Genomic DNA, 56454 nt, shown 5'->3' with positions numbered 1-56454 from the left:
AACCCGGTGCGGGCTCGGATCTGGCCGCCATCACCACCAGCGCCCAGCTCGACGGCGATGAATGGTCGATCAACGGCCAGAAGATCTGGACCTCGCTGGCACATGTGGCCGACTGGTGCTTCGTCGTCGCGCGCACCGAAAAGGGTTCGACCCGACACAAGGGCCTTTCCTACCTGCTGGTTCCGATGCATCAGCCGGGTATCGAGGTCCGCCCGATCATCCAGCTGACCGGCACCTCGGAATTCAACGAGGTCTTCTTCGACAATGCTCGCACCGCCGCGGACCTGGTCGTCGGCGAACCCGGTGACGGTTGGCGCATCGCCATGGGCACGCTCACCTTCGAGCGCGGCATTTCCACCCTCGGTCAGCAGATCCGCTTCGCCCGCGAACTAGCCGATATCGAGGCACTGGCCCGCCGTACCGGCGCGGCCGACGACCCATTGATCGCCGATCGCATCGATAAGGCATGGGTCGGCCTGCGCGTCCTGCGCGCCCACGCGCTGCGCACCATGCAGGACAGCACCGCCGACGACGGCGGTCAGGCCTCGGTCTCGAAGCTGCTGTGGGCCAATTGGCATCGCGGCCTCGGCGAATTGGCCATGGCCGTGCTCGGGCCCGCCGGACTGGTGGCCGACGAGGACGATCTCAACGAATGGCAGCGGCTGTATCTGTTCACCCGCGCCGACACGATCTACGGAGGTTCGAACGAAGTGCAGCGCAATATCATCTCCGAGCGCGTGCTCGGACTGCCGCGGGAGGCTCGCCCATGACAGGACCGCGTTCTAGTGCGCCGCAGCCCATTCCGGGGCACGGCCTGCTGACCGGACGCAATGCCGTGATCACCGCAGCGGCGGGCACCGGCATTGGCTCAGCCACCGCGCGCCGGCTGCTCGCCGAGGGTGCCGATGTCGTCGTATCCGACTGGCACGAGCGACGTCTCGCCGAAACCGAGGTCGAACTGAAGGCCGAATTCCCGGAGCGCCAGGTCGCCTCGATCGCGTGCGATGTGCAGAGCACCGAACAGGTCAACGAGCTGATCCGCGGTGCCGCAACGGCATTGGGTCGCATCGACATCATGGTCAACAATGCCGGACTCGGCGGTGAAACCCCCGTCGTCGATATGACCGACGAACAGTGGGACCGCGTCCTGGATATCACCCTCAACGGCACCTTCCGCTGCACGCGTGCCGCCCTCGGCTACTTCCGTGATGCGGGCCATGGCGGTGTGATCGTCAATAACGCCAGCGTGCTCGGCTGGCGCGCACAATACGGTCAGGCCCACTACGCCGCCGCCAAGGCCGGCGTCATGGCCCTGACCCGCTGCAGCGCCATCGAGGCCGCCGAACTCGGCGTCCGCATCAATGCCGTCGCCCCGAGCATCGCCAGACACGCCTTCCTGGATAAGGTCAGCTCGACCGAACTGCTCGACCGCCTCTCCGAACGCGAGGCTTTCGGCCGCGCCGCGGAACCCTGGGAAGTCGCCGCCACCATCGCCATGCTGGCCAGTGACTACACGACCTATCTCACCGGCGAGGTGGTGTCGATCAGCAGCCAGCGCGCTTGACCTACGCCAACCCAACTGAGCAAGCCTCATGAGCGAGGAGTTCGCAGCCCGTTTCGTGTCCGCGCGGTGGCGCGGCTATCGACTCAGCCGAGTCGTCGAAGCGCATGCGACGAAGTCGCGAGTCTCGACGGCGCCGCTAGCGACTGCTTGCAGGTCGCTCGAAAGGGTCAGTCGCGAGACAGCAGGGGGCCGCAACACGCCGCGCCGCAGGCGCGGCAAATCCAACACAGCCCACGAATCCGCCGCGCCCGCGCGGCCAAAAACACAGCCCGGGTGTGCCATGCTGGGAGTGGTCGAATCCCGCACTCCCCTAAGGGGCGATGGCTATGGGGCTGGATCGCCCACATGCCCGCGAACAACTGGAACTCGAATTGGTGCGCGAAGTCGTGCTGGCCAGGCGACGGATGGACAGCATGGTGCTCGCGGCGCTCACCCTCGGTGCCGAACTCATGGACCACACGTCCGAGCGCGTGACCGCGACGCGGGCCACGCAGATTCTCGAGCAATACGCGATCGATGAGACCGAGGTCGCCCGCGATCCGCGTGGTGCGTTGCGTGCCGATATGGCACGCGATCACGAACGCGCCTGCCGCATCGGGCTGGCGGCCGAATCGGGATCCGAACAGGAACGTCGACGGCGACAGCAGACGGCGGTGCTGTGTGAGGTGCGAGCGGATCTGCTCGACGTTATTCGCAAATGCCGCAAATTCCGCTTCGATCGCGTGACATTCGCCGACGAGATCGCCCAAGGCCTGTGCGCGGCTACCGACAAGCTCGTCGTCGGCGCGGATATGGATACCTATCGAGCCTGGCAGCGCGGCATGATCCTCAAACTCATCGAGGAGCCGGTCCCGTTCGGTCCGCCGCGCGTCATGGCCACCGTCGACGCGGGCCCGGATCGCGGCCCGCTGACCGTCGAATGGGACAGCTGTGAGCGCCGACTCGCGCTGGTGGCGCGGATGGCTCGCGCGGGTATTTCCCCGGTTGTCATCTGTGACCGACTGCTCGCGGACCTGTCGGTCTCCTCACCTCTGCGCTATTCCATGCGCTGAGACATCCCGATCGACTGATTTCGTGAGTACATGGGTAACTCGTCGGGGACGGGCTAACGGAACTCCATCAGTACCGGTGGTCGCCAACGCTGATCTCATGGCACCCGAGCCTGGCGCCTAAAGGCCCGGGGAGGCGGGGGAGCCTAGCCCAAGCAAATGCTTGGTTGTATTATGAGTCGCGTGACCGCACCAGACGCCTCGAAATCAGCACGGCGCAACGAATTGCTCGCACTGGCGGCCCAACTGTTCGCCGAGCGTGGACTGCGTGCGACGACCGTGCGGGATATCGCCGATGCGGCCGGGATTCTTTCGGGGAGCCTGTATCACCACTTCGATTCCAAGGAGTCGATGGTCGACGAGATTCTGCGTGGCTTCCTCGACGATCTGTTCGGGCGGTACCGGGAGATCGTGGCCGCCGGGATCAGTTCGCGAGATACCTTGGAGGCCTTGGTGATCGCGTCCTACGAATCCTTCGACCGCTCGCATGCCGCGGTGGCGATCTACCAGGCCGAGGCCAAGCGCCTGCGGGATTCGGAGCGGTTCACCTATATCGCGGACTACAACCGCGAATTCCGCGAGCTGTGGCACCGGGTGTTGATCAATGGCGTCGAGGACGGCAGCTTCCGGCCGGAGCTCGACGTCGAATTGGCCTACCGGTTCCTCAGGGACACGGTGTGGGTTGCCGTGCGGTGGTACGAGCCCGGCGGCGCGATCACCGTCGAGAACCTCGCCAAGCAGTACCTGACCATCGTGCTCGATGGACTCACCGTGCCATAGCCATATCGGCGGTCGCGGGCCCGGTGTGGCTACGCGAGCCGCCGCCTCCGGGCCTGGCGCGCCCGCCGGGTATCACCAAGTAGGAGTTCTCATGTCAGCACCATCCGCTCGCCGCCCCTACTCCCCGCTGCGGGATGCCTATGTGATCGACGCGGTGCGTACGCCGGTCGGCAAGCGCAATGGCGCGCTGGCTGCCGTGCATCCGGCCGATCTCGGCGCGGCGGCACTGCGTGGGCTGCTGGACCGCAACCCGATCGACCCGGCGATGGTCGATGACGTGATCGTCGGCTGCGTCGACAATGTCGGTCCGCAGGCCGGCAATGTCGGCCGCACCATGTGGCTGGCCGCCGGCTATCCGGAGGAAGTTCCCGGCGTCACTGTCGACCGGCAGTGCGGATCCTCCCAGCAGGCCATCAATTTCGGCGCACAGGCGATTATGAGCGGCACCGCCGAGGTGATCGTCGCGGGTGGTGTGCAGAACATGAGTGCCATCCCGATCTCGGCGGCCATGTTGGCGGGCAAGGAATATGGCTTCGACTCGCCGTTCGTCGGTGCGCAGGGCTGGGATCATCGCTATGGCACCGCCGAGGTTTCGCAGTTCAACGGTGCGCAGCTGATCGCCGATAAGTGGCAGATCAGCCGAGAAGAGATGGAGCGCTGGGCATTGCGCAGCCATGAGCGCGCCCGCGATGCCATCAAAAACGGCCGCTTCGACGGCGAAATCGTACCGGTCGGCGACTTCTGGATCGACCAGTGCCCGCGTGAGACCTCGCTCGAGAAGATGGCGTCGCTGCCGGTGCTCGCCGAGGGCGGCACACTGACCGCCGCGGTCGCCAGCCAGATCTCCGACGGCGCGAGCGCCACCCTGCTCGCCTCCGAATGGGCCGTCGAGGAATACGGATTGCGCCCGCGCGCTCGCATCCACCACGTCAGCGCCCGTGGCGCCGACCCGATCATGATGCTCACCGGCCCGATTCCGGTCACCAAGTGGGCGCTGGAGAAGACCGGTCTGACCATCGACGATATCGATGTCGTCGAGATCAACGAGGCCTTCGCCCCGGTTGTGCTCGCCTGGCTGCGGGAGATCGGCGCCGATCCGGAGAAGGTGAACGTCAATGGCGGCGCGATCGCCCTCGGTCACCCGCTCGGCGCCACCGGCGCAAAGCTTTTCGCCACCCTGCTCAATGAGCTGGAACGCCGCAACGGCCGCTATGGCCTGCTCACCATCTGCGAGGGCGGCGGCACGGCAAACGCGACGATCATCGAACGTCTCAGCTGAGCGCCGCGCACCACACTCGGTGGTTGTTGTCGGTGACTGTCGCTGTTCCGCTCGGCTGTCAGATGTGTTGCCGGGGAAGCATGTTCGACGTGCGGTATGGGCGAGCGCCGAAGAATCAAAGTTGTGAGCAATGACATCGACACCCTCGCCACCGCGCTCTACCTGAAAACCGATGGCGGCGGACACCGGCCCGGACACTGTGGTCGTTACCATCACCACGAATCCGGGTGAGATCAGCGGTCACCGTCTGACGACGACCCTGCTTGCGCTCACCGCCGCGATCTGGCACAACAATGTGCGATTCGGATCGACTCGCCTCATCCGAACTGACTCTTCGTAGGAGACAGCTATGCGTGCTATCTGGTTCCTGTCACTTGGTGCCGCCCTCGTGCTCGGCAGTATTGCGCCCAGTGCGACCGCCTCCGTGGAGCCCGCCGATCACTGTGGTGGTGCGACTTTCGCGCAGGACATGCTCGCGGCGCACAACAAGTTCCGAGCTGAGCACGGTTCGCCACCGCTCACGTTGGATCAGCGACTGAGCGGGGTTGCTCAGGATTATGCGAACAGCTTGGCCAGCTCGGGGACCTTCAAGCATTCCGGCGGCCCGTACGGCGAGAATCTGTACATGGCGGAGGGGATGGAGGTCACGGGCGCGACAACGGTCGAAGACTGGTACGCCGAGATCAAGGACTACAACTTCAGCAAACCCGGGTTCAGCGAGAAGACCGGACACTTCACACAGGTGGTGTGGAAAGGCAGCAAGCAACTCGGGGTCGGCGTTGCATGCAACGGTTCGAAGACCTATGTCGTGGCGAATTACGACCCGCCGGGCAACTATGAAGGCGAGTTTCCCCAGAACGTGCTTTCTGCACGCTGACAACGCTGATCAGTACCTTCACGAAATCTGCGCCAGTGCCCAGGTGGCAGACGACAAGAACACCAAAGGCCGCTCTCTGGAAGCGATTCCAGAGAGCGGCCTTTCGGGTTTGCTTCCGATCAGGACGCGTTGGGGGTTGCCGCGGTGAGCGCCGCGATCGTGTCGATCCGCGCGACGGCATCGGCGACGATGCGGTCGATGAGTTCCTTACAGGTGGGTAGGTCGTCGATGATGCCGGTCACCTGGCCCGCCGCGAGCACGCCCGCCTGGGTATTGCCCTCGACGAGTCCGGCGCGCAGCAGCATCGGGGTATTGGCGGCCATGATGACCTGAGACCAGCTGAGGTCCTTGGCCTTTCGCATGGCTAGACCGTCGCGGATCATGGTCGACCACTTCATCCCGGTCATACCCTTGAATTTCGCCGCATTCGAAGCGGCGGCGACCAGGCCCCGCCAGCGCCCCGAATGTTCCAGGCGATCGACGAGTTCGGTATTCAGCACCCGGTGCGGCATGCCGTCGACCTTGAGCGAGACCACGGTGTCCTGCAGCTGCCGCTTCAGGTACTCCTGCTTGACCGCGTCGGGCACGGTGCTCTCCTTGGTCAACAGGAAGCGCGTACCCATCGCGACACCCGCAGCGCCATAGGCCAATGCGGCCGCCAGACCACGTCCGTCGAAGAATCCGCCCGCCGCGACAACCGGGATATCGACCGCATCCAGCACCGACGGCAGCAGCAGTGTGGTCGCCACCGGACCGGTATGCCCACCGCCCTCGCCGCCCTGCACGATCACCGCATCGGCACCCCAGGATGCGACCTTCACCGCATGCTTGGCCGCGCCGATCGACGGAATCACCACCACACCGGCATCTTTCAGCTTGGCGATGAGTTCCCGTTTGGGTGCCAGCGCGAACGACGCGACGGCCACCTTTTCGCGGATCAGCAGATCGATCCGTTCGGGCGCATCCGAGGCATCCGCGCGGATATTCACCCCGAACGGCTTGTCGGTATGCGCCTTGGTCTTCGCGATCGCGGCTTCCAATTCGGCGAATGTCATGGTGGCCGAGGCCAGAATCCCGAGTCCGCCCGCCTCGGCGGTCGCCGACACCAGACTCGGCCCGGCCACCCAACCCATACCGGTCTGCACGATCGGATGTTCGATGCCGACCAGTTCGGTCAGCGGCGTCCGCAGCACGGTCATGATGGCACCTCCGATTCCCGAACCTTCTTGGGATCGAGCACATCCCGGATCAATCGCAGTTCTTCCGAGGTCGGCAGCCGGGTCTGGCCCGCCTCGGCCAGTTCGGCGATCTCGAACGAGGTGTTCTCGGCGACCTCGTCGGCGGTGACGCCGGGATGCAGACTGCGCGCCCGCATCGTGTGGTCGGGTCCCTCGAAATCGAAGACGCCCAGATTGGTGACCACCCGGTGCAGGTGATGGAACCGATACGCCGGATTGGCCGGATCGACCTTGTCATAGCCGACGCCGGAGACGATATCGACCTGCTCGACGAACACCCGGCGGGTATGCCGCGAAACCCAGTAGCTGGTCGGGTGATTGATGGTGTTGCCCGGCGCACCGCGCACACCGAACATCTGTCGGGTCGGCTGCTGCAACGCACCGAATGCCGACAGATTCTGATTGCCGAACCGATCGAGCTGATTGGCTCCCATCACCACGTGGCGGCGACCGGAGGCGACCACATCGAACACCTTCCGGAACGGAATCCACCCTTCGATCGGCGCCTTACCGCCAAATGGGGGAGTGTCGGCGAACAACAGCGCCTCGCCGTCGGAGAGCAGTAGATCCGGTTCGGTGGTCAACTTGGCCAGCCGCGCACCGATGATTGTCATCGGCGACATAGGCGAGGCCATGATTTCCCCGGCGCCGCTGAAGATCTCGGCGCAGGCCAGCGCGCAGATCTCGGCCCTGGTGACGGTTTCGGTCGAGGGCCCGCCCGCTGTCCGACCGCCACCCCCCACGGAATCGCTACGCGATGCTGTCATTTCTGCACCTCCTGTGCGAACTCGCGAACGGCGGCCTGATATTCGTCCTCGGAAACCGCCAAATACTTGTCGACGAACTGCCGCCAGGACTCCGGCGTCTTGGCCGACTCCACATAGTGCTTCTGGAACTTCTCGTCGCGGCCGTAGCTATCGGCGGCCAGGGTGAAGTGCGCGCCGCCGGGTGCCTCGACCACACCGTCGACCAGCATTCGGTTGAGCAATAGCGACTGCAGTGGAACGGCTTTCACCAGTTCCTCGGTCTCCACCACGCGCTCCACCGATACGTAGCGACGCTCGGCGGCCAGGCAGTACAGGTCGTCGAAGTACGGATCGACACCCGTGTACGCGGCATTGCCGTGTTTGTCGCCGATATTCACATGCACAAGCGCCGCATCGAGATTCAGTGCGGGCATCGCGATCAGCGTCTCGGTTCGTCCGTCGCGGTCCGGATACGGCGATGCGACGGTCTTCAGCTCACCGTCCCAGAAATTCACGACATCGGATCCGAGTCCAGCGCGGATCGGCAGGAACGGCAGACGCGCGGCCGCCGCCTCCAGTCCGCACTTCAGCATGCCCTCGTCCATCTCCCGCGCCACCAATGCGCCGGCGGTGCGCGCCTTGGCGAACCACGGATCGTAGAACGGTGGCGAATCCAGTGAGACGAAGCCGTAATACGCCTTGCGCACCTTGCCCGCCGAACACAGCAGACCGAGATCCGGTCCGCCGTAGCTGACCACGGTCAGATCGGTGATATCCGAACGCAGGATGGCCCGCACCAGTGCCATCGGCTTGCGCCGCGAGCCCCAGCCGCCGATGCCGATGGTCATCCCGCTCCGCAGTTCGCCGACGACCTCGTCGAGCGACATTCGCTTGTCCCGCATCAGTTTTCCTTGCTTTCTTCCTTGCGCGCGGCCAGATCGTCGTCGAACCGCGCGCGGATCTCATCCGCGACACCGGCCAGATTCAGTTCGAAGGTGAAGCCCTGTTCGTAGCGGTAACTGCGGTGCACGTCCTGCACATCGATGCCATTGAGCGCCCGCTTGGCCGCCCGGATCACCCGGCTGTCCTTGGCCGCGATGTTCTTGGCGACTTCCAGTGCGGCGGCGTCGAGTTCCGCACGCGGCACCACCTGGTACACCGAACCGAAGTGCTGCAACTGCTGTGCGGTGATAGTGCTCGCGGTATAGAACAGCGCGCGCATCAGATGCTGCGGCACCAGCCGGGACAGATGGGTGGCCGCACCGAGTGCACCGCGGTCTACCTCGGGAAGTCCGAAAGTCGCGTCATCCGAGGCGATTACGACATCGGCATTGCCGACCAGACCGATGCCGCCGCCGAGGCAGAAGCCCTGAACCGCCGCGATCACCGGAACCGGGCAGTCGTAGACGGCCGCGAAGGCCTCGAAGCAGCCGTGATTCGCGTCGATCAGCGCCTGATGACCCGGGGTGCGCTGCATCTGCTTGATGTCGACACCGGCATTGAAGCCGCGGTTCTCGGCGCGCAACACCACCACTTTGGTTTCCGGATCGCGCCCGGCCGCGCGGATCTCATCCGCGAGCGTGAACCAGCCGTCGGATGGTATGGCGTTGACCGGCGGGTAGTCGACCGTGACCACGGCGATGCCGGTTGATTCGGAGTGACGGTTGATCCCCATCGCATGTCCCATCGTGTGTGCCGAGGTGGTCGCTTACACCGCTGCGCTGATCGTTTCGAGCGACCCGCAAGCAGTCGCTATACATTGGCAAAGCAAGCAGTTGCTTGGTAGGTTAGCACGGTGGCACTCGAAATAGACCTCACCGGCAATGTCGTCCTGGTTACCGGCGGCGTGCGCGGAGTGGGTGCGGGCGTCAGCAGGGCTTTCCTGGCCGCGGGCGCGACCGTGGTGGCCTGCGCGCGACGCCCCGGTGACGAGCCGGTGCGGCACGCGGAACAGGCGATTGAATACCTGCCCTGCGATGTACGCGATGCCGACGCCGTGCAGGGGTTGGTCGACACGATCGTCGCGCGGCACGGCCGCCTCGATCACCTGATCAACAATGCCGGCGGTGCCCCGTTCGCCCTCGCCGCCGATGCCAGCAAGAATTTCCACAGCAAGATCGTCGAACTGAACCTGCTTGCGCCCCTGCTGGTCTCGCAGGCCGCCAATGCGGTGATGCAGCGGCAGCCGGGCGGCGGCTCCATTGTGATGGTGTCCAGCGTGAGCGGTCACCGACCGTCGCCGGGTACCGCGGCCTACGGCGCGGCCAAGGCGGGCGTCGATAGCCTGACCTCCTCGCTCGCTGTCGAATGGGCGCCGAAGGTTCGAGTGAATTCGCTGGTCGTGGGCCCGGTTGTCACCGAGCTGAGCGAACTACACTACGGCGACCAAGACGGTATCGACGCCGTCGGCGAGACCATCCCGCTCGGTCGGATGGCCCGCCCCGAGGACATCGGCCGCTGCGCCGCATTCCTGACCTCATCCCTGGCCGCCTATGTCAGCGGCGCGACGCTGCTGGTGCACGGCGGCGGTGAACGTCCGGCATTCCTGGCGGCGTCGAATGCCAACGGCCGCTAGCGACTGCTTGCAGGTCGCTCGAAACAACACTGCCGAGCAGGCCGCTCAGACCTGAACAACCGAACCGAGAACGAAGAGGACACAACAGGTTATGGACACCGAGCAGATCTGCGCGGGGCGCATTGTCATCGTCACCGGCGCCGGCCGCGGTATCGGCCGGGCGCACGCGCTCGCCTTCGCCGCCGCCGGAGCCCGCGTGGTCGTCAATGATCTCGGCTCCGCGCTGAACGGCGCGGCGACCAGCGAGACGCCCGCCGAGCAGGTCGTCGCCGAGATCAAGGCGCTCGGTGGCGAGGCCGTGGCCAACGGCGACGACATCGCGGACTGGGATGGCGCCCGCAATCTCATCCGCCAGGCCGTCGATACCTTCGGTCGCCTGGACGTGCTGGTCAACAATGCCGGTTTCGTGCGCGACCGGATGCTGGTGAACCTGGGTGAGGACGAGTGGGATGCGGTGATCCGGGTCCATCTCAAGGGTCATTTCGCGACCATGCGCCACGCGATCGAGTACTGGCGGGGCGAGTCCAAGGCGGGCCGCCCGGTCGATGCCCGCATCATCAATACGAGTTCCGGCGCGGGCCTGCAGGGCAGTGTCGGCCAGAGCAATTACGGTGCGGCAAAGGCGGGTATCGCGGGTTTGACCATCACCGCGGCTGCCGAATTCGCGCGCTACGGCGTCACAGTCAACGCCATCGCCCCCGCCGCCCGCACGCGCATGACCGAAACCGTCTTCGCCGAGACGATGACTGCCCCCGAGGATGGCTTCGACGCCATGGCGCCCGAGAATGTCTCGCCGATCGTCGTCTGGCTCGGTAGTCCGCAATCCGCGGCCGTCACCGGACGAATGTTCGAGGTCGAGGGTGGCAAGGTCGCACTGGCCGACGGCTGGCGCCACGGCACCGCCGTGGACCGCGGCGCCCGCTGGAATCCGGCCGAACTCGGCCCGGTGGTCGCCGATCTGATCGCCAAGTCCGTTGCGCCGGAAGCGGTGTACGGCGCCTGAGCGCCGAGAATAATCGCGGCTGTGCCGAGCGGCTGTTGTCAGGCCGCTCGGCGATGGATGCGCTGTATCTGCAATCCGGCGGCGGCGTCGAATTGGTTGCCGCGGGTCCGCCTCCGTCACTGGTGTCGGCGCGCGCCGACCGAGTCGCGCAGTGGGCGCGAAACCCATTGGGCGATGTAGTAGTCGACGCGCGGTGGATTGCTCCGCCCGAGGGCATTAGTCCCCGCGGTTGGGTCCATGCAATCGCGGGCGCCTACGAAGCAGATGCCGGAGCCGCGGTCCAGAATATCGAGTAACACCAAAAGCGATCGGTCCGCGGCATTCTGAAGGACTCGCTCTGGGTATTCAAAATGGTTGACATAGCATGGAATCCGGCATGGTCTATGGCATGCCGGATTCTATGTGTCTACTGACGTATCCGCACGACTGATTTCGTCACAACCCGGTGGCTGCAGCGCGCTTCTTTCGCAACCCTGCACTCGTCGCCAAGCCCACATTTTGGATGACGCCAGTGGTGACGAAGTCGATAAGCATCCACACCCATGACGCAGTACGGTGCGACCCTGAGGGTCGCACCGTACTGCGCTGTGGGAGAACCTATTCGGTACCGTCCGGAGGAATTTCGGGCAAACCCTCGCTTGCCCGCAACTTCTCCGCCATGGAGGTGAGGAGGTTCTGTGATTCTTCGGACAGGTCGAACGCCCTACTCGACAATCGTCGCAGCCCGTAGCCTTGCAGCTGGGACAGCAACTCCAGATCGTGATCGATCTTGGCAGCATAGATGTCGTTGAAGAAGTAGTCCGGTTTGACCTTGAAGAACTTGGCCAGTGCAGCCACCGTTTCGTCTGACGGGTTGGTCCGCTGTCCCGACCGCAACTGCGAGAGGTACGGTTTCGAGATCGGATGCCCGGAGGCTGTCAGCGCAGCCGCAACCTCCGCGTTGGTGTGCGGCTTGCGCCCCGGGGGATGCACGGTTTCGAACAGCTTGTTCAGCCGCGCCGCGAAATCAGCCATTGTGAGCCGCCCAATTCCCTTCGCTGTACTAACAGTCGTTATCTCGGATACGTATCATTGATATTAGCGGCTCAGTAACTGAAAACCTACGCCTGATTCGGGATTTCCTTGAAGCTTCTAGGTGCCGCTCCGGGGAAGGTGCTGCGATGGTGGCGTTTGCGGGTCACGCCAACGGCTCTTGAGAAAACGTGGTGTGAACCGGTTCTGGCCCGTCGCGAGGGTCTTCCCCGCCGAGTCTACGGTAGCGAAAAGGTAGCTGATCGGTCATGCGTGCGTCTGAGCTGGCCCTTGTGTGGCGTACGACACGTTTTCGGCTCATGGGCATGAACGTTCAACCTATGCGGGATTGGTTGAAACCACTACAACCTCTCGATGATGGTGCCTGTCGCCAATGCGCCACCTGCACACATGAGTACCATCGCGGTGCTGCCGCCGGAACGCTCGAGTTCGTGCAAAGCCGTTGTGATGAGCCGAGATCCGGTTGAGCCCACGGGATGTCCGAGGGCAATCGCACCACCGTTTACATTTACGCGATCCATGTCTGGTTTGTGTACAGAAGCCCATGAAAGTGCTACTGCCGCAAAGGCTTCATTGATCTCGAACAGGTCGATATCGCCGATATTCATTCCGGACCGTTCGAGCAGTCGGGTGCATGCCTGCACCGGACCGTCGAGATGGAACTCGGGCTCCGCGCCGACGAGTGCCTGGCTCACGATCCGGGCGCGAGGGCGCAACCCCGCTCGCTGTGCGGCCTTTTCGTCCATCAGCAATACGGCTGCCGCGCCATCGGAGATCTGCGATGAGGTCCCCGCGGTATGGATTCCGCCCTCCAGCACCGGCTTCAGCTTGGCCAGCCCCTCGGGCGTGGTGTCGCGCAGGCCCTGATCCCTTGTTACGTCCAACTTTTCGCCGGTGAGGTTGCCTTCCTTGTCGACGGCGGGCGCCGCCACGGTGAGCACCTCGCGGTCGAATCGTCCCTCGGCCCAAGCCTGGGCCGCCAACCGCTGCGAGCGGACGCCGAGTTCGTCGAGATCATCGCGAGTGAGGCCGCGCCGCTTGGCAATACGCTCGGCTGCCTCGAACTGATTCGGCAGATCGATATTCCAGGAAGCCGGGCGGCGCGGGCCTGCGTGCTCGCCGACATTGGCGCCCAAGGGAACTCGGCTCATTGCCTCCACGCCGCAGGCCATGCCGATATCGATGGCGCCGGTTGCGATCAGTCCGGCGATCAGATGGTTGGCCTGCTGCGCCGATCCGCACTGCGCGTCGATGGTCGTGGCGCCGACCTGCCACGGCAGCCCGGCGTGCAGCCAGGCGACGCGGGTCACGTTGTTGGACTGCTCGCCGGCCTGGGTGACGCAGCCGCCGATGACCTGCTCCACCGCTGTGGGATCCAGATGCGCCTTCTCGAGCAGTCCGCGCTGGGCGAGGCCGAGCAGTTCGGCGGCGTGCAGTCCGGCGAGCCAGCCGCCGCGCTTGCCGATGGGGGTGCGAGCGGCCTCGACGATGACGGGTGTGCCCATGTTCAACCTTTCCTCTGGGACAGAAAACTGAAACGTGTGTTCACGCATGTGTGGACAGAATCAGTCCAGTTCTTCCCTCATTATGCAGCCTATGCTTGAATGATTGTAGAACGTGTTTCAGTTTGTCGAAGGAGACATCTGGTGGTAGACCAGCGCAATGCCCGGCCGAACCTGCCGGATGGGTTCGATGTCACGGACCCGGACATTTATGCCGAGCGTGTTCCGGTCGAGGAGTACGCCGAACTGCGCCGTACCGCACCGATTTGGTGGAATCCACAGCCCGCCGAGGTCGGCGGCTTCCATGACGGCGGCTTCTGGGTGGTGAGCAAGCACGCCGACGTCAAGGAGGTTTCGCGGCGCAGCGATGTGTTCTCCACCTTCGAGAACACCGCGATCCCGCGCTTCAATGACGACATCACCCGCGAGCAGATCGAACTGCAGCGTTTCGTGCTGTTGAACATGGACGCACCCCAGCACACCAAACTGCGCAAGATCATCTCCCGCGGCTTCACCCCGCGCGTGATCAACGGTCTGCGTGCCGAACTCAAGGCCAGGGCCGAAACCATCGTGCAGGCGGCGGTGCAGAACGGCTCTGGCGACTTCGTCACTCAGGTGGCCTCCGAACTGCCGCTGCAGGCGATCGCCGAACTGATCGGCATTCCGCAGGAGGACCGCGGGAAGGTCTTCACCTGGTCCAACGATATGACCGGCTACGACGATCCGGAGAGCACGGCCGATCCGGTCGCCGCCTCCGCCGAGGTGCTCGGCTACGCCTATCAGATGGCCGCGGCGCGAAAGGAATGCCCGGCCGACGATATCGTGACCAAACTGATCGAGGCGGATGTCGACGGCGATGAGCTGACCCCGGAGGAGTTCGGCTTCTTCGTGATCATGCTGGCCGTCGCGGGCAATGAGACGACCCGCAATGCGATCACCCATGGCATGGCGGCCTTCCTGGAGCATCCGGACCAGTGGGAGCTGTTCAAGAACGAGCGTCCGGCCACCGCTGCCGACGAGATCATCCGCTGGGCCACCCCGGTCACCTCGTTCCAGCGGACCGCGCTGGAGGACACCGAACTCGGTGGCGTGCAGATCAAGAAGGGGCAGCGGGTGGTCATGCTGTACCGCTCGGCCAACTTCGACGAGGACGTCTTCGAGAACCCGGAGCGGTTCGACATCATGCGAAAGGACAACCAGCACTTGTCCTTCGGCGGTACCGGCGCACACTTCTGCATCGGCGCGAATCTGGCGCGGATGGAGGTCGATCTGATCTTCAACGCCATCGCCGACGCCATGCCCGATATCACCAAGCTCGGTGATCCCAAGCGGCTGCGTTCCGGCTGGCTCAACGGGGTCAAGGAATTCCAGGTCGACTACAAGACCTCGGGCTGCCCGGTCGCGCACTGAAATGCGGGGGTCCAGGCCTGGGTCGGCAGTCTGGGTCCCCCGGCTTCGGTGACGGACAAGGGCCCTCGTACCGGTGTGCCCGAAGCCGGTGCGAGGGCCCTTGTTGTGCTGCCCCCGGAGGGGAGGGGCAGCCGCTCAGATGCTCGGTTTCGCCGTCGCCATGGCGCGGTCGACCTCCCAAAAGGCCCGCAGCGCGGCGATTTTGCCCGATTCGTCGACCTTGTAGGTGAAGACGCCCTCGGCATCGATCTGGTGTCCGCCCATCTTGGTGCGGATCAGGCCGGTGAAGGCGATCTCGTTACCGCAGGCGAAGGAATCCTCGAACAGGAACTCGATCGAATCGGTCTTCGCGATCGCCATATCCCAAAAGGCCGCGATGGCCTCCCTACCGCGATGGCCCTTGCCCTCCGGATCGAAACCCGAAGGGCCGATGGGATCTTCGACAATGCCGTCCGTTGCGAACAGCTCGACCCAGGTCTGCTTGTCCTTGGCCCGCACCGCGGCCTGCGACGCGAGTCCGGCGGCTCGTGCTGGATGTTCGGAATTACTCATACGCGTGCCTTCGCGACGATGGGTTCCTCGATATTCTTCGCGGCATCGACGAAAATCCGCACTCCTCAGCGGTTTTCGCCAAATCCGGCAGCTGCTCGAGCGGACTCGGCGCGATGCCGATGGTGAACTTCAGCGGGGTCATCAGCTGGGCTTCTCCGAGCCGACCACCCACATCGAGAAGTATTGCGACCCACCGCCATACGCGTGCCCAAGCGCCTTCTTGGCGTTCGCGACCTGGTAGTCCCCGGCCCGGCCCATGACCTGTTTGGCGGCCTCGGCGAATCGGATGAGCCCGGAGGCGCCGATCGGATTCGAGGAGAGCACGCCACCGGACGGATTGACCGGCAGGGTGCCGCCGATCTCGGTCTCGCCCTTATCGGTGAGCTTCCAACCGTCACCCTGCGCGACGAAGCCCAGGTTCTCCAGCCACATCGGCTCGAACCAGGAGAACGGCACGTAGATCTCGGCGACGTCGATCTCGTTGAGCGGGTCGGTGATTCCGGCGGCCTGCCACAGCGCGGCCGCGGCATCCTGTCCGGCCTGCGGATTGACCTGATCGCGTCCGGCGAAGGTGGTCGGTTCGGTGCGCATGGCGGTGCCGTGCACCCACGCGACCTTCTTACCGGTGGCCTCGACGGCCTTCGCAGCCGCCTCGTCACCGATCACCAGCGCGCACGCACCGTCCGAGGACGGGCAGGTCTCGTCGAACCGGATGGGATCCCACAGCATTTGGGAGGAGAGCACCTTCTCCAGCGTGATATCGGGCTGGTGCAGATGTGCCAACGGATTCTTCGCGCCATTGCGGCGATCCTTCACCGCCACCATTGCGCCGATATGGCCCGGTGCGTTCGAGCGGCGGATGTAGGACCGCACATGCGGGGCGAAGTAGCCGCCCGCACCCGCACCAACGGGCATGGTGAAGGGCACCGGAAACGACAACGCCCACATGGCATTCGATTCCGACTGCTTCTCCCAGGCAATGGCGAGCACACGCTTGTGCACCCCGGCCTGCACCAGATTGGCGGCGACGATACCCGTGGAGCCACCGACGGATCCGGCGGTATGCACGCGAAGCAGCGGTTTTCCGGTGGCGCCCAACGCATCCGCCAGATACAGCTCGGGCATCATGACGCCCTCGAAGAAGTCCGGCGCCTTACCGATCACCACCGCATCGATATCGGCTATGGTGAGTCCGGCATCGACGAGTGCGCGATCGATGGCCTCGCGACACATGCCCGCCATGGACACATCGGTTCGTTTCGTCACGTGATGGGTTTGTCCGGTGCCGAGCACCGCAGCGGGAAAATTCATCGGCTCGCCTCCGAATCCAAAACGGTCACCAGGTTCTGCTGCAGGGCCGGACCGCTGCTGGCATGGGCGAGCGCGCGATTCGCGGTGCCCGTGATAATCGCCTCGGCCGCGAAGCCGATGCGCTCCAGACCCGCCGCGAACATCGGATTCCCGGCGAGGGCGCCGCCCGACGGGTTCACCTTGGTCTCGGGTCGCAGGCCGATGGCCTCGGCAAGGATCAGCTGCTGATGGCTGAACTGCGCATGCAATTCGGCGATATCGAAGCCGCTGGTATCGCCGCCGGTAACCGACTGTGCCGCAGCCGAAGTCGACGGGGAGACGGTCAGATCACGGGCGCCGAGGTTGGGGGTGTCCACCCGATGCGCTATCCCGGTGATCCAGGCGGGGCGCTCGCACAGTTCACGCGCTCGGTCGCCGACCGCGAGCACAATCGCCGCCGCGCCATCGGTGACTGGTGCGACATCGTGCGCGCGCAGCGGATCGGCGACATACGGTGTGGCGAGCAGACTTTCGATGTCACCGGAATCACCGGCGGCCACGGCCGCCATATCGCGCTCGGTCCAGCGTCCGGCATCCAGTCCGGCCTGTGCCTGCAGACCCGCGATGGACAGTGCGTCCGGCCACAGCGGCGTCACCAGATACGGATCGAGCTGCATGGTCAGAACCTGGCGCAGCGTACCCGCGGAGGACTTGCCGAAGCCGTACACCAGCGCCGTCTGCGCCTGGCCGGAGCGGAGTTTGACGAATGCCTCGTAGAGCGCCCACGCGGCGTCCATTTCGAGATGTGACTCGTTGATCGGCGGCACCGCGCCGATGGCGTCGACCGCTGAAATGAACGAGAATGCGCGGCCCGCAAGGTAATCCGAAGAACCGGAGCACCAGAAGTCGATGTCGGATTTGGTAATGCCCAGTCGGGCGTAGAGCTGCTGGAAGATGGGCACCAGCATCTCGACACCATTGGTGGTGCCGAAGGTCTCCGGCACATGCGGTGCGTGGGCGAAGCCCACAACCGCGATGTCGCTAGGGGGACGGTAGCCGTCGGAGCGTGCGAGGACGGCGGGGTGGGTAGGCAGAGCGTTGTTCGTCAACGTGGCCTCTCAGAGGTGGTGCTTATAGGTCTCGTAGTCGGCATCCGGCTCGCCGGTGGGTCGGAAGTGGTCCACATTGCTGAGCCCGAAGCCCCACTCCTCGCGCGGCTTCCACACCGCCTCCACCCGCATGCCCATCCGCACCTCGCTCGCCTCGCAGCCGAGCACCAGGTGCAGCACCGGGATATCGGCGCCGTCGAGCAGCACATAGGCCGCGACGTACGGCGGCTTGATCCGCTGGCCGAGGAACGGCACATTCACGATGCAGAAGGTGGTGACTATGCCGCGGTCGGGCAGTTCGACGATTTCGTCGGTCGGCCTGCCGTCGGTCGGATTGGCGCCGCGCGGCGGGAAGTACACCTTGCCCGCGGCATCCGTGCGCCCGCCGAGCAACTTGCCCTCGGCCAGACCGCGCAGGTAGACGGTCTCCTGCGGCGATGCGCTGTGTATGTAGTGCAGGTCGACCGGGGTGGTGATCACCTCGATCGGCTCACCGTCCGCGCTGGGTTCCGCTGGCGCGGTGGAGGTCTCGCCCGGTTCGAAGCAGGCGATGTCTTTGATGCTGCCGATCGTCTCGTCGGCCCAGCGCGCGACCACGCGTAGTCCGGTGTGGATGTCCTCGGGCGCGGTGACATCGACCGCGTGCAGCAGTGTGGTGTCCGCGCCGTCGAGCTTGATCAAGGCCCAGGCGAACGGGCGGTCGAACGGCTGGCCGGGCAGCGGCTCGCGCACGAAGGTCCACGACTGGACGGTGCCGGTATCGGCCACATCGACGAATTCGGTCAGCGGCGCGGAGGTGACCGGATCGTATTCCGGCGGCGGCACCAGCACCCGCCCGTCCGACCCGCGCATGCCGACGATCTTGCGAGCGCGCAGCTTGGTCAGGAAGGTGCCGATGATCGGTCCGACCGATCGCGTGTAGTCGAATTGCACCCGCAGGGGTGCGCTGAGTACATCGGGTCCGGTGTTCAAATCCGACCCTCTCTCATCCGTGATTGTGCCGGATGCGGTATTCCCCTGAGTCACAATATCGAGTAGAACAGGTTCTTATTCTGGTGGCAAGAAGTGCAGGTTCTTTCGAGCGACCGGCAAGCAATCGCTAGCGGTAGAAAGAGGTCGGCCATGAAGTTCGGATTGCAACTCGGGTACTGGATGGCGCAGCCGCCACGGAATGCCGGTGAGTTGGTGGTCGCCGCCGAGGCGGCCGGTTTCGACGCGGTCTTCGCCGCCGAATCCTGGGGGTCGGATGCCTTCGGGCCGCTGATGTGGTGGGGCTCGTCGACGAATCGGGTGCGGCTTGGCACCTCCGTGGTGCAGATGTCGGCGCGCACCCCTGCCGCGACGGCGATGCACGCGCTGACGCTCGACCATCTCAGCGGTGGCCGGGCCATCCTCGGGCTCGGCGTTTCCGGACCGCAGGTGGTCGAGGGCTGGTACGGGCAGCCGTTCGCCAAGCCGCTACAGCGCACCAGGGAGTACGTCGGCATCATTCGCCGCATCCTGGAGCGGCAGGCGCCGGTCACCAATAACGGGCCGCAGTACCCGCTGCCCTACAGCGGACCGGGATCGACCGGACTCGGCAAGCCGCTCAAGCCGATCGTGCACCCGCTACGAGCGGATATGCCGATCTGGCTGGGTGCGGAGGGGCCCAAGAATGTGGCGCTGACGGCCGAGATCGCCGATGGCTGGCTGGCGATCTACTACGCGCCGCGGCTGGCCGGGATGTACAACGACTGGCTTGACGAGGGCTTCGCCAGGGCCGGCGCGCGGCGTTCGCGGGACGATTTCGAGATCGCCGCGAGCTGTCAGGTGGTGATCACCGACGATCCCAAGAGTGAGTTGGAGCGGATGCGCTGGATCATGGCGCTCTACATCGGTGGTATGGGCGCACCGGAACTGAATTTCCACGCACAGGTCTACCGGCGCATGGGATATGAGCGCGAGGTCGACGAGATCGGCAGGCTGTTCCAATCCGGGAAGAAGGCCGAGGCGGCTGCCATGGTGCCGGATGAGCTGATTTTGGATACCGCGATCATCGGCGACGAGGAGCAGGTCCGTAAGCAACTCGGGGTCTGGGAAGCCGCGGGTGTCACCGAGATGCTGGTGTCGGTCCCAGATATCGAGCAATTGCATCGGCTCGCACCCCTTGTACAGATGTAGAACACGTTCTAAATTCGTAGGGGTGACTGATTCACCCACCCCGTCGGCTCCGCCTCCTCACCATCCCCCGATGGACTCAGTAGAAATTCTCGGTCTCTGGAACATCGCGAACGCGGAACCCGATCGGATCGCGCTGGTGGATCCATCCGGCCGCGACGTGACCTATCGCGAATTGGCCACGCTCGCAAACCGTTACGGCATCGGACTGCGGTCGCTCGGCCTACAGCCCGGCGACGTGCTGGTCACCATGGTGCACAACTGCGTCGAGGCGGTGGCCGCCTACTTCGCGGCTTATCAGGCCGGGCTGTACATCGTCGCGGTGAACTGGCATCTGACCGGCCCGGAGGTCGCCTACATCCTCGCCGACAGCGAGGCCAAGGCCTTCATCGCCAGCGACCGGTTCGCCGCCGCCGCGATCGCCGCCGCCGATGAGGCCGGACTGCCCACCACCGCGCGCTTCGCGGTCGGCGAGATCGAAGGCTTCAAGCCGGTGTCGTGGCTGGGCGCGGCCGATACCGGTCGGCCCGATAACCGGACGACCGGTGCGCCGATGCTCTACACCTCCGGAACTACGGGGCGGCCCAAGGGCGTTCGGCGTCCACTCACCGGCACCGACCCGGATGTCGTTCCGGTGTATTCGACCGCGTTCTTCGGTCTGTTCGAACTGAAGCCCTATGACGACAACGTGCACATCTGTGGGTCGCCGCTGTATCACACGGCCGTGCTGAACTTCGCGACTATCTCTATTCAGTTGGGGCACAAGGTTGTTCTGATGGATCGCTGGGACGCCGAGGAGATGCTGCGGCTCATCGACAAATATCGGGTGACCCACAGCCATATGGTGCCGACCCAGTTCCATCGGCTGCTCGCGCTGCCGGCGGAGGTGCGCGCCGAGTACGACGTGTCATCGCTGCGCAGTATGGTGCACGGCGCGGCCCCATGCCCCGCCGAAACCAAGCGACGGATGCTGGAGTGGTGGGGGCCGACGGTCACCGAGTACTACGCGGCGACCGAGGGGGGCGGCACGGTCATCAATGGCACCGACTGGCTGAAGAAGCCGGGCTCGGTGGGCAAGGCCTGGCCATGGTCGGTCATCAAGGTGCTCAGTGAGGAGGACGGCTCCGTTCTGCCCGCCGGGGAGCCCGGTCTGGTCTATATGAAGATGGGCGCGTCCAGCTTCGAATACCACCACGCCAAGGAGAAGACCGAAGAGTCAAGAGTCGGCGACCTTTTCACGGTCGGCGATATCGGCCACCTCGATGAGGACGGCTACCTCTATCTGCACGACCGCCGCTCCGACCTGATTCTGTCCGGCGGTGTAAACATCTATCCGGCCGAAATCGAGAACGTCCTGACCACCCACCCCAAGGTCGAAGATGTCGCGGTCTTCGGCCTACCCCATCCGGATTGGGGCCAAGAGGTCAAGGCCGTAGTCCAGACCGTCGCCGGTGTCGAAGGCAATGCCGACCTCACCGCCGAACTACTGGCCTTCGCCGCAACCCAATTGGCCAAATACAAAATGCCCCGCTCGATCGACTACGTCGATGAACTCCCCCGCGACCCCAACGGCAAACTCTACAAGCGCAAACTTCGCGACCGCTACATCCCAGCGTAGGGAGTGTCTGGCGCATACCCAATGCCTATCCCCGCAGCGGGTACGCGTTCTGCGCGATGGCACTGCTTGTGCGCCATGTTCACAGACTATGCGTGACAGCCGCGCGTCTTCTGGTCTGACGCGGCCCGCTGGATCGGTCTGCTCGTCCCCAGGTCCGGTCTGAGCGTCAACTGGTCTGCCCCGCCTCGCCGTAGTCACTTGTGCCACACGCATTTTCGCGCGCCACGCATGGTGTTGCCCGGAGAAGTCATGCGTGGCATGCGAATTCGTGCACGGCACCAGAATCAGCGCCCATCCACCGGCCTGGCCTCGCCTGGGTGGCGGTTGGCTGTGCCTATCCGCCACCAACCTCACGCAACCGATTCGCGCAGCTCCGGTGCCAAACCAAAAAGCGGGAACAGCTTTTCGATGTCGAGGAAGAAGTTGAGTCCGGTGATTGCATCGCCGTCTAGTTCCAGCACCGTGATGGACCAGGGGAGCCAGACGCCGGGTTCGGTTTCGCTTGGTTTGTAGTGGCCGAACGCGGGGAGGCCGTTGGCGCCTTGCAGGCGGATCATGCGGGAATCGCGGCAGTCCTTGCCGTGGCCGAGCATGAAGGCGGCCACGTTCTCGGGGCCCGAGACCCAGAGTTCGAGCGGCGGCATGGACAGTGCCACATCGGTTTTCAGCAGGGTCGTGAGGGTGTCCATATCGTAGGCCTCGAACGCCTTCACGAAATCGTCGACGAGTTTGCGCTGGTCGCTATCGGTTTCGTCATAGGTATCGGTGGCCGTAGGCTGCACCTTCGACATGGTGGCTCTGGCGCGTTGCAGTGCGCTGTTCACCGAGGCGGGGGACATGGTGAGCGCCTCGGCCGTCTCGCTGGCCGAGAACCGCAGCACCTCGCGCATGATCAGGATGGCGCGCTGGGTCGCGGGCAGATGTTGACAGGCCGCGACAAATGCCAGCCGCAGTGTGTCCTTGGCCGAGGCATGCTCGGCCGGATCCGATCCGAAGGCCAGTGCGTTCGGGATCGGTTCGATCCAAACGTAATCCGGCTGCGGCATTGGCATCGGCGAATCCGGCCGCGACGGACCGGATAGATCCATCGGCCTGGCCCGGCGCTGTGGGCCGTCGAGCATATCGAGGCAGACGTTCGTGGTGATCTTGTATAGCCAGGACCGTAGGCTGGCGCGCCCCTCGAACGAGCCATAGGACTTCCATGCGCGCGTGAAGGTTTCCTGCACCGCATCCTCCGCTTCGAAGGAAGAGCCGAGCATGCGATAGGCGTACGCACACAGCTCTCGCCGATGTCCTTCGAAGGACTCGAGGACAGCCGGGGTGAGGCCGACAGTGGAGCCGGACGAGTCATTCATGGGTGTCACCCTGCCACAGCCCACCGACACATTCGAGAACCAAAATCCGCCTACCTGCGGAATCAAGATCATCGCGGCCTGGTGTGGGTTTGTATCCGGTCACGTAACGCCCGCGAGCGATGAGTTCGGCGCGTTCATTCCGTCTGTACAAGGAAACCGCCGAAGACGACGTAAGGACCCCGCATGCCCAGCAAGATGATCTTCATCAATCTTCCCGTCGCAGACCTGGGCCGGTCCAAGAACTTCTACGCGGCCATCGGCTGGAAGGTGAACCAGGACATGACCGATGACAATGCCGCCTGCATCGTCATCGACGACAATATCTGCGCCATGCTGCTGACCAAGGACTGCTTCACGACCTTCAGCAAGCGTCCGATCGCCGACACGGTCGCGACCACCGGCGGCGCGTATGCGTTATCCGTGGCCAGCGCCCACGAAGTCGACGTACTCACCAACGCCGCACTGGCCGCGGGCGGCACCGAGGAAATCAACGAGGACCGCAGGGCCCAGGAGGCCCAGGTCGGCATGTTCGGCCGCACCTTCATCGATCCCGACGGCCACCAATGGGAGCCCTTCTGGATGGACTGTCCCGGCAACTGAGGGCGCTAACGAATGCCGGCCCGCTCCAGCGGATCGCCGTTGGCGAAGTCGACCTGCCGGTCGGCATTGGCCAGTGCAGTCACCACACAGGTGCCGAAGGATCCGTGCCGATCGAACAAGGTCGCACTGCCGACGGCGATGCCATCGGCGCTGATATGGCTGTCGGCCTCGACCCCGATCTCCAACCCGATGAGCGGACGTGCCAGCGCCAGGGTGAGATCGGCATTGATGAAACCGATTCCGGTGGTGCCCCAGTTGGTCATGAGGCTGGTCGACTCGCCGATCATCGCCGCACCGGCGAACGCCGTAGGCGGCTCACCCTCGACCACCGAGAGCGGGGCCTGCCATATGCGCTTGCGTGCGCTGTTCTGATGATCGCCGATTCTGGGCGACCAGCCGTCGAGACCATCGCCGCTGCTCCACAGCGGCGCCGTCGGTCCGTCCGCGACCGGAACCGGCGGCGGCTGTGGGGATTCCGCGCGCGTCCACCGCTCGCCCGGCGGCTGCGCCGATCGCTTCAGGAAGACCGCGCTGGCGCGGGCCACGTCCACACCATCCTGCATCAGGGCGGCATCGGCGACCCGAATCCGCTTGCCGTCGCGCACCAACTCGGTCACCACCGTCACCGGCTTCTTCAATGTGGGCCGGAACAGGTCGACGGTCAGCCGGGCGGGCGAGAAGCCATCCGCGCAGTGCTGTTGCTCCAGCGCCCTGGCCAACAGTCCGCAGATCGCGGGCCCATTGACCATATTCGGCGACCACGCGCTCGCTGCGAACGGCAGCGGCTCGAACCCGTCGTCGGTTGCCGCGAAAAACGCATACGGCGCTGCCAATTCGATCTCCAATCGCCGCCGAAACAACAGCAAATGGCAAGGGCTGCCGCGGTTACTCGGCAGCCCTCGCCGATGGTCAATGCCAGCCGGTACTACTTGTTGCTCGCGTCGGCGTGCTCGTCGGCCGGGCGCTCCTCGGTTTGCGCCTTGGCCCATTTGTAGTCGGGCTTGCCCGCCGGATTGCGCTTGATCTGGTCGACGAACCATACACTGCGCGGCAGCTTGTAGGCCGCGATCTCCTGCGTGAGCACCGGACGCAACTCATCGAGGGTGGGCCGCTTATCGCCGCGGCACTGCACGACCGCCGCCACCCGCTGCCCCCAACGGTCATCCGGAACACCGACCACGAGCGCGTCGAAGACCTCGGGGTGAATCTTGAGCGCGCCCTCGACCTCCTCCGGGTAGATCTTCTCGCCACCGCTATTGATGCTCACCGAACCGCGGCCGAGCATCGTGACCGTGCCGTCCTCCTCGACCCGGGCGTAATCGCCGGGAATCGAATAGCGAATTCCGTTGAACTCCTTGAACGTCGCCTTGGTCTTGGCCTCGTCCTTGTAGTAGCCGACCGGAATGTGGCCGCTGCGCGCGAGGAAGCCGACCTGCCCGGAGCCCGGCGCCACCGGATTGCCCTGGTCGTCGAGGACCTGGGTGGCAGCATCGATCTTCACCCGCGGGCCGCCGGTGTGGTTGGCGCCTTTGGCGACAACGGCCAGACCACCGAAACCGGTTTCGGAAGAGCCGATGGAATCGGTGATCATCCGGTTCGGGAGTCGTTCCAGGAACTGGTCTTTGAGCGTCGGCGAGAACAGCGCGGCACTGCTGGCGATCAAGTAGAGACTCGAAAGATCGTATGGCTCACCGGTTTCCGGATTTCCCTCGGCGAGTGCGTCCACCATCGGCCGGGCCATGGCGTCACCGGTGATGAAGATGAGGTTGATCTTGTGCCGGTCGATGTGCTGCCACACGCCGTGTCCGGTGAACTCCGGAATCATTACGGCCTTACCGCCGTCGAACAGGCTGTGGAAGGTCGCGGTTTGTGAGCCACCGTGGATCATCGGCGGAATCGGGAAGCGGACCATCTGTGGATTGCCCGCACCGGTCTTGGCCTGATGCCATTCGTCCTCGACGTATTCGCCGGTGAGGAAGTTGATGCCGCCGCCGAGCACGCGCCACCAGTCCTCGTGCCGCCACATCACGCCCTTGGGCAGGCCGGTGGTGCCGCCGGTGTAGAGCATGAAGATGTCATCGGCCGAGCGCTCGCCGAAATCGCGCTCACCGGAAGACTCGGCCAGCACCGTCTCGTACTCCACCGAATCGGCCGCGGTGGGGATGGTGCCGGTCGTATCGTCGTCGACGACGATGACCGTCTTCAGCAGGGGCGTGTTCGGGCGAACCCCGGCCACCCGGTCGCTGTAGCGGCGCTCGTGGATCAGGGCGACCATATCCGAATTGTCGAAGATGTACTGCAACTCGTTCTCGACGTATCGGAAATTCACGTTGATCATCACGGCGCGAGCCTTGAAGACCGCGACCATGGCCTCGACGGCCTCGATCGTGTTACGTGAATAGATGCCCACCTTGTCGCCCGGTTGGACACCCTGTTGCAGCAGGTAATTGGCGAGTTTGTTGGCCCGCTCCTCCAGCTGCGCGTAAGTCACCTCGCGGCCGTCGTCGGCCAGCGCTACGCGGTCGGGCATCAGATCGATGGCGTGTTCGACTAGGTCCGCTATGTTGTAGCTCACAAAGCTAAAAATAGAACGTGTTACTGTTTCTGACAAGGCTGAATTTGCCCACCCCGGCCGGTTCCGCCGACCTGCCATCCCCCTGGAAAGTCAGGAGAATCAGCAATGCCAGATTGCCTCGTCGAGAAGCGCGATCATGTCCTCATCGTCACCATGAATCGGCCCGAGGCCCGCAATGCCCTTTCGGCCGAGATGATGGCGATCATGCGCGACGCCTGGGATCAGGTGGACAGCGATCCCGAAATCCGCGCCGCGATCCTGACCGGTGCGGGCGGCGCGTTCTGCGCGGGTATGGACCTCAAGGCGATGACCGCCCGGCATCCCGGTGACAATGCGAGCAGCTTCGATCCGACCAAATTGGAGGCGCTGCTCAAGGGCCGCCGACTCACCAAACCGCTGATCGCGGCGGTCGAAGGTCCGGCCATTGCCGGTGGCACCGAAATCCTGCAGGGCACCGATATCCGCGTGGCTGCCGAGGGGGCGAAATTCGGTGTGTCCGAGGCGCGTTGGGGTCTGTTCCCGCTCGGCGGCTCGGCGGTGCGACTGGTCCGCCAGATCCCCTACACCGTGGCCGCGGACATCCTGCTGACCGGTCGGCACATCACCGCCGCCGAGGCCAAGGAGATCGGGCTGATCGGCCACGTGGTGCCGGACGGTACCGCCCTGGACAAGGCGCTCGAGCTGGCCGGGCAGATCGCCGCCAACGGCCCCCTCGCGGTACAGGCGATTCTGCGCACGATCCGGGAAACCGAGGCCATGCCGGAGGAGGACGCCTTCCAGATCGAAGCGAAGCTCGGCATGGCGGTCTTCCGGTCGGCCGATGCCAAGGAGGGGCCGAAGGCCTTCGCCGAGAAGCGCAAGCCCACCTTCATTGGTAGCTGAATCACGTCGTCGCTGAGGTGAGTTGAATGGTCGTACTCGAGTTCGGGCACCACGGTTGAGTCGGAAGCGGCGTAATGCGAGGTGCGTGGGCGACTCGCTCGGTGATTGACTCGTCAAATGGGGTTCAGCTACGGTCGGCGGACATGAATCTCGATGTATGGGGGGCGAGTTCGTTGATATCCAGGGCCACTGCCCGATGAAGCTTTTGCACCAGCTGCGCCGGTACGGCGTACTGAATCCGATAGGGCGGATTGTCGCCGCGTTCGCCGCGTTCTTGGTCTTCGCTCTGGTCATCGCGTGGGTCAGCGATCGCCAGTTCGATTCGGACGCTGCGGATAGCGCGGCTACGACAGCATGGACCGCTCCGGCGGAGCCGACACCCACCAGGACGTTTGCGCCGCCACCGCCGGGCTTCCCGAGGATGGAGTTTCCGCCGCCGATGCCGGAGGTTCCCAAGGGGAGTCCGCAACCGGTGCCGACGAGGTTCGGACTCACCTACAACGTGCCGTCAAACGAGCGCTGGATGGCAACCAATGACGCGGTGATGGGCTGGTCCGACAACAGCGGCATTGTCGCCACCTACGGAGCAGTGAGCGAGTACCGGCGAAACTACTGTGCGGAAGTCAAGGGCTCGGCGCTGGCGCATGTCGGTGTCACCGGCCGCAATGCGGTCGATATCGACTCTGCTGCGCGGGACGAGGTTGCCAAGGCGGAGCGTATTTTCGGCGGAAAAACCGGCCGTATACCGAAGGTCGAACTCCGTGGCCCGGTCCCGCTCGATGTCTCGGGCCGACCGGCCGTGCGGTACACGGCATTGGTCACTGATATCCCGAAAGATACGTCCTGTGACCCGGACCAGGCGCAATTCGACATCGTCGCGACACCCGGATACGCATCAGCGGAAGTGATGCTCCTAATGGTCGAGCACCACCGTGGCTTACCTAACGCACTACCAGGCAACGAGGTCGAAGCGATCATTGGATCGCTACGCAAGACCGAGTGACAGTTCCAGTGGAAGAGGGCTTACGTGGAGAAGTTCATGGCGCGGCCAAGTCAGATCTCCGGCCTGGGCAATCTGGTCGATGACCTCGGCAATGACTGCGCCACCATCGCGACATTCGTCGGCAACAACTGCCTTCCGAAGGGCGAACTGTTCACCGGCGTCATCATCAGCGATCTGCTGTCGCCCTTGAACAACATCTCGAACGTGTTCCGGGGCCGGATGTCCGACCTCGGCACGCACACCAAGAGCACGGCGGTCGAGCTCAACAAGGCCGCGTGGATGTATCACGACCAGGACCAGCGGAACTACGCCGCGCTCAATGCGCATACCAGCGAGGTACCGAGCGCGCCGGGAGGCGATCCGGGATCGGATGTGGAACGAGCGGGACAAACCGCCGCGTATGAAGGTGCGGCGAAATATCCCAAGCCGGAGTCGATCACACTCAATGAGCCGACGGTCAATCAGGAGGACACCGCTGGCCTGATCGGTGAGGTCGCGCCCTGGCTCAGGGATGTCAACGAGTCCATCAAGAGCGTGACCAGGATGGCGGGGAATGAGGTGGACCCGCTCGTGCTGCTGTTGAAGCCCATCGAGGGTAACTGGAACGAGGTGCGCCGGATCGGCGAGTCCTACAAGGCCGCGGGCAATGCGATGGAGGCGACCGGGAAGAATCTCGAGAACGGGGTAAAGCTTGTCGGCCAGTATTGGGACGGCAAGGCCGCGATCTCGTTCGAGGAGAACTGGGCGCGGCGCCAGATCGCGGCGATGAAGTGGGAGGGGCCGGTCGGCCGGGTCATCGCCGACGTGGCGGGAAAGCTCGCCGACGAGATCCGCGAAGGGATCAAGAGCGCCCTCACCAAGCTCAAAGACATGCTCGAGGACTATATCGACGTCAAGAGCATCAAGGGCATCTTCAAGCAGGTGATCAAGAAGGTGCCCGGCTTGGGTCAGGTTGTCGAGGTGATCGATCTCGGGCACAAGATCTACACGATCGTGACTGCCGTGAAGCAGATCATCGACAAGATCGAGCAGACCAAGAACCGATTGAAGGAGTTCCTGAGCTTCCTGTCCGAGCCGTCCCGCGTGGTGGCGGACAAACTGGAGGAGAAGATTCAGCCGACATTGAAAAACGCCGCCGTTGCTAACGATCTGAAGGAGATCGCGCTGGTCAACAGCACCCTCGAACGACCGAGGGAAAGCTATGAGGTCGGTACGGCCGGGCAGCCATGGGAGGACGGATGAGGCCCCAGTTCGGAAGCAACCGCGATCCGAACCTCGATCCGGAGATCGAGGCTGCCGCGCGACGGGTGTTCGACAGTATCGATGATCTGCGTACCGTCCGGCTGCGCGCGGAGCGCATGGATGTGTCGGCGGTACTGAACGAACCGACCCTCGTGACCGAAGGACTCATGTTCGAGCTCGCGGGTCTACCGTATGCGTCGCCCGGCCTGCGAGCCTATGCCGAACGTGTGCGCGCCGGCGAATGCCGCTGGTCCGACATCGAACTGCTGGCCTGGTCGCTCCCACCGGAAGTTGTCGACCTGAAATCCTCACCACGATTCATCTGGCCTTGGGACCCACAGGCGAATCCACCCGAGCCGCCGTCACCCAAGCCTCCGCCCCTTCGGCGCGACCCCGGCGTCGTCGGCCCCAGCGACTGGCCCGACGATTTCGACGAGTATCCCGGCCAGAAGTCCTGGCTGGTCTGAGTGCGCGACGCCATCAGTGTCGCGGGCACCGCAATACGCGCGTCTGTCGGCTTCATCTCCGGGCAGGGAGATCAAAACGGTCCGCCGAGAAGGCCGGCTGATATCGGTCACGGGGACGACAAGTGGCGAAGCTCAGGCGATATAATAAGTGCACTCAGGTATTCAAGAAATCTTCCGCTATCTCTCGAATCCTCGCTAGCTCGGGATGATTACGCGGAATTCTTGCAATAGCTTGTTTTTGATGGAAGAAATGCTCATTCGAGCTCACTGGCTCTGATTCAAGCCGACCTATCAGTTCCTTCGTGCGCTTGTTCCGTTCTTGCCATTTCCATTGTTCGTGGTGATCGGATCGATAATCTGGGCCAGCCACGCGTCCGGATCACACCAGGCAGGAATCCAACTCGCCGTCTTCCGAATTCGATGATTGTTCTTAACGGTTATATGGCAGCCAATGAGGCATCGGAAGTGAATCCCAGCAGTGCCTGTGTCACAACCAAGCACACCAGCTCCGAATCGATCAGCACCAGTTGTCACCTATCCATACCGCAGCCCCGTCGTGGTGGGCGTAACATCTCAGCGCTCCACTCCGACTAACACCGCAATACACACCAGGAGGGTTTTATGAGAAGGTCGTTTGCTGTCGCCGCACGGGTCGCGACCGCGGGCATTTCAGGGCTGGCCTTTGCCGCTGTTGTCGGGTCGGGTGCCGCACAGGCCGCGCCGCAGGACTGCACCGTGGAGAAGGGGCTGTTCGACGCGTCAGCGGTCTGCCGGCCCGATGGCGGATCCAACTACGTGCTCCACCTCGACTGCGTCGGTCTCTACGCCAGCGGGCCGTTCCCGCTGTATGCCGTCGGGCCTTACAAGGTGCTCAGTTACCCCTTCACGCCGTCGGGTGAGCGTACGACGGTGGGTTGCACAGGGATGGGTCCGGGCGTCTTCGCCCTCGCCACCAACGCCTATGTGGAGATCTATAACGCTTGAGACGTCTCACGTCGTCGTCGATTTCGCCAGTTTCTTGTAGCAGGGTCAATGTGGCAGCGAGGGGTGATTGAGCCCAGCGGCGGGTTGGTGCCGGCTCGCGGCGGGGATCGACGCCGCCGCGCCACGGTCGTTGTCCCACTATTTGTAAGGCTTACGGTACGCAAGCGATGGTCAAAGGTCCACATCAGCAGACCAAATCGTTTGGGAGAAAGGCACATTCGAGATGTCTCGAATCACACGGCTCGCCATCGGCGCGCTGTTTGCGGGCATCGTTCTGTCACTGGCCACGATCGCACAGGCCGAGGCGCCGGGCCCGTTTCATGGCATGGGTGTGACCAGTTCTATGGTCGGAAAATAGCCGCGATACCGGGCGGCATCACGTGTCAGGAGTCGATATCCGGCGACCGCGGCATGGGCGCCGATGTAGAAGTCGGGCATTGGGAGCGCTTCTCGCCGCTGTTACGGCGATAGCGCTGAAATGCCTTGCCCGCCAAGAAGCCAGCGATGGTAAAGCCGCACGCTCGAACTCGTCTGCGGGCAGCAAATCGTCCAGTTCTTCGACAGTGTCGTACCCGACGGAGACCTCTGCGTAGATGATCGGGTTGATGACCACCCGACCGGAATCGAGAGCCTCGGTGATTCGGTCCATTGACCACTCCGCCCAGTGCTCGTCATTGGTCATGACATCGAGTAGGACGCACGAATCGATCAGGACGGCGGGCCCGCCGATAGGAGTTGGACTACTCGCCACGGAGCAGGTCCATGATCTCATCCGTGCTCATGCCCTCGATGTCTCGGCTGTCCGCGGTTCCGCGCAGGCGCCGAGCGAGGCGTTGCCCACGAGTGGGGGCGCCTTCGGTGTGTATTACGTATTACTAGCGCCAAGGGCTGATCAGCATAGCTGCGTCGCCCAGCAATCGGCCCGCCGGTGGCAGGTCCCGGCGGGCCGATTCGGGGTGCGGATCCCTGGGTCAGGCAGGATTTTCCGCGAGAAGTAAGCCGATGGCCCGCAGGTGATCGGTGGCCGCGCCCAGTGCGAATTCATTGTGTTTCGCGGCGGTGAAGTAGTTGTGCACGATGTGGTCGCGGTCGATGCCCACGCCGCCGTGTACGTGAACCACGGTGTGTGCCACGCGATGTCCCGCATCGGCGGCCCAGAACTTGGCGGTGTGTACCGCTTCGGAGCTCGCCAGATCCTCCGAGACCCGCCATGCCGCCTGGGTGACGGCCAGTCGCAGGCCCTGGACGTCGATATAGGCGTCGGCCAGCCGCTGGGCTACGGCCTGGAAGCTGCCGACGGCCTTGCCGAATTGTGCACGCTCCCTGGCATAGTCGGCGACGAGCTCGAGTGCACGCTCCAGGGTGCCGAGCTGCTGTGCGCTCAGGCCGAGCCAGGCGCGGGTCAGAATCCAGTCCAGGATTTCGGCGCCCTCGGCCACCGTCGCGACCAATTCGGCGGGGGTGTCATGGAATTCGACGCCGAACTCGGCGCTGAAGTCGACGACGCGCTGCGCGGTCACCTTGACTGTCGCGTCGGTGGGGTCGACCAGGAAGATGGCGGGAGCTCCGGAAAACGTGGCCGAGACCAGGATTCGGGCCGCACGATCGGCGTAGGGCACGGTGGTCTTCGCGCCGGTGAGTCGCCAGCCGCTATCGGCTTCGTGCGCCACGGTGGTCGGCTTGGTCGGCTCCCAGTTGTGCTCCTCGGCGAGCCCGGCCGTGAGAATGACATCGCCCGCACCGGCCCGACGGGCCCAATCCTGTTGCGCCGCCGAGCCGAAGTGCGCCAGTGCACCCGCCCCGACCACGATCGACCACAGGTACGGCACCGCCGCGACATGCTTGCCGAGTTCACGCAGTACGGCGCTCTGCTCGAGTGCGCCGAAATCGCCGCCGTCCACTGCTTCCGGCAGTGCGGCGGCCAATACGCCGGTCTCGGCAAGGGATTGCCACAGCGGTTCGTCGAAGCGGCCCTCGGCATCGAGTTCGCGGATCCGGTCCGCGGTGACCAATTTGGCGCAGACCTCGGCGGTCAGGCGGGTCAGGTCGAGCTGGGCCTCGGTGGGAGTGAAATCCATGGTGATCTACCTGCTTTCTGCGGTGTGAGCGACGGGCCCGGAGGCGTAGCCGTAGCGACTGCTTGCAGGTCGCTCGAAACGATCGGCTTGTGTGACCACGCAGGGCCCCGGGAACACCGCCATCGATTCAGCGCGCCGCGGCCGGCTGCTTCAGTGCGGTCATGGCGATGATGTCGCGCTGGACCTCGTTGGTGCCGCCACCAAAAGTGAGGATCAGTGCGGCGCGGTGGAACCGCTCCAACCGGCCGCGCAACTCGGCGCCGGGCGAGTCCTGACGCAGATAGGCCTGCGGGCCGAGGATCTCCATCAGCAATCGATAGGCCTCGGTGGCCAGCTCGGTGCCGTAGACCTTGCAGGTCGAGGCATCCCATGCCCGTGGCGCGGCATCGCCGCCCGCATCGGCCCGGCTGGCGATCTCCCAGTTCAGCAGCTTCAAATATTCGACCTTGGCCTGTACCTTGGCCAGATTGAGCCGCACCCATTCTTGATCGATGACTCGGGAACCGTCGCCCGCCTTGGTATCGCGTGCCCATTCGGTGGTCTGGTTCAGCGCGACCATGAGCGGTCCGGCCGAGGTCAGTGCGACGCGCTCGTGGTTGAGCTGGTTGGTGATCAGCGCCCAGCCGCCGTTCTCGTGGCCGACGAGCGAACTCGTCGGCACCCGAACGTCCTGGTAGTAAGTGGCGCTCGTATCCGGTCCGGCCATGGTGTGCACCGGGGTCCAGGAGAAGCCCTCGGCGGTGGTCGGCACGATGAGCATGCTGATGCCCTTGTGCTTCTTGGCATTCGGATCGGTGCGCACCGCGAGCCAGACGTAGTCGGCGTACGCGATCAGGCTGGTCCACATCTTCTGGCCGTTGATCACGTAGTCGTCGCCATCGCGCACGGCGGTGGTGCGTAGGCTGGCCAGGTCGGTGCCCGCGCCCGGTTCCGAATAGCCGATGGAGAAGTGCAGTTCGCCCGCGGCGATCTTGGGTAGGAAGAACTTCTTCTGCTCCTCGCTGCCGTAATGCATGATCGTCGGCGCCACCGAGTTGATGGTGAGGAACGGCACCGGCGCGCCAGCGATGGCCGCCTCATCGGTGAAGATCAGCTGGTCCATGGTCGAGCGGTCCTGGCCGCCGAACTCCTTGGGCCAGGCCAGGGTGAGCCAGCCGTCGCGGCCCATTTCCTGGACCACCTCGCGGTAGACGTTGCCGTGGCCGTACTCGCCGGTGGTCGCGCTGAGCGCGGCTCGACGCTCCGGGGTGATCAGCCGCGCGAAGTAGTCACGCAGTTCCGCGCGGAGCTCTTCTTGCTGCGGCGTGTACGCAATGCGCATGGCAATACCTCTCGGGGATGGTCAGCCGACGGAGCTTGCGGAGTCGGCGGGGTGGATATAGCGAAGCCCCTGGTTCGATGTCGGTCAACCGATCATTGCATATGGACTGAAACATGTTCCAGTATTGCTGCTGAATCCGCATCACAGCGGTACCCGATACGGCCTGGTGTTGTTACGCTTCGACCAGAGTCGCGTTTAAGGAGTTCCCATGAAGGTCACGGTCGATCTGGATCAGTGTGAAGCCAATGGAATCTGTGTCGGAATCGCTCCCGACGTGTTTGAACTCGATGACGAGGATGTGCTGCACATCGTGGCGGCCGACGTGCCCGAGGATCGGCTCGCGGATGTCGAGGATGCGGTCGCCCAGTGTCCGAAGGCGGCGCTGAAATTGCGGTGACCCGCGCTTGCCGTCGGTAAGAACACGTTCTAGAGTCGGCCCCGTGAGTGATGTAGACAACACGGATGTGGGCCTTGCGGGGCGGGTGGCCATCGTTACCGGTGGCGGCGCCGGACTGGGGCGGGCCGAGGCGCTGGCCTTGGCCGGGGCGGGCGCGTCGGTGGTGGTCAACGACCTGACGGAATCGGATGCGGTGGCCGAAACCCTCGCCGATATCCGTGCGCTCGGCGCCAAGGCCGAGTTCGTCGCGGGCAGCATCGCGGAGCGTGCGACCGCCGACGCGCTGATCAGTACCGCCGATGAGGCGTTCGGCGGCGTCGACATCGTGGTGAACAATGCGGGCATCACCCGTGACCGAATGCTGTTCAACATGTCCGACGAAGACTTCGACGCGGTGATCGCCGTGCATCTGCGCGGCCATTTCCTGTTGACCCGCAACGCGGGCGCCTACTGGCGGGCCAAGTCCAAGGCCGCTGGCGCGCCGATCTACGGCAGGCTCGTCAATACCTCTTCCGAGGCGGGTCTGCTGGGTCCGGAGGGGCAGGCCAACTATGGCGCGGCCAAGGCCGGTATCACCGCGCTGACGCTGTCCGCCGCGCGGGCGCTGTCCCGATTCGGCGTGCGCGCCAACGCCATTGCGCCGCGGGCGCGCACCGCGATGACCGAGGCGGTCTTCAGCGCGGCGCCGGACGGCGGCGTCGATCCGCTTTCGCCGGATCATGTGGCCCGCTTGGTCGCATATCTCGCGTCGCCCGCCGCCGATGCGGTCAACGGTCAACTGTTCGTGGTGTACGGACCGATGGTCGCCCTGATGGCCGCGCCAGTGGTCGAGCAGCGCTTCGACGCCGCCGATGATCACTGGTCGGTAAATGATCTCGCCGCCACGCTTGGTGGTTACTTCGCGCAGCGGCCGTCGGGGCGTACGTTTTCAGCGTCCTCTTTGACAGATCTCGATAGCTGACACGGTTCGAGGGTCGCTCGGAGCCATTCGGGCTGCTCTGTGATGGCAGGTGCCATCGGATACCAGCTGATCACTTGACCAGTAGTTGTTGATCACTGATGCGGCGCTTGGTAGACATGGGAGTCAACGTGTGTGACACCCCACAAGGGTTAGGTCACCCTCAAATGACACCTGTTACAAATTCATGGGTCGAATTTGAGAAGAATGGCAGTTCAAATGTGCCAAAAAGCTTCCTACAGCAATGTGAACATGTTCTAATCGTTGCGGCGATGTGGCCAAGGCGGGCCATCGTGCGATGTGCGGAATCAGCAGGATGAGCAAGGAGGATCGTGCATGAACGAGGTCCTTGCTGTGCCATTGCGGGCAGTCGGCGGATTCTTCGAACTCGTTGCCGACGTCGCGCGGGCCAGCATTCGACGACCGTTCCAAGGGCGCGAGTTCATTGATCAGGGCTGGTTCATCGCACGCGTTTCGATCATTCCGACGCTGCTGGTGGCGATTCCGTTCACCGTGCTGGTCTGCTTCACGCTCAACATCCTGTTGCGCGAAATCGGCGCCGCCGATCTCAGCGGCGCCGCCGCGGCATTCGGTTCGGTCACCCAGGTCGGGCCGATTGTCACCGTATTGATCGTGGCGGGCGCAGGCGCCACCGCGATCTGCGCGGATCTCGGCGCGCGAACCATTCGCGAAGAGATCGATGCGATGCGCGTGCTCGGCATCGACCCGGTACACCGACTGGTGGTGCCGCGGGTGCTGGCCTCGATGTTCGTGGCATTGCTGTTGAACGGCCTGGTGTGCACCGTCGGCATCATCGGCGGGTTCCTGTTCTCGGTGCTGCTGCAGGATGTGAATCCGGGCGCTTTCGTCAATGGCATCACACTGCTCACCCGTCTGCCCGAGCTGGTCATCTCCGAAGTGAAGGCCGGTTTGTTCGGGCTGATCGCCGGACTGGTCGCCTGTTATCTCGGCCTGAATGTCAAAGGTGGTCCCAAGAGTGTCGGTGATGCGGTGAATCAGACCGTTGTCTTCGCCTTCATGGCCCTTTTCGTGGTGAACGTCGTGGTCACCGCCGTCGGCATCAAGTTCGCGGTGCGGTGAGGCGATGGCATTCGTAATCCAATCCCGCTTCCCGCGTACCGTGCGGCGAGCACGTCGATTTTCGAACTCGCTCGATTCGGTTGGTAAACATGCGGTGTTCTATGGGCAGACAATAGGCTCCGTCCCACGCGCACTGTTGCACTATCGGACCGAGACCATTCGTTTGATCGCCGAAATCAGCATGGGCACAGGCGCTTTGGCGGTGATCGGCGGCACGGTGGTCATCGTCGGATTTCTCACGCTGTTCACCGGCGGCACCATCGCGGTGCAGGGTTACAGTTCGCTCGGCAACATCGGTGTCGAGGCGCTGACGGGCTTCTTCTCGGCATTCATCAATGTGCGCATCGCGGCACCGGTGATCTCCGGAATCGGTTTGGCGGCAACCATCGGCGCGGGTTCGACCGCGCAGCTGGGCGCCATGCGGGTGGCCGAGGAGATCGATGCGCTGGAGTCCATGGCGATCCGGCCGATGCCGTATCTGGTCGGTACCCGGGTGCTCGCGGGCATGATCGCGATCGTGCCGCTGTACGCGCTGGCGGTGATCTGTTCGTTCGTCGCCAGCCGGTTCGCCACCGTGGTCATCTACGGGCAGTCGATGGGTGTCTACGATCACTACTTCTCCACCTTCCTGATCCCGAGTGACATCCTCTGGTCCTTTGCCCAGGCGATCCTCATGGCCTTGGCGGTCATGATGATTCACACCTACTACGGCTACAACGCCGCGGGCGGGCCGGTCGGTGTGGGGATCGCGGTCGGCAATGCGGTGCGGGCCTCACTGGTCGCGGTGGTCACGGTGACCCTGCTGATCTCGCTGGCCATCTACGGCACCTCCGGCAACTTCCATCTCTCCGGGTAAAGCGGTATGGCGCAATCGAAGCAAGCAGAACGCGGCCTGGCAGCAGCCATGCGCGGTGGGCTCGGCCTGAAACTGGCGGGCGCCGCGATGGTGCTCACTCTGGTCGCCATCGCCGCGGTCGCAATGATCATGTTCGCCGGCGGCTTCACCAAAACGGTCACTGTCACGGTCGACGCACCGCGTAGCGGTCTCGTCCTCGACCCGGACGCCAAGGTGAAGATGCGTGGGGTGGAGATCGGCAAGGTTTCGGCGATCGACCAGACCGGTGCGGGTGCGCGGCTGAAGCTCGCGCTGGATCCCGAGCTGCTGAAACTGGTTCCGTCGAATGCGGGCGTCGACATCCGCTCCACCACCGTATTCGGCGCGAAGTACATCAACTTCACCGTGCCGCAGCAGCCCTCGTCGACTTCGCTGAAGCCCGGCGCGACCGTGACCGCCGCCGCGGTGACCGTCGAGTTCAACACCTTGTTCCAGCATCTGTCGGATCTGCTCGGCAAGATCGAGCCGGAGAAACTGAACGCGACGATGACCGCACTCGGCACCGCGCTGCAGGGCCGGGGTCAGAAGCTGGGTGATCTGCTCTCGCGCAGCGATGCGTATTTGAAGGACATCAACCCATATCTGCCAACCCTGCAACAAGACCTGACCAAGACGGCCGATGTCACCGACCTCTACGCCGACACCGTCCCCGACCTCCTGCGCACCGTCGACAACCTCATTACGACGAGCAACACCTTCGTCGACGAGCAGAGCAGTGTGGACGAGGTGCTCGTGAACCTCATCGGCTTGGCCGACACCACCGGTTCGGTGTTGCGGGAGAACGAGAATCAGCTCGCCACCGCGCTGGATCTGTTGCAGCCGACGACCAGTCTGCTATGGGAGTACGCGCCGGCGCTCGGCTGCGTCATCAATGGCATCGGGCCGCTGATGCCGACAGCTGAGGCGATGTTCGGTGGCTTGAAGCCCGGCGTCGGGATGAACACCAACTTCATGTTCGGTGCCAAACCTTATACCTATCCGGATGATCTGCCGAAGGTGAATGCCACCGGCGGCCCGCACTGTGACGGCGTCGTGAACCGCGTGCCCGGCAGCCACGCCGACTATGTCGTCACCGATACCAGTGAGGGCACGGTGTACCAGCCGCACACGGGATCGCCGCAATTCAACGAAGCGCCCAGGGTGTTCCAGCTGTTGTTCGCCGGGCTGCCAGGGGTGGCCAAGCCGTGAAAAACACTGGAACAACAATCAAGTTGGCCATCTTCACCCTGGTGATGACCCTGGTCTTCGCCGGGCTCGCGGTCGTGTTCAGCCAAATGCGTTTCGCGCGGGAGTACGGGTACCACGCAGTGTTCACCAGCTCGTCGGGGATGCTGCCCGGCTCGAAGGTGCGCATCGCCGGTGTGCCTGTCGGCTCGGTCACCTCGGTCAAGGTGGGTAAGGACCGTCTGGCCCACGTCACCTTCGATGTCGACCGCAAGTACCGGTTGCTTTCGAGCACCCGCGCGACGATCAAGTACGAAAACCTGGTTGGCGACCGGTATTTGGAACTGCTCGAAGGGCCCGGCTCGACGAAGGTGCTCCCCGACGGCGGCACTATCGGCAAGGAGCAGACCGCGCCCGCGCTGGACCTGGACATGCTGCTCGGTGGCTTCAAGCCGCTGATCCGTGGCCTCGATCCCGGGCAGGTCAACGATCTGACCAGTGCTTTGCTGCAGATCTTCCAGGGCCAGGGCGGCACGCTGGTGCAACTGCTGAACAGCGGCGGCTCGTTCGCCAAGACCCTCGCCGACCGCGACGAGTTGATCGGCAGCGTGATCAACAATCTGAATACGGTGTTGCAGACCATCGACCAGCGCGGTGACCAGTTCGCCACCACGATCGACGAATTGCAGCGCCTGGTCAGTGGTTTGGCCGCCCAGCGGGACCCGATCGGCGACGCACTGCCCCGAATCGCCGGAGCCACCCGTGATCTCACCGATCTGCTCGGTCAGGCGCGCCCCGACCTGCGTGCCACCATCGAGCAGACCGGGCGGCTCGCCACCAATCTCGACGATGGCTCCGACACCGTGCAGTGGGTGCTCGAACGCCTGCCCGCTACCTACAGGCAGCTGATCCGCATCGGCGCATACGGGTCGTTCCTGCAGCTCTACATCTGCGGCACGAACATGCTCGTAGATGGCCCCGACGGCAAGGTGATGCAGGTCAACCTGCCCGGTGAGCAGACGACCGGAAGGTGTGCGCCGAATAAATGAACGAGAAGCGATCACCAGCCATCACCATCGGTATCGTCGGCATTGTCGTCGGGGTCGCGGTGGCACTGTCGGCACTGCAATTCGACCGGCTGCCGTTCATTCGCGGTGGCGCCACCTTCACCGCGTACTTCGCCGACGCGGGTGGTTTGGTACCCGGCGACCACGTGCAGGTCGCGGGGGTGCGCTCGGGTCGGGTGGAGGATGTCCATCTGGACGGGGCCAAGGTGCTCGTCCGGTTCAGCCTCGACGAGTCGATCGTGTTGGGACAGAAGACCTCTGCGGCGATCAAGACGAACACGGTGCTCGGCCGCAAGTCGCTCGAGGTGACGCCGGAAGGTTCCGGAGCGTTGCGTGCCGATGACACGATTCCGTTGGAACGCACCACCTCTCCGTATTCGCTCAACGACGCGCTCGGCGATCTCGGTCGCACGGTGCAGGGGTTGGATATGGATCAGGTCGACAAGACCCTCGACGCGCTGTCGGCGACCTTCGCCGATACCCCCGCGCCGCTGCGTTCCGCATTGGACAGCGTGACCGCGTTGTCGCGCAGCATCAATGCCCGCGATCAGGCGTTGTCGGAACTGCTGGCCCGTGCGCAGAACGTCACGAAGATCGTCGCCGACCGGAGCAACCAGATCAATGCACTGCTCCTGGACGGCAATGACCTGCTCGGTGAGCTGGATCGGCGTCGTGGCGCGATCGGGCAGCTGATCGTGTACGTGAACGGTGTGTCCCAACAGCTGTCCGGACTCGTCGCCGATAACGAGGCGCAGCTGAAACCGGCACTGGACAAGTTGAATTCGGTGCTCGCGCTGCTGCAGCGCAACAAGCAGAACATCAGCGAGGCACTCGATGGACTCGGACCGTACTCGGCGGCGCTCGGTGAACAGGTCGGCAGCGGTCCCTGGTTCAACGCCTACGTGGTGAACGCGTCGAGCACCGAACTACAGCCGCTCGTGGACGCTCTGGTGTGGCCGCAACATCTCCCGGATGACCTGCGCAATCTCTTCACGAACCCGGGACCGTCGATCGGACCCGCAGTCCAGGAGCCGCCACGATGAACATGCTGACCAATGTTCGGAAGCTGCCGCGCTGGGTGCTGGTTGTCGCGGGAATGCTGGTCGCCGCCCTGGTACTGGCCGGTGTGTACACCGGTATCGCCCGGATCGGGAAGACCACGATCACCGCGTACTTCCCCGCCACAACGGGTTTGTACGTGGGCGACGATGTGCGGGTGCTCGGCGTCAAGGTCGGCCGGATCGATGCGATCGAGCCCGGCCGGGACCGGGTGAAGGTGCGGGTAACCATCGATCGTGGGGTCGACATACCTGCCGACGCACGCGCGGTGATTCTTTCGCCGTCGTTGGTGGCGGCCAGGTTCATTCAGCTCGCACCTGCCTACACTGGTGGACCGAAGCTCCGCGATGGCGCGGAGATCGGGCTCGATCGCACCGCGGTGCCCGTCGAGTGGGATGACATCAAGGCCGAGCTGTCCAAGCTGGCAACGACTCTCGGCCCGGTGGGTAGCGACACGCAGGGGTCGTTCGGGCGCTTCGTCAACACTGCCGCCGATAATTTGGATGGCAACGGTCAGAAGCTGCGTGACACGTTGCGGGAGCTGTCGGCGACCTCGAGCACGCTGTCCGACGGCCGCACCGACCTTTTCGGCACGATCCGGAATCTGCAGAAGTTCGTCGAGGTGCTGTCGTCGAGCAACGAACAGATCGTGCAATTCGGCGGCAGGCTCGCCTCGGTGTCCTCGGTGCTGGCCGGCGTCTCCACGGATCTCGGTGCCGGGCTGGACAATCTGGACTCGGCGCTGGCGGACGTGAAGCGATTCCTGGAGGGCAGCGGCGCCGAGCTCACCGAGGGCGTGCAGCGGCTGGCCGACGTTACGCAGACACTGGTGGACAAGCGGCCGGAACTGGAGCGGGTGCTGCACTCGGGACCGACGGCACTGGTGAACTTCTATCAGATCTACAAGCCCGCGACCGGCACGGTCAACGGTGCGGTGGCACTGAACAACACGGCCGATCCACTCAGCTTCCTGTGCGGATCGATCCGAGCGCTGGAGGACAATGATTCCGCCCGCTCCGCCGATCTGTGTGCCCAGTATCTCGCCCCCGTGATCAGCTCGCTGGCCATGAATTACGCGCCGATCCTGCTGAATCCGGCCTCCAGCGTGACCGCGTTCCCGAACCAGTTGGTGTACAGCCCACCCAGCCTGGCGGAGCGGGCGCCGTCGTCCGCAGCGCCGCAGCAGGCGGTGGTGACCGTGCCGAACGGGCTAGAGGGACTGGCTATTCCGGGAGGAGGACGATGATGCGACCGCGTTCGATGCGCGGGATAGGTGCTCTCGCCGTTGGCATCGCAGTGACGCTCGGCGCATCCGGCTGCCAGTGGGACGGCCTGAATTCGCTGCCGCTGCCGGGCACCGCGGGGACCGGGAAAGGCTCCTACGAAGTACGTATCCAGATGCCGAATGTCACCACGCTGACCAGGAATTCACCGGTTCGCGTCGATGATGTGACGGTCGGGACGGTGACCAAGATCGAGGTGGAGGGCTGGCACGCGCTGGTCACCGTTTCGCTCGATCCCGAGGTGAAGCTCCCAACCAATGCGGTCGCCAAGATCGGTCAGACCAGCTTGCTCGGCAGCAATCACCTCGAGCTGGCCGCGCCGACCGATATCGCGCCGCAGGGGCAACTGCGCGCGGGGGATCTCATTCCGCTGGACCGCGCCGGGGTCTACCCGACCACGGAGCAGGTGCTTTCGTCGCTGTCGGTGGTGCTCAACGGCGGTGGAATCGCCCAGTTGGAGACGATCACCCGCGAGCTCAATTCCGCGTTGCACGGTCGCGAGAACGACATCCGTGATCTGCTGCCGCAACTGGCCGAGCTCACCACCAATCTCGACGCGCAGCGCAACGACATCATCAGGGCCATGAGCGGATTGGATCGCCTCGGTGGCCAACTCGTCCAGCAGCGCGAGGTGCTTGCCACCGCCATCGAGCAGATCCATCCCGCGCTCACCGTGCTCGCCGATCGCACCGCGAACATCACCCATGCGATCACCGCGCTCGGCGAACTGAGCGACGTCACGCAGCGGATCGTCGCCGCGAGCGGTGAGAACCTGAAGTCGAATTTGCGCAGCCTCGCGCCGGTGGTGCAGACGCTCGCCGATACCGGCAACAACCTCATCGAGGCGCTCAAGATCTTGCCCACGTTTCCGTTCCCGATGAAAAACCTCAACAACGCGATCAAAGGCGACTACCTCAACCTGTACATCACCATCGATATGACCGCGAAACGGCTGGACACCAACTGGCTCACCGGGACACCGCTCGGCGGTCGGTTCGGCGGCGTCGAAGGTGTGCTCGGCGGGTTCGCGCCCGCTACGGCCACCCAGAGCGAGGACCCGGCGACCGGGCCGCTGCAATCGCAGCCCGCTCCGGGCCAGCCCATGCCGACGATCCCTGGCCTGCCGACGATCCCAGGGCTGCCCGCCATTCCAGGACTGACCGTGCCATTGCCGGGAGCCACTGCGCCACAAGGGGGTCCGGGACGATGACGCTCACCCGATTCGTCCGCACCCAGCTGTCGATCTTCGCCGTACTCACGGTGATCGGCCTGGTGGTGATGGGCGGTATGTACGTCAAGCTGCCCGCGATGTTCGGCATCGGACGTTACAACGTGATCGTCCAACTCGACGCGACCGGTGGCCTCTACGAGACGGCGAACGTCGCGTATCGCGGCACGAATGTCGGTGTGGTCAAAGAAGTTCGGCTCACCAAGGACGGTGTCGAGGCGAAACTGTCCATCGCGAGCGACTACAAGATTCCGGCCGATGTGAATGCCTTGGTCCGCAGCGTTTCCGCGATCGGTGAGCAGTATGTCGATCTGGTGCCCGTCGAGCAGCCCAAAGGCGGAAATCTGGCTGATGGCTCGGTGATTCCGGTGGAGCGCACCAAGCTGCCACAGGATGTGGGATCGCTGCTCGACCAGACCGACCGGCTGCTGTCCAGCGTCGCCGACACCCGGCTGCGGCAAGTCATCGATGAGGCATTCCGGGCCTTCAATGGTGCGGGCCCGGATCTGCAGCGGTTCATCGATTCGGCGGCCCTGCTGGTGCAGGAGGCGCAGAACAGCGCGGAACCGACCAAGAAGCTGCTGGATCAGATCGGGCCGCTGCTGGACACCCAAACACGGTCCGACGCGGCGATCCGCTCGTGGACAAGCGATCTGGCGACCGTGACCGATCAACTGCGCGCGCACGATCCCGCGCTGCGCAGCGTACTGCGCAACGGTCCCGCCGCGCTGCAGCGGGTCAGCGCGCAGTTCAACGATCTGCGACCCACGCTGCCGATCGTATTGCGCAATCTGGTCAGTGTCGGACAGGTCGGTGTCACGTATCACCCTGGGCTGGAACAACTCCTGGTGGTTCTCCCACCGCTGATCGCGGCACTGGAGACCATCATCCGCGGACCGCTGGAATACGGCGTACTGGTCGACTTCATGACCGTTATCAACGATCCGCCCGCTTGTACCACCGGCTTCCTGCCGCCGGATCAGCGTCGCTCGCCCAGTGAGCTGGACTCCATCGACACTCCGTCCGGCCTGTACTGCAAGGTGCCGCAGGATTCACCCGTCGCGGTGCGCGGCATCCGCAACACCCCGTGTATGGAGGTGCCAGGCGTGCGCGCTCCGACTCCGGAACTGTGCCGCACCGGGTACGTGCCGGAAGGCGACAACCCGGCGTTCGGTCCGCCGCGGCCGGTGGATCCCGCCGGTGCGGCCGTCGCGCCTGCGGCGGTGCCGGTCGCCCCTGCGAGTTACGGTGGCGGCACGCCGGCGGCCGCCAGGTCCTACGACCCCGCTACCGGCGTGTATATCGGCACGGACGGACGCACCTACCGGCAAGGCGATGTCGGGTCGGGCGGATCTGGCACGGTACCGTCGAGCTGGCAGGCAATGCTCGAGGATCAGCAACGATGAGTGAGATCAACGATGAGTGAGATCAACGAAGATACTCACCGCGGCCGGCGACGCGCGGTGCGTTCGGCGGGCCCTCCGGTCGAGGAGACCGGGTCGGCCGCCACGGCCGAGTCCGCGGCTGCGGCAGGCTCGACTCCCGAAGTGGCGAAGGCATTCTCGGCTCGCGTCGCGGCACCGGGCACCAGGACCGGACCCGAAGTCGCGCCTACTGCTGTCACCGCCTCGACGGTATCGGACGCCGAGCCGACGCCTGACGAGGGCAGCCAGGTCTACCTCGGCAAATCGGGAACGCAGACCGCACAGGACGCGGACGAACCGGGTGATTCCGGGCAGGTCGAGAAGCCGAAGGCAGGCCGGGGACGCATCCGCATCCTCGCCGCGGCCGCGTGCGCACTCGTCGCCATCGGCGCGGTGATCGGCGCGGGCTGGTCGGTCATGGCAATGAAGTCGGTCGACGACCGCGATGCCCGCCGCGCCGAGTACACCCAGACCGCACGGCAGGCGATCCTCAATCTCACCACCATCAGGGCCGATTCCGCCAAGGAAGACATCGACCGCATCCTTTCGGTCGCCTCCGGCCAGTTCAAGACCGAATTCGATGGCCGGGTCGACCCGTTCCTCAACATCGTCAAGGAGGCCAAGGTCGTCTCCAACGGCGAGATCGTGGAGGCCGCGGTCGAAAGCGACAGCGAGGACTCGGCGAAGATCCTGGTCGCCGCCAAGCAGACACTGACCAACGCGGGTCAGGCCGAGCCGCAGACGCGGTTCTACCGGTTCCGGGTCACCGTGACCCGCAACGGTTCCGGGCTGTCCGCGTCCAACGTGGAGTTCGTGGGATGAGTGGACTACGAGGCAAGATCCTGCTGCTCGTCACGGCCGCAATCGTGGTCGTCGCGGGAATTGTGGCCGGTATCAACGGATTCCGGTACTGGGACGATCGGCGATCGGAGCAGTCACGCACCGAAGCGGTGGACGCGGCCGACCGCACCGTATCGGCGATGTTCAGCTATGACTACAAGACCGTGGACACCGAGCTACCGAAGGCGGCCGATCGGCTGTCGGCGAGCTTTCGCGATGACTACCTGAAATTGATCAAGCAGGCCATTGCGCCGGGCGCCAAGGAAAAACAGCTCAGCGTCAGGGCGACGACCGAAGCGCGCGGTGTGGTGTCGGCCGATCGCTCGCATGCTGTTGTCCTGATTTTCCTCAACCAGGTCACGACCAGCCAGGAATCGCCTCAGGGCACTTCCACCGGCAGCCGGGTCCGGGTCACCCTGGACAAGAGCGACGACAGCTGGCTGGTTTCCCAGGTCACGCCGATCTGATCCGGTGCACCGAACTGTGTGCGGTGCACGGGTAGCAGTTCACGATGCCATGAGCAGGGCGCGGTCGGCTGCGGTCGGAAACAGCGCGCTGTAGATCCGTATCAATGCGGGGACGTGGATACAGCGCGATCGGCCTGGTGCGGATCGCGCGCACCAGCCATTCCGCCGTGGCCTCTGGAGTGAGGACCGGAACACCACACACCAGGCATGGTGTCCCCCCAATTTGACATCTACGTCAAGGAATTGGACAGCCCGTAGTCGGTCATCAGCTCATCGAGGTCGGACACACAACGCGTCCTGCCACGACGTAAACCCCACCCCGATGGGCTAGCCGACTACAAGTCAGCCTGAGGGCAGATCACGAATCAGCACGTCGAACGTCGGCGCGTCAGGCCAACTCGGCTTGCTGATTCCAACGCGGTTCCATCCCCAGCTCCAATAGGCGCGATACGCGCGCTCGTTATCGGGTTCAACCAATAGTGTCGCCCGCGGCTCTGGACGGCTGCCCAGCAGTTCGTCATGCAGGGCCCGCGCGAAACGGCGGCCGGTGTACTCGGTGCACACCATGATCTCCGACAGCGCGAACGTCCGGACACCATCCTCTTCGGTGAATGCACTGCGGTCGGTAACCGTCTTATCCGGCTGGAAGTTCTTCCACCATGCGGCATTCGGGCTCAGCGTCCAACCCCAGGTTTGGCCGACGGGGTGCCCGTTCGCTTCGGCGATCACCATGGCGAATACGCTGCCACGGGCTGGATCGGTGTAGCTGTCGAACCGGTGCATGAATGCCTCGGGTGAGTCGAACGGATCACCAGAGGCGATCGCGTCGACGTAGGAGCGGCGATAGATGTCCTCAACGACCGGCCGCAGAGCGCGGGCCTTCGCCGCGTCGAGGTGCCGGAACTCGATCCTGTCGGGACCAACGTGTCCATGTCCGCGTGCCTCATGCCCAGGGACTTCGGCATGGTTGACGAACCGCAGCCACGCCGGGCATTCGTGGATCGGTTCGTGCTCGACCGCCTGGTCCACCTCGCGCCATGCTTGGCGTCCACCCCGGCTTCCATGAGCAGCGTGGCGGTGGTGCCGCGCATTGCATGCACGTCGGCCGGTTCGGCGATACCGGCACGCTCCTGGGCGGTTTTCCAGCCGTTACGGTCATCCTCGTCCGACACCGGCTTCAAACCCTTATAGCGGGACTTCTCCCCCCGGGGCGGTCACCCAGACGAGATCTCAGGGGTTCGCTGGGACTGATACGCGCTGATTCAGCCGTCACGGGTTGGATTGCACTGCAACGAGAAAAGGCCCCCGACCTGACTATTAACTAGATCGGAGGCCATTCACTCAGAGCCCCCTGTCAGGATTGAACTGACGACCTTTCGCTTACAAGGCGAGTGCTCTACCACTGAGCTAAGGAGGCGGACGGGGTCTTACTCTACAAAACGGTGCCAATCATAACCGGACACGCCAGCTGCGTGACACCGGCTTTACGGTGCCACGCAGTGACGGTTCAGTACTGAGCCCGGCGCAGTATCGGATACTGCGGGTCAGGACTGGGCGCCCTGACGGGCCGCGTCGTCGGCGGCCATGGCGTCACGCAGGCTCTTCGGACGCATATCGGTCCAGTTCTTCTCGACGTACTCCACGCATGCGGCGCGGCTGTCCTCGCCGAAAACGACTCGCCATCCGGCCGGAACCTCCGCAAAGGCCGGCCACAGCGAATGCTGTTCCTCATCGTTGACCAGAACGAAGAAGCGACCGTCTTCGTCATCGAAGGGGTTGGTGCTCAATTTCACCTCACTGGATACTGGCGCATGTACGGGATAGCCCTTGGCTCATCCAACGCTGTTCGAGCGCCGGAAGCTCCCCGAGCGTTGTTTCGACCCTAGCAAGGCAGACGTTACGCGTTGGCAGTTACCTCAAGCCGCGAAGAAATCGAGCAAGATCTTGTTCACCGCTTCTGGACGCTCGAGATAGCCATAGTGCCCCGCATCAGGAACTTCCAGGTAGCGCGCACCGGGAATGACCTCGGCAACCTCCCTGGACAGATACGGCGGGATCATCCGATCGTCGGCGAATCCGACGGCCAGGCACGGCACCTTGATGCCGCGGTAGGCCTGGACTCGGTCGAAATCGTGGTCCATCCGGCGCTGGGCGCGGATCCCGGGCGTGACCGGACCGCCGGTGAATTCGAACAGGTCGAGCCAGTCGCGGGCGGCGTTCGGATCGGCCATGGTCGCGGGTGACATATTCATCACCGCGGTCACGGCCGCCTCGTACTTCGCGGGCAAGCTGACTCCGCTGGCGTCGAGTTCGTGCTCGCCGAGCGAGAGCGTCTTCTGGAACTGGTCGAGGCGGCCGTGCCCGGCCATGAATACGGCCTTGCGAACCAGCTCCGGACGCGCCAGCGCGAGTTCCTGTGCCACCCGCGCGCCCATCGAGGTGCCGACCACCAGTGCGGGGCCCTCGTCGAGCAGTTCGATGAGTCCGGCGGTATCGCCGACCAGCTGATCGATGGTCATACCGTCGGCCGCTTCATAGGACGGTTTGATGCCCCGATTGTCGAAGGTGCAGACCCGATATCCCGCCTTGACCAGCGCAGGGACCTGATGCAACTCCCAGACCCGGCCCGGACTGCCGGTGCCCATGATCATGACGACAAGCGGACCCGCGCCCTTTGCTTCCGTGCCCTTGGTTCGGTCGCCCTTGACCTGGTAGTTGAGTGAAATTCCGTTCACCGTGGCCAGCGGCATATCGACCCTTTCGTGGAGTTGGTGCTGCGTTCCCACGGTATAGGGCGCCGGTTTCGGCGAACATGCGAAGGGTATGCCGCCGAACGTGTCCGAGGTCACCGGTATCCGGGTGCGGCACACCGTCACGGTGGCCAGATACCATTGACTATTCGCACGTACGAGCGTACTGAGCCGGGAGGACAAGAAGATGGCCGCGAAGAGCAGCGCGAACGATATCGCGGACGACGATTTGGAACCACTCGCCGACGAGACCGCCCGTCAGGCGCAGCGCGTCGTCGCGGCCTACGCGGAGGATGCGGACGAATGCCGGATGCTGCTGTCGATGCTGGGCATCGGACCTAACGCACGGGGCGAGTAGCCACCTCACCTCGACGTCAACGGGGCCGTCGACTATCTCACAACTTCAAACGCCTAACAGCGACGCGCAAAGGATGCGTGAGTGGACCAGATGACCCAACAGCCGTCCGAGGACTCCGAACCCGCCTTTCCGGAGTCTCCAGCCGAATCCGACACTACGGTGGTCCCCTCCGCCCTCGCCGACCTGAACGGGGCAGGCTCCGGCTTCGTTGTCGTGGCCAACCGGCTGCCGGTCGACCTGGAGCGACTCCCCGACGGCACCACCCGATGGAAGCGCAGTCCTGGTGGTCTGGTGACCGCGCTGGAGCCGGTGCTCCGGAATAACAAGGGGGCGTGGGTCGGCTGGGCCGGCGTTCCCGATGTCGATATCGATCCGATCATCGAGGACGGCCTCGAACTGCATCCGGTGCAGCTGTCCGCGGCGGAGGTCGCCGATTACTACGAGGGCTTCTCCAACGGCACGCTGTGGCCGCTATACCACGATGTGATCGTGCGCCCGGTCTACGATCGGACCTGGTGGGCCGCCTATGTGACGGTGAACCGGCGCTTCGCCGAGGCCACCGCGAAGGTCGCCGCCGAGAACGCGACCGTCTGGGTGCAGGACTACCAACTGCAATTGGTGCCGAAGATGCTGCGAATGCTGCGGCCTGATCTCACCATCGGATTCTTCCTGCACATTCCGTTCCCGCCGGTCGAGCTGTTCATGCAGATGCCGTGGCGGACCGAGATCATCGAGGGTCTACTCGGCGCTGACCTGATCGGCTTCCATCTGCCGGGCGGCGCGCAGAACTTCCTCTACCTGGCCCGCAGGCTGGCCGGCCAGCCCACCTCGCGCGGCAGCGTCGGGGTGCGGTCCAAGCTCGGCGTGGTGCAGGTGGGCTTCCGCACGGTCCGGGTCGGCGCGTTCCCGATTTCGATCGCCTCGGCCGAACTCGACGAACATTCGCGCCGTCGCTCGGTCCGTGAACGGGCCGCGAAAATCCGTGCCGAACTCGGCAATCCGAAAAATATCCTGCTCGGTGTCGACCGCTTGGACTACACCAAGGGCATCGATATCCGGCTGGCCGCGCTAGAGGAGTTGCTGCTGGAGGGCAGATTGGATCCGGCCGATACAGTCATGGTGCAGCTGGCCACCCCGAGCCGGGAGCGGGTGGAGAGCTATATCCAGATGCGCGGCGATATCGAACGTCAGGTCGGCCGGATCAACGGTGAATTCGCCAGGGTCGGTTATCCGGTCGTGCACTATCTGCACCGCCCGATCGCGCGTGACGAGCTCATCGCCTTCTTCGTGGCCGCCGACGTCATGCTGGTGACGCCGCTGCGCGACGGGATGAACCTGGTCGCCAAGGAGTACGTCGCCTGCCACAGCGGTCTCAACGGAGCCTTGGTATTGAGCGAATTCACCGGCGCCGCAGCCGAATTGCGCCAGGCATATCTGTGCAACCCGCACGACCTGAACAGCGTGAAGGATGCCGTGATCTCCGCCTTGGAGGACGACCGCGATACGCGCCGCCGCCGAATGCGCGCGCTGCGCCGCCAGGTGCTCGCGCACGATGTGGACCGCTGGGCGCGGGCATTCCTGGAGGCACTGGCTCAAGACCAGGTCGCGGGGAGTGCGCTGCTCACCGATGACGACGTATACCCAGAGTCGCGAACTCCCCGTCGCTGAAGCAACCCCGACGGAGCGAGTCTTACGAGCGAACACGCAGCGCCGCAGGCGCGGCAAATCCAACACAGCACTCACAGGAATCACCCAGCTGAGGTCCAGGCAGATCCCAGCCGATTGCCGGACCATAATGCAATGAGTGGTGCGCCTGCGGAGTCCACGCCCGAGGCCCGGGTGCTGGTGGTGGACGACGAACCCATGATCGTGGAGCTCCTTTCGGTCAGCCTGCGCTATCAGGGGTTCGCGGTCGATACAGCCATCGACGGGGCACAGGCGCTGGACAAGGCGCGCACCTTCCGGCCGCAGGCGTTGATCGTCGACGTGATGATGCCGGGCATGGACGGCTTCGGGCTGCTGCGCCGACTGCGCGCCGATGGCATCGACGCACCGGTACTGTTCCTGACCGCGCGCGACGACATCCAGGACAAGGTCGCCGGACTCACCCTCGGCGCCGACGACTACATCACCAAACCGTTCAGCCTCGAGGAAGTGGTGGCCCGGCTACGGGTTGTCCTGCGCCGCTTCGGGCACACTGCCCCGCGGCGGGAGAGTTCGCGAATTCGGTTCGAGGACATCGAACTCGACGATGATACGCACGAGGTGTGGAAGGCGGGCGAGCCGGTTGCATTGTCGCCCACCGAATTCACCTTGCTGCGGTATTTCATGGTGAATTCCGGCACGGTGTTGAGTAAGCCGCGCATCCTGGATCATGTGTGGCGCTACGACTTCGGGGGTGAGGTCGGCGTGGTCGAAACGTATGTTTCGTATCTGCGCAAGAAGGTCGACACGGGCGATCAGCGCCTGATTCACACGCTGCGTGGCGTGGGCTACGTGATGCGCGCGCCGAATCGCACGCGCCGGTCCGAGAAATGATCACGTCCCGGATCGCGCAGGCCCGTCGCACACTGGCACACGCTTCTTCGGCGATTCCGCTGCGGGTGACGCTGGTGGTCGCGCTCGTGCTGCTATCCGCGCTCGGACTGTTCGCATCCAGCATGGTCGTCACCTCGGCGCTGGAGAATTCGCTGCTGCACCGCACCGATCAGCAGCTTCGTGATGCGGTGATGGCGTTGTCGCGGCCGCGGCCGCCGGCTCCTGCGCATCCGTCCAGCACCTTCTTTGTCCGCATCGAGCCGACCCCGGGCGGCAACAGCTCCGTTTATCTCGAGACCAGGCCGTTCGATGAGGAGGCCGAGCCGGACCTGCCGCGACTGCCCGATGTGCGGCCGACCATGGATCCGCCGGGCAGCAAGGTCCTCACCAGACCGGTAACCGTCGGCTCCAAGAACGGTTCGATGGTCAAATGGCGGACCATGACGGCGGTGTCACCCGATACGACGACAACCATCGCGATACCGCTCACCCAGAACATCGATACCGTCAATCGGCTGATCATGTTGCAGCTAATGGTCGGTGTCGCGGTACTCGCCGCACTGGCGGTGCTCGCCTACTTCGTGATCAGACGCAGTCTGCGGCCGTTGCGCGCGGTCGAGCAGACGGCTGCCGCGATTGCCGCCGGTGATCTGCACCGCCGAGTTCCGGTGCGCGGCACCAATACCGAGGTCGACCGGCTGTCGCAATCGCTCAACGGAATGCTGGCCCAGATCCAACGGGCCTTCGCCGCGACGGAAGCCTCCGAATCGGCGGCCCGGCGCTCCGAGGCGAAGATGCGGCGCTTCGTCGCCGACGCGAGTCATGAACTGCGCACCCCGCTCACCACCATCAGCGGCTTCGCCGAACTGTATCGGCAAGGCGCGACCGCGGATCCGGCCATGTTCATGGACCGGATCGAACACGAGGCCCAGCGCATGGGGCTTTTGGTCGAGGACCTCTTGATGCTGGCCCGATTGGATGCCCAACGTCCGCTGGAACTGGGGCCGGTCGATCTGCTCGCCGTCGCCAGCGACGCCGTGCACAATGCCCGTGCAGTCACCGCGGCCACTGGCGATGACGGGCCGCGCCGCGCTGTCGAACTGGAAATCCGTCCGGGTACAGGAACATTGGAAGTTATCGGCGACGAGGCGCGGCTGCGCCAGGTGCTGGCCAATCTGCTGAACAACGCACTCGTGCACACGCCCACCGACGCCGACGTCAAGGTCCGGCTGACCCCGACCGACGACGAGGTCCTGCTGGAAGTCGCCGATACCGGTCCGGGCCTACCGCCCGAGGAGGCCGAGCGCATCTTCGAACGCTTCTACCGCACCGACACCTCCCGCACCCGCGCCAGTGGCGGCACCGGCCTCGGCCTCTCCATCGTCCAAGCCCTGGTCGACGCGCACAACGGCATCGTGAGCGTCGAAAGCGCCGAGGGCGCAGGCACCACCTTCACCGTCCGCCTACCCCGCGAAAGTCGCTGAGCGCCCCGCGCTGCGGCAGCACACCGTGTGTTCGACGAAACTCGCAACGATTCCGGTTGGTGAGGGGCATCTGAACGGGTCAGTCGTTCCGGCCTGTCCATGGCTTGATCTGCCCGGCGCGTCGGATATCGGCTGTGACACTCTCGATCATCTGGAGTTGGCTGTCGACGATCTGGCATCCGCATCGGCGCATCGGCGCATCGCGCTGAAGACCGCCCTGACTCAGTCGGGGACGCAGGCTCCGTAGCCCAGGTCACGCAGTGCGGTCTTGATCTTGGTTTGGGCTTCGTCGAGGGATTCGGGGGTTGGGTGCGGGTTGGCGCCGGAGATGTCGAAGTTGCCCATGGCGAAGGCCGGGAAGACGTGGACATGCAGGTGGGGGACTTCCAGACCGGCGATGAGCAGGCCGGCGCGGGGTGCGTCCCAGGCGTGGCGGACCGCTTGGCCGATCTTCTGCGCGACGCTGTTGAGCCGCGCGAAGGTGTCGGCGTCGACGTCCTGCCACTGATCGATCTCCTTGCGGGGGACCACCAGCGTATGCCCTTGCGTCACCGGGGCGATGGTGAGGAATGCGACGAATTCGTCGTCCTCCCAGACGAATCGGCCCGGTAGCTGGCCCTCGATGATCGCGCTGAAAACAGAAGCCATGCACCGCAGGCTACGCCGAGAGTTCCCGATCGGTTGTTCGGGTGTTGACGGCGCCCGGTAAATCAGGCGACGTAGTGCGACAGGATGCTTTGCACCTCGTAGATGTCTACCTGACGGTTGAATCGCTTCTGCACCGGTTCGTGGGTGCCGGAGATCCAGATGCAGAGTTCGGCATCCAGGTCGAAGGTGCCCGCGGTCTCCACCGAGAAATGAGTGATGGCGCGGTACGGGATGCTGTGATAGCTCACCTTGCGGCCGGTGACCCCCTGCTTGTCGACCAGGATGAGACGCCGGTTGGTGAACAGAATCGCATCGCGGACGAGCAGATACGCGGCGTAGACCTGCTCACCGCCGCCCATCAGCTTCGCGTATTCCGCTTGCGCCTTTCCGGGATCTATCCGCCCGGCATTGCCCATCAGTCCGTCGATCAGACTCATTGTCAGCACGTCCTTTGCGCGGTAGAGGTCGGCTGTCGTGCCCCGTCCCATCAATCATCCACTCGACAACCGCTCGGGGCCGATAACATGACGACTGATTTCGTGAGTACATGGGTAACTCGTCGGATACGCCCAAGAGTGAGCCAGGACCGCACCGCCGGTCCTCGGGCGAAGTTACGGTGCACCCAACGACCGGCAAAAGTTCCGGGGAGGCGGGGGAGCCGGTGTCGACGACACCCTAAGCTGTTGCCCGTGCGCGTACTCGTCATCGGTTCCGGAGCCCGTGAACATGCCCTCGTCCTGGCCCTGCGCCGGGACCCCGCGGTGTCCGCGCTGTTCGCGGCGCCGGGCAATGCCGGGATCGCCCAGCACGCGCAGGTCGAGGTGGTGGATCCGTGCTCCGCGGAGGCGGTGGTTGCCCTCGCGACCGAGCTGGACGCGGACCTGGTGGTGATCGGGCCCGAGGTGCCGCTGGTGCTCGGCGTCGCCGACGCGGTCCGGGCCGCGGGGATCGCGTGTTTCGGTCCGTCGGCCGCGGCCGCGCGCATCGAGGGGTCGAAGGCCTTCGCCAAGGACGTGATGACCGCGGCCGGGGTGCGTACCGCGCACAGCGAGATTGTCGACAACCCCGCTGAACTCGATGCCGCGCTGGATCGGTTCGGCCCGACCTGGGTGGTCAAGGACGACGGCTTGGCCGCGGGCAAGGGCGTGGTGGTGACCGCCGACCGGCATGCCGCCCGCGATCACGGTGCCGAACTGCTCGAGCAGGGCCATCCGGTGCTGTTGGAATCCTTCCTGGACGGACCGGAGGTTTCGCTGTTCTGCCTGGTCGACGGCGAGACCGTAGTACCGCTGCTGCCCGCGCAGGATCATAAGCGGGTCGGCGACGGCGATACCGGGCCGAATACCGGCGGTATGGGCGCGTACACGCCGCTGCCATGGTTGCCGCAGGAGTCGGTCACCGCGATCGTCGAGGATGTCGTGAAGCCCGTCGCGACGGAGTTGGTGCGGCGTGGCTGCGGCTTCTCCGGACTGCTCTACGCCGGTCTGGCGATCGGTGCCGACGGACCCGCCGTCGTCGAATTCAATTGTCGCTTCGGTGATCCGGAGACCCAGGCGGTGCTCGCGCTGTTGGAGAGTCCACTCGGCGAATTGCTGAACGCCACCGCGACCGGGACGCTCGCCCGAGTCGCCGCCCCGCGTTGGCGGGACGGTTCGGCCGTCACGGTCGTGATCGCCGCCGAGAACTATCCGGGTCGTCCGCGCGTCGGTGACGTGATCACCGGAGCGGGCGATGGCAGTACCGACGACTCGTCCGCCGTACTACACGCGGGAACCGCGTTGCGCGAGGACGGAACCCTGGTCTCCGCGGGCGGTCGCGTACTGAGTGTCGTCGGCGTCGGCGCGGATCTGGCCGAGGCGCGCGCACACGCCTACAACCGCATTGCCTCGATCAAGCTGCCGGGCAGCCACTTTCGCACCGATATCGGCCTCGCGGCCGTCGAGGACCGCATCAGTGTTTGATTGCCGCTGCCGCTCTGGATCAGTCGACGCTTTCGGGCTCAGCCGAAGCTGAGCCCGCGCATCGCCAACCACTGCTGCGGGTCGACGTGCTGTCCATTGACGATGACCTCGAAGTGCAGATGTGGTCCGGTGGAGTCACCGCGGTTGCCCATGCGGGCGATCTGCATACCCGCCGGCACGCGCTCGCCGACGGAGACGAAGAAGTCGTACATATGGCCGTAGACGGTGATGCTGCCGTCGTCGTGCCGGATGCGCACCCAGAGCCCGAAGCCCTGCGCGGGGCCCGCATCGATGACGGTGCCGTTGGCGACGGCATAGATCGGGGTGCCGATGGGACCGGCGATGTCGATACCGTTGTGGAAAGTGCCCCAGCGCGAACCGAATCCGGAGGTGAAGATGCCGCGCGTCGGCAGAACCATGCCGGTGATGCCGGGCAGCACCGACCCGGCGATGACCGGTGCGCTGCCTGTCATCCACGGCTGATACTCACCGGAGACGGCCGCGGCCGCCTCGGCCTTGGCGCGTTCCAGCGTCGCGCGGGTCG

56 protein-coding genes, 1 tRNA gene and 1 pseudogene (2 of these 58 only partly in view) are annotated in these 56454 nt (G+C 64.5%); 35 read left to right on the top strand and 23 right to left on the bottom strand.

Annotated elements, in window-relative coordinates:
• From AB0L63_RS08790 to AB0L63_RS08765, 6 genes are all read left to right on the top strand, one after another.
• Positions 1 to 770 carry the 3' portion of an acyl-CoA dehydrogenase family protein gene (locus AB0L63_RS08790; protein ID WP_364496689.1) on the top strand. 421 nt of this gene lie to the left of the window's left edge, so the window shows 770 of its 1191 coding nt (coding positions 422-1191); the start codon falls outside the window, past its left edge; the stop codon is at positions 768 to 770.
• Entirely contained in the window at positions 767 to 1564 is a 798-nt protein-coding gene (locus AB0L63_RS08785) for an SDR family oxidoreductase (protein WP_364496687.1), read from the top strand. Before AB0L63_RS08790 ends, AB0L63_RS08785 begins: the two co-directional genes overlap by 4 nt.
• 326 nt (positions 1565 to 1890) lie before the next feature.
• The gene (locus AB0L63_RS08780) at positions 1891 to 2616 is read left to right on the top strand and encodes a hypothetical protein (protein ID WP_364496684.1); all 726 of its coding nucleotides are present in this window, start codon (positions 1891 to 1893) and stop codon (positions 2614 to 2616) included.
• 171 nt (positions 2617 to 2787) lie between these two features.
• Positions 2788 to 3393 carry a TetR/AcrR family transcriptional regulator gene (locus AB0L63_RS08775; RefSeq protein ID WP_364496682.1) on the top strand — a complete coding sequence of 202 codons (606 nt, stop codon included), beginning with the start codon at positions 2788 to 2790 and terminating at the stop codon, positions 3391 to 3393.
• A 127-nt stretch (positions 3394 to 3520) separates the two neighbouring features.
• Entirely contained in the window at positions 3521 to 4672 is a 1152-nt protein-coding gene (locus tag AB0L63_RS08770) for an acetyl-CoA C-acetyltransferase (protein ID WP_364496911.1), read from the top strand.
• A gap of 349 nt (positions 4673 to 5021) precedes the next feature.
• A complete protein-coding gene (locus tag AB0L63_RS08765) occupies positions 5022 to 5549 on the top strand; it encodes a CAP family protein (RefSeq protein ID WP_364496679.1) in 528 nt (175 codons plus the stop codon).
• Between the two features lie 119 nt (positions 5550 to 5668).
• Here the strand turns inward: AB0L63_RS08765 and AB0L63_RS08760 are convergent, their stop codons facing one another.
• From AB0L63_RS08760 to AB0L63_RS08745, 4 genes are read right to left on the bottom strand one after another with little or no spacing between them, the layout of a single operon-like run.
• On the bottom strand, positions 5669 to 6748 hold the full coding sequence (locus tag AB0L63_RS08760; protein ID WP_364496676.1) for a nitronate monooxygenase: 1080 nt from the start codon (positions 6746 to 6748) through the stop codon (positions 5669 to 5671).
• On the bottom strand, positions 6745 to 7554 hold the full coding sequence (locus tag AB0L63_RS08755) for a CoA-transferase (RefSeq protein WP_364496674.1): 810 nt from the start codon (positions 7552 to 7554) through the stop codon (positions 6745 to 6747). The genes AB0L63_RS08760 and AB0L63_RS08755 overlap by 4 nt, the downstream gene beginning before the upstream one ends.
• On the bottom strand, positions 7551 to 8435 hold the full coding sequence (locus tag AB0L63_RS08750) for a CoA-transferase (RefSeq protein WP_364496671.1): 885 nt from the start codon (positions 8433 to 8435) through the stop codon (positions 7551 to 7553). Before AB0L63_RS08750 ends, AB0L63_RS08755 begins: the two co-directional genes overlap by 4 nt.
• Positions 8435 to 9208, bottom strand: coding sequence for an enoyl-CoA hydratase family protein (locus AB0L63_RS08745; protein ID WP_364496669.1), 774 nt, complete (start codon positions 9206 to 9208; stop codon positions 8435 to 8437). The genes AB0L63_RS08750 and AB0L63_RS08745 overlap by 1 nt, the downstream gene beginning before the upstream one ends.
• A gap of 120 nt (positions 9209 to 9328) precedes the next feature.
• Between AB0L63_RS08745 and AB0L63_RS08740 the strand changes: the two genes are divergently transcribed.
• Both AB0L63_RS08740 and AB0L63_RS08735 read left to right on the top strand, forming a co-directional pair.
• Positions 9329 to 10108, top strand: a complete 780-nt coding sequence (locus tag AB0L63_RS08740; protein WP_364496666.1) for an SDR family oxidoreductase — start codon at positions 9329 to 9331, stop codon at positions 10106 to 10108.
• A 91-nt stretch (positions 10109 to 10199) separates the two neighbouring features.
• A complete protein-coding gene (locus AB0L63_RS08735) occupies positions 10200 to 11111 on the top strand; it encodes an SDR family oxidoreductase (protein ID WP_364496663.1) in 912 nt (303 codons plus the stop codon).
• Between the two features lie 597 nt (positions 11112 to 11708).
• Here AB0L63_RS08735 and AB0L63_RS08730 read toward each other — a convergent pair.
• Positions 11709 to 12125, bottom strand: coding sequence for a helix-turn-helix domain-containing protein (locus tag AB0L63_RS08730; RefSeq protein WP_011207048.1), 417 nt, complete (start codon positions 12123 to 12125; stop codon positions 11709 to 11711).
• Between the two features lie 359 nt (positions 12126 to 12484).
• Complete coding sequence (locus AB0L63_RS08725; protein ID WP_364496660.1) at positions 12485 to 13648, bottom strand: steroid 3-ketoacyl-CoA thiolase; 1164 nt, start codon at positions 13646 to 13648, stop codon at positions 12485 to 12487.
• 141 nt (positions 13649 to 13789) lie between these two features.
• Between AB0L63_RS08725 and AB0L63_RS08720 the strand changes: the two genes are divergently transcribed.
• Positions 13790 to 15055 carry a cytochrome P450 gene (locus AB0L63_RS08720; protein ID WP_364496657.1) on the top strand — a complete coding sequence of 422 codons (1266 nt, stop codon included), beginning with the start codon at positions 13790 to 13792 and terminating at the stop codon, positions 15053 to 15055.
• A gap of 135 nt (positions 15056 to 15190) precedes the next feature.
• Here AB0L63_RS08720 and AB0L63_RS08715 read toward each other — a convergent pair whose 3' ends face one another.
• The 5 genes and pseudogenes from AB0L63_RS08715 to AB0L63_RS08695 form a co-directional block, all read right to left on the bottom strand.
• Positions 15191 to 15607: a nuclear transport factor 2 family protein gene (locus tag AB0L63_RS08715; protein WP_364496908.1), complete on the bottom strand. Its 417-nt coding sequence runs from the start codon at positions 15605 to 15607 to the stop codon at positions 15191 to 15193.
• A pseudogene (locus tag AB0L63_RS08710) lies at positions 15587 to 15740 on the bottom strand (LLM class F420-dependent oxidoreductase); the annotation flags it as partial. The gene AB0L63_RS08715 and the pseudogene AB0L63_RS08710, both read right to left, overlap by 21 nt.
• Positions 15741 to 15748: 8 nt before the next feature.
• Positions 15749 to 16918, bottom strand: coding sequence for a thiolase domain-containing protein (locus AB0L63_RS08705; protein WP_364496654.1), 1170 nt, complete (start codon positions 16916 to 16918; stop codon positions 15749 to 15751).
• Positions 16915 to 17991, bottom strand: coding sequence for a thiolase domain-containing protein (locus AB0L63_RS08700; RefSeq protein ID WP_364496906.1), 1077 nt, complete (start codon positions 17989 to 17991; stop codon positions 16915 to 16917). The genes AB0L63_RS08705 and AB0L63_RS08700 overlap by 4 nt, the downstream gene beginning before the upstream one ends.
• A gap of 24 nt (positions 17992 to 18015) precedes the next feature.
• Positions 18016 to 18978: an OB-fold domain-containing protein gene (locus AB0L63_RS08695; protein WP_364496651.1), complete on the bottom strand. Its 963-nt coding sequence runs from the start codon at positions 18976 to 18978 to the stop codon at positions 18016 to 18018.
• 150 nt (positions 18979 to 19128) lie between these two features.
• Here AB0L63_RS08695 and AB0L63_RS08690 point away from each other — a divergent pair, with 150 nt between their 5' ends.
• Together AB0L63_RS08690 and AB0L63_RS08685 are read left to right on the top strand one after the other, a co-directional pair.
• Entirely contained in the window at positions 19129 to 20166 is a 1038-nt protein-coding gene (locus AB0L63_RS08690) for an LLM class F420-dependent oxidoreductase (protein ID WP_364496648.1), read from the top strand.
• Between the two features lie 70 nt (positions 20167 to 20236).
• Complete coding sequence (locus tag AB0L63_RS08685) at positions 20237 to 21781, top strand: acyl-CoA synthetase (protein ID WP_364496645.1); 1545 nt, start codon at positions 20237 to 20239, stop codon at positions 21779 to 21781.
• Positions 21782 to 22131: 350 nt separating this feature from the next.
• On the opposite strand, the gene AB0L63_RS08680 is transcribed toward AB0L63_RS08685, so the two are convergent.
• Positions 22132 to 23136 carry a sigma-70 family RNA polymerase sigma factor gene (locus tag AB0L63_RS08680; protein WP_364496642.1) on the bottom strand — a complete coding sequence of 335 codons (1005 nt, stop codon included), beginning with the start codon at positions 23134 to 23136 and terminating at the stop codon, positions 22132 to 22134.
• A gap of 183 nt (positions 23137 to 23319) precedes the next feature.
• Between AB0L63_RS08680 and AB0L63_RS08675 the strand changes: the two genes are divergently transcribed.
• Positions 23320 to 23736, top strand: a complete 417-nt coding sequence (locus AB0L63_RS08675) for a VOC family protein (protein ID WP_364496639.1) — start codon at positions 23320 to 23322, stop codon at positions 23734 to 23736.
• A gap of 5 nt (positions 23737 to 23741) precedes the next feature.
• Here AB0L63_RS08675 and AB0L63_RS08670 read toward each other — a convergent pair whose 3' ends face one another.
• On the bottom strand, positions 23742 to 24569 hold the full coding sequence (locus AB0L63_RS08670) for a thioesterase family protein (RefSeq protein WP_364496637.1): 828 nt from the start codon (positions 24567 to 24569) through the stop codon (positions 23742 to 23744).
• A gap of 92 nt (positions 24570 to 24661) precedes the next feature.
• Positions 24662 to 26311 (bottom strand): acyl-CoA synthetase, encoded by a 1650-nt coding sequence (locus AB0L63_RS08665; protein ID WP_364496634.1) that lies wholly within the window; start codon positions 26309 to 26311, stop codon positions 24662 to 24664.
• A gap of 105 nt (positions 26312 to 26416) precedes the next feature.
• Here AB0L63_RS08665 and AB0L63_RS08660 point away from each other — a divergent pair, with 105 nt between their 5' ends.
• The 6 genes from AB0L63_RS08660 (at position 26417) to AB0L63_RS08635 (ending at position 31247) form a co-directional block, all read left to right on the top strand.
• Positions 26417 to 27193: a crotonase/enoyl-CoA hydratase family protein gene (locus AB0L63_RS08660; protein WP_364496632.1), complete on the top strand. Its 777-nt coding sequence runs from the start codon at positions 26417 to 26419 to the stop codon at positions 27191 to 27193.
• 157 nt (positions 27194 to 27350) lie between these two features.
• Positions 27351 to 28196, top strand: a complete 846-nt coding sequence (locus tag AB0L63_RS08655) for a hypothetical protein (protein ID WP_364496629.1) — start codon at positions 27351 to 27353, stop codon at positions 28194 to 28196.
• Positions 28197 to 28232: 36 nt separating this feature from the next.
• Positions 28233 to 29438 carry a hypothetical protein gene (locus AB0L63_RS08650; protein ID WP_364496626.1) on the top strand — a complete coding sequence of 402 codons (1206 nt, stop codon included), beginning with the start codon at positions 28233 to 28235 and terminating at the stop codon, positions 29436 to 29438.
• Positions 29435 to 29905, top strand: a complete 471-nt coding sequence (locus AB0L63_RS08645; RefSeq protein WP_364496623.1) for a hypothetical protein — start codon at positions 29435 to 29437, stop codon at positions 29903 to 29905. The genes AB0L63_RS08650 and AB0L63_RS08645 overlap by 4 nt, the downstream gene beginning before the upstream one ends.
• Before the next feature lie 621 nt (positions 29906 to 30526).
• Positions 30527 to 30889 (top strand): hypothetical protein, encoded by a 363-nt coding sequence (locus tag AB0L63_RS08640; RefSeq protein ID WP_364496620.1) that lies wholly within the window; start codon positions 30527 to 30529, stop codon positions 30887 to 30889.
• A gap of 223 nt (positions 30890 to 31112) precedes the next feature.
• A complete protein-coding gene (locus tag AB0L63_RS08635; protein WP_364496617.1) occupies positions 31113 to 31247 on the top strand; it encodes a hypothetical protein in 135 nt (44 codons plus the stop codon).
• Between the two features lie 613 nt (positions 31248 to 31860).
• Here the strand turns inward: AB0L63_RS08635 and AB0L63_RS08630 are convergent.
• Positions 31861 to 32967 (bottom strand): acyl-CoA dehydrogenase family protein, encoded by a 1107-nt coding sequence (locus tag AB0L63_RS08630; protein ID WP_364496614.1) that lies wholly within the window; start codon positions 32965 to 32967, stop codon positions 31861 to 31863.
• 127 nt (positions 32968 to 33094) lie between these two features.
• Positions 33095 to 34288, bottom strand: a complete 1194-nt coding sequence (locus AB0L63_RS08625; protein WP_364496611.1) for an acyl-CoA dehydrogenase family protein — start codon at positions 34286 to 34288, stop codon at positions 33095 to 33097.
• Positions 34289 to 34496: 208 nt separating this feature from the next.
• Here AB0L63_RS08625 and AB0L63_RS08620 point away from each other — a divergent pair, with 208 nt between their 5' ends.
• The 12 genes from AB0L63_RS08620 (at position 34497) to AB0L63_RS08565 (ending at position 46171) form a co-directional block, all read left to right on the top strand.
• Entirely contained in the window at positions 34497 to 34685 is a 189-nt protein-coding gene (locus tag AB0L63_RS08620; protein WP_364496608.1) for a ferredoxin, read from the top strand.
• 43 nt (positions 34686 to 34728) lie between these two features.
• On the top strand, positions 34729 to 35646 hold the full coding sequence (locus AB0L63_RS08615; RefSeq protein ID WP_364496606.1) for a 3-oxoacyl-ACP reductase: 918 nt from the start codon (positions 34729 to 34731) through the stop codon (positions 35644 to 35646).
• Between the two features lie 333 nt (positions 35647 to 35979).
• The gene (locus tag AB0L63_RS08610; protein WP_364496604.1) at positions 35980 to 36744 is read left to right on the top strand and encodes an ABC transporter permease; all 765 of its coding nucleotides are present in this window, start codon (positions 35980 to 35982) and stop codon (positions 36742 to 36744) included.
• 4 nt (positions 36745 to 36748) lie between these two features.
• Positions 36749 to 37600, top strand: a complete 852-nt coding sequence (locus AB0L63_RS08605; RefSeq protein ID WP_364496602.1) for an ABC transporter permease — start codon at positions 36749 to 36751, stop codon at positions 37598 to 37600.
• Positions 37601 to 37648: 48 nt separating this feature from the next.
• On the top strand, positions 37649 to 38827 hold the full coding sequence (locus tag AB0L63_RS08600) for an MCE family protein (RefSeq protein WP_364496903.1): 1179 nt from the start codon (positions 37649 to 37651) through the stop codon (positions 38825 to 38827).
• Complete coding sequence (locus AB0L63_RS08595) at positions 38824 to 39852, top strand: MCE family protein (protein ID WP_364496600.1); 1029 nt, start codon at positions 38824 to 38826, stop codon at positions 39850 to 39852. Before AB0L63_RS08600 ends, AB0L63_RS08595 begins: the two co-directional genes overlap by 4 nt.
• Positions 39849 to 40913: an MCE family protein gene (locus AB0L63_RS08590; protein ID WP_364496598.1), complete on the top strand. Its 1065-nt coding sequence runs from the start codon at positions 39849 to 39851 to the stop codon at positions 40911 to 40913. The genes AB0L63_RS08595 and AB0L63_RS08590 overlap by 4 nt, the downstream gene beginning before the upstream one ends.
• A complete protein-coding gene (locus tag AB0L63_RS08585; protein ID WP_364496595.1) occupies positions 40910 to 42175 on the top strand; it encodes an MCE family protein in 1266 nt (421 codons plus the stop codon). Before AB0L63_RS08590 ends, AB0L63_RS08585 begins: the two co-directional genes overlap by 4 nt.
• Positions 42175 to 43422 carry an MCE family protein gene (locus AB0L63_RS08580; protein WP_364496592.1) on the top strand — a complete coding sequence of 416 codons (1248 nt, stop codon included), beginning with the start codon at positions 42175 to 42177 and terminating at the stop codon, positions 43420 to 43422. Before AB0L63_RS08585 ends, AB0L63_RS08580 begins: the two co-directional genes overlap by 1 nt.
• A complete protein-coding gene (locus AB0L63_RS08575; protein ID WP_364496589.1) occupies positions 43419 to 44846 on the top strand; it encodes an MlaD family protein in 1428 nt (475 codons plus the stop codon). The genes AB0L63_RS08580 and AB0L63_RS08575 overlap by 4 nt, the downstream gene beginning before the upstream one ends.
• 12 nt (positions 44847 to 44858) lie before the next feature.
• Positions 44859 to 45686, top strand: a complete 828-nt coding sequence (locus AB0L63_RS08570; RefSeq protein ID WP_364496586.1) for a hypothetical protein — start codon at positions 44859 to 44861, stop codon at positions 45684 to 45686.
• Positions 45683 to 46171, top strand: a complete 489-nt coding sequence (locus AB0L63_RS08565) for a h domain protein (RefSeq protein ID WP_364496583.1) — start codon at positions 45683 to 45685, stop codon at positions 46169 to 46171. Before AB0L63_RS08570 ends, AB0L63_RS08565 begins: the two co-directional genes overlap by 4 nt.
• A 342-nt stretch (positions 46172 to 46513) precedes the next feature.
• Here the strand turns inward: AB0L63_RS08565 and AB0L63_RS08560 are convergent, their stop codons facing one another.
• The 4 genes from AB0L63_RS08560 to AB0L63_RS08545 form a co-directional block, all read right to left on the bottom strand.
• Entirely contained in the window at positions 46514 to 47200 is a 687-nt protein-coding gene (locus tag AB0L63_RS08560; RefSeq protein WP_364496581.1) for a GNAT family N-acetyltransferase, read from the bottom strand.
• A 316-nt stretch (positions 47201 to 47516) separates the two neighbouring features.
• A tRNA-Thr gene (locus AB0L63_RS08555) sits at positions 47517 to 47588 on the bottom strand.
• Between the two features lie 127 nt (positions 47589 to 47715).
• Positions 47716 to 47958, bottom strand: coding sequence for an MbtH family protein (locus tag AB0L63_RS08550; RefSeq protein ID WP_011207082.1), 243 nt, complete (start codon positions 47956 to 47958; stop codon positions 47716 to 47718).
• Positions 47959 to 48087: 129 nt separating this feature from the next.
• Positions 48088 to 48921 carry an alpha/beta hydrolase gene (locus tag AB0L63_RS08545; RefSeq protein ID WP_364496578.1) on the bottom strand — a complete coding sequence of 278 codons (834 nt, stop codon included), beginning with the start codon at positions 48919 to 48921 and terminating at the stop codon, positions 48088 to 48090.
• 187 nt (positions 48922 to 49108) lie between these two features.
• On the opposite strand from AB0L63_RS08545, the gene AB0L63_RS08540 reads away from it, so the two are divergent.
• From AB0L63_RS08540 to AB0L63_RS08525, 4 genes are all read left to right on the top strand, one after another.
• Positions 49109 to 49279: a hypothetical protein gene (locus AB0L63_RS08540; RefSeq protein ID WP_364381710.1), complete on the top strand. Its 171-nt coding sequence runs from the start codon at positions 49109 to 49111 to the stop codon at positions 49277 to 49279.
• A 90-nt stretch (positions 49280 to 49369) separates the two neighbouring features.
• Entirely contained in the window at positions 49370 to 50947 is a 1578-nt protein-coding gene (locus AB0L63_RS08535) for a trehalose-6-phosphate synthase (RefSeq protein ID WP_364496900.1), read from the top strand.
• A 132-nt stretch (positions 50948 to 51079) separates the two neighbouring features.
• Positions 51080 to 51817 (top strand): response regulator transcription factor, encoded by a 738-nt coding sequence (locus tag AB0L63_RS08530; RefSeq protein ID WP_364496575.1) that lies wholly within the window; start codon positions 51080 to 51082, stop codon positions 51815 to 51817.
• Positions 51814 to 53301 carry a HAMP domain-containing sensor histidine kinase gene (locus AB0L63_RS08525; protein ID WP_364496572.1) on the top strand — a complete coding sequence of 496 codons (1488 nt, stop codon included), beginning with the start codon at positions 51814 to 51816 and terminating at the stop codon, positions 53299 to 53301. The genes AB0L63_RS08530 and AB0L63_RS08525 overlap by 4 nt, the downstream gene beginning before the upstream one ends.
• Positions 53302 to 53523: 222 nt before the next feature.
• On the opposite strand, the gene AB0L63_RS08520 is transcribed toward AB0L63_RS08525, so the two are convergent.
• Both AB0L63_RS08520 and AB0L63_RS08515 read right to left on the bottom strand, forming a co-directional pair.
• On the bottom strand, positions 53524 to 53949 hold the full coding sequence (locus tag AB0L63_RS08520; protein WP_364496569.1) for an HIT family protein: 426 nt from the start codon (positions 53947 to 53949) through the stop codon (positions 53524 to 53526).
• A 62-nt stretch (positions 53950 to 54011) separates the two neighbouring features.
• Entirely contained in the window at positions 54012 to 54386 is a 375-nt protein-coding gene (locus AB0L63_RS08515) for a PH domain-containing protein (RefSeq protein ID WP_364496897.1), read from the bottom strand.
• Between the two features lie 252 nt (positions 54387 to 54638).
• Between AB0L63_RS08515 and purD the strand changes: the two genes are divergently transcribed.
• The gene (gene purD, locus AB0L63_RS08510; protein WP_364496566.1) at positions 54639 to 55910 is read left to right on the top strand and encodes a phosphoribosylamine--glycine ligase; all 1272 of its coding nucleotides are present in this window, start codon (positions 54639 to 54641) and stop codon (positions 55908 to 55910) included.
• Positions 55911 to 55948: 38 nt separating this feature from the next.
• On the opposite strand, the gene AB0L63_RS08505 is transcribed toward purD, so the two are convergent.
• On the bottom strand, positions 55949 to 56454 hold the 3' portion of the coding sequence (locus AB0L63_RS08505; protein WP_364496563.1) for a M23 family metallopeptidase. The gene runs 478 nt beyond the window's last position; the window shows 506 of its 984 coding nt (coding positions 479-984); the start codon falls outside the window, past its right edge; the stop codon is at positions 55949 to 55951.

Source organism: Nocardia sp. NPDC051990 (assembly GCF_040680755.1).
GTDB lineage: Bacteria > Actinomycetota > Actinomycetes > Mycobacteriales > Mycobacteriaceae > Nocardia.
This window is presented reverse-complemented; position numbering and strand designations above follow the sequence as displayed.

Coding starts and splice junctions, on each gene's coding strand:
- AB0L63_RS08660 (WP_364496632.1), top strand. CDS start 26,417: ATGCCAGATTGCCTCGTCGAGAAGCGCGATCATGTCCTCATCGTCACC.
- AB0L63_RS08715 (WP_364496908.1), bottom strand. CDS start 15,607: ATGAGTAATTCCGAACATCCAGCACGAGCCGCCGGACTCGCGTCGCAG.
- AB0L63_RS08640 (WP_364496620.1), top strand. CDS start 30,527: ATGAGAAGGTCGTTTGCTGTCGCCGCACGGGTCGCGACCGCGGGCATT.
- AB0L63_RS08570 (WP_364496586.1), top strand. CDS start 44,859: ATGAGTGAGATCAACGAAGATACTCACCGCGGCCGGCGACGCGCGGTG.
- AB0L63_RS08685 (WP_364496645.1), top strand. CDS start 20,237: ATGGACTCAGTAGAAATTCTCGGTCTCTGGAACATCGCGAACGCGGAA.
- AB0L63_RS08775 (WP_364496682.1), top strand. CDS start 2,788: ATGAGTCGCGTGACCGCACCAGACGCCTCGAAATCAGCACGGCGCAAC.
- AB0L63_RS08590 (WP_364496598.1), top strand. CDS start 39,849: ATGAACGAGAAGCGATCACCAGCCATCACCATCGGTATCGTCGGCATT.
- AB0L63_RS08650 (WP_364496626.1), top strand. CDS start 28,233: ATGGCGCGGCCAAGTCAGATCTCCGGCCTGGGCAATCTGGTCGATGAC.
- AB0L63_RS08580 (WP_364496592.1), top strand. CDS start 42,175: ATGCGACCGCGTTCGATGCGCGGGATAGGTGCTCTCGCCGTTGGCATC.
- AB0L63_RS08745 (WP_364496669.1), bottom strand. CDS start 9,208: ATGGGGATCAACCGTCACTCCGAATCAACCGGCATCGCCGTGGTCACG.
- AB0L63_RS08765 (WP_364496679.1), top strand. CDS start 5,022: ATGCGTGCTATCTGGTTCCTGTCACTTGGTGCCGCCCTCGTGCTCGGC.
- AB0L63_RS08610 (WP_364496604.1), top strand. CDS start 35,980: ATGAACGAGGTCCTTGCTGTGCCATTGCGGGCAGTCGGCGGATTCTTC.
- AB0L63_RS08620 (WP_364496608.1), top strand. CDS start 34,497: ATGAAGGTCACGGTCGATCTGGATCAGTGTGAAGCCAATGGAATCTGT.
- AB0L63_RS08565 (WP_364496583.1), top strand. CDS start 45,683: ATGAGTGGACTACGAGGCAAGATCCTGCTGCTCGTCACGGCCGCAATC.
- AB0L63_RS08725 (WP_364496660.1), bottom strand. CDS start 13,648: ATGGGCACACCCGTCATCGTCGAGGCCGCTCGCACCCCCATCGGCAAG.
- AB0L63_RS08625 (WP_364496611.1), bottom strand. CDS start 34,288: ATGCGCATTGCGTACACGCCGCAGCAAGAAGAGCTCCGCGCGGAACTG.
- AB0L63_RS08585 (WP_364496595.1), top strand. CDS start 40,910: ATGAACATGCTGACCAATGTTCGGAAGCTGCCGCGCTGGGTGCTGGTT.
- AB0L63_RS08525 (WP_364496572.1), top strand. CDS start 51,814: ATGATCACGTCCCGGATCGCGCAGGCCCGTCGCACACTGGCACACGCT.
- AB0L63_RS08755 (WP_364496674.1), bottom strand. CDS start 7,554: ATGACAGCATCGCGTAGCGATTCCGTGGGGGGTGGCGGTCGGACAGCG.
- AB0L63_RS08690 (WP_364496648.1), top strand. CDS start 19,129: ATGAAGTTCGGATTGCAACTCGGGTACTGGATGGCGCAGCCGCCACGG.
- AB0L63_RS08785 (WP_364496687.1), top strand. CDS start 767: ATGACAGGACCGCGTTCTAGTGCGCCGCAGCCCATTCCGGGGCACGGC.
- AB0L63_RS08515 (WP_364496897.1), bottom strand. CDS start 54,386: ATGAGTCTGATCGACGGACTGATGGGCAATGCCGGGCGGATAGATCCC.
- AB0L63_RS08705 (WP_364496654.1), bottom strand. CDS start 16,918: ATGAATTTTCCCGCTGCGGTGCTCGGCACCGGACAAACCCATCACGTG.
- AB0L63_RS08520 (WP_364496569.1), bottom strand. CDS start 53,949: ATGGCTTCTGTTTTCAGCGCGATCATCGAGGGCCAGCTACCGGGCCGA.
- AB0L63_RS08530 (WP_364496575.1), top strand. CDS start 51,080: ATGAGTGGTGCGCCTGCGGAGTCCACGCCCGAGGCCCGGGTGCTGGTG.
- AB0L63_RS08600 (WP_364496903.1), top strand. CDS start 37,649: ATGCGCGGTGGGCTCGGCCTGAAACTGGCGGGCGCCGCGATGGTGCTC.
- AB0L63_RS08545 (WP_364496578.1), bottom strand. CDS start 48,921: ATGCCGCTGGCCACGGTGAACGGAATTTCACTCAACTACCAGGTCAAG.
- AB0L63_RS08730 (WP_011207048.1), bottom strand. CDS start 12,125: ATGGCTGATTTCGCGGCGCGGCTGAACAAGCTGTTCGAAACCGTGCAT.
- AB0L63_RS08750 (WP_364496671.1), bottom strand. CDS start 8,435: ATGCGGGACAAGCGAATGTCGCTCGACGAGGTCGTCGGCGAACTGCGG.
- AB0L63_RS08655 (WP_364496629.1), top strand. CDS start 27,351: ATGGGGGGCGAGTTCGTTGATATCCAGGGCCACTGCCCGATGAAGCTT.
- AB0L63_RS08635 (WP_364496617.1), top strand. CDS start 31,113: ATGTCTCGAATCACACGGCTCGCCATCGGCGCGCTGTTTGCGGGCATC.
- AB0L63_RS08575 (WP_364496589.1), top strand. CDS start 43,419: ATGACGCTCACCCGATTCGTCCGCACCCAGCTGTCGATCTTCGCCGTA.
- AB0L63_RS08760 (WP_364496676.1), bottom strand. CDS start 6,748: ATGACCGTGCTGCGGACGCCGCTGACCGAACTGGTCGGCATCGAACAT.
- AB0L63_RS08680 (WP_364496642.1), bottom strand. CDS start 23,136: ATGAATGACTCGTCCGGCTCCACTGTCGGCCTCACCCCGGCTGTCCTC.
- AB0L63_RS08605 (WP_364496602.1), top strand. CDS start 36,749: ATGGCATTCGTAATCCAATCCCGCTTCCCGCGTACCGTGCGGCGAGCA.
- AB0L63_RS08780 (WP_364496684.1), top strand. CDS start 1,891: ATGGGGCTGGATCGCCCACATGCCCGCGAACAACTGGAACTCGAATTG.
- AB0L63_RS08675 (WP_364496639.1), top strand. CDS start 23,320: ATGCCCAGCAAGATGATCTTCATCAATCTTCCCGTCGCAGACCTGGGC.
- AB0L63_RS08535 (WP_364496900.1), top strand. CDS start 49,370: ATGACCCAACAGCCGTCCGAGGACTCCGAACCCGCCTTTCCGGAGTCT.
- AB0L63_RS08735 (WP_364496663.1), top strand. CDS start 10,200: ATGGACACCGAGCAGATCTGCGCGGGGCGCATTGTCATCGTCACCGGC.
- AB0L63_RS08645 (WP_364496623.1), top strand. CDS start 29,435: ATGAGGCCCCAGTTCGGAAGCAACCGCGATCCGAACCTCGATCCGGAG.
- AB0L63_RS08630 (WP_364496614.1), bottom strand. CDS start 32,967: ATGGATTTCACTCCCACCGAGGCCCAGCTCGACCTGACCCGCCTGACC.
- AB0L63_RS08540 (WP_364381710.1), top strand. CDS start 49,109: ATGGCCGCGAAGAGCAGCGCGAACGATATCGCGGACGACGATTTGGAA.